General features: G+C 69.1%; 50 protein-coding genes and 1 pseudogene (1 of these 51 cut by a window edge). 34 read left to right on the forward strand and 17 right to left on the reverse strand.

Annotation, left to right across the window (positions count from 1 at the left end; all coding sequences use genetic code 11):
- Both AC5P1C_RS34130 and AC5P1C_RS34135 read right to left on the reverse strand, forming a co-directional pair.
- Positions 1–1,887, reverse strand: a 1,887-nt coding sequence (locus AC5P1C_RS34130; RefSeq protein WP_493869851.1) for a condensation domain-containing protein, incomplete at its 3' end; no start/stop codon positions are given.
- Positions 1,884–8,600 carry an amino acid adenylation domain-containing protein gene (locus AC5P1C_RS34135; RefSeq protein ID WP_493869852.1) on the reverse strand — a complete coding sequence of 2,239 codons (6,717 nt, stop codon included), beginning with the start codon at positions 8,598–8,600 and terminating at the stop codon, positions 1,884–1,886. The genes AC5P1C_RS34135 and AC5P1C_RS34130, both read right to left, overlap by 4 nt.
- A 432-nt stretch (positions 8,601–9,032) precedes the next feature.
- Between AC5P1C_RS34135 and AC5P1C_RS34140 the strand changes: the two genes are divergently transcribed.
- Positions 9,033–9,977: a polysaccharide deacetylase family protein gene (locus AC5P1C_RS34140; protein WP_493869853.1), complete on the forward strand. Its 945-nt coding sequence runs from the start codon at positions 9,033–9,035 to the stop codon at positions 9,975–9,977.
- On the opposite strand, the gene AC5P1C_RS34145 is transcribed toward AC5P1C_RS34140, so the two are convergent.
- A complete protein-coding gene (locus tag AC5P1C_RS34145) occupies positions 9,953–10,558 on the reverse strand; it encodes a TetR/AcrR family transcriptional regulator (RefSeq protein WP_493869854.1) in 606 nt (201 codons plus the stop codon). The two genes, AC5P1C_RS34140 and AC5P1C_RS34145, sit on opposite strands and share 25 nt — an antisense overlap.
- Before the next feature lie 185 nt (positions 10,559–10,743).
- Here AC5P1C_RS34145 and AC5P1C_RS34150 point away from each other — a divergent pair, with 185 nt between their 5' ends.
- Positions 10,744–11,337 (forward strand): dihydrofolate reductase family protein, encoded by a 594-nt coding sequence (locus tag AC5P1C_RS34150; protein WP_493869855.1) that lies wholly within the window; start codon positions 10,744–10,746, stop codon positions 11,335–11,337.
- A gap of 104 nt (positions 11,338–11,441) precedes the next feature.
- Here the strand turns inward: AC5P1C_RS34150 and AC5P1C_RS34155 are convergent, their stop codons facing one another.
- On the reverse strand, positions 11,442–12,377 hold the full coding sequence (locus AC5P1C_RS34155) for an alpha/beta fold hydrolase (RefSeq protein ID WP_493869856.1): 936 nt from the start codon (positions 12,375–12,377) through the stop codon (positions 11,442–11,444).
- 238 nt (positions 12,378–12,615) lie between these two features.
- Here AC5P1C_RS34155 and AC5P1C_RS34160 point away from each other — a divergent pair, with 238 nt between their 5' ends.
- Entirely contained in the window at positions 12,616–13,239 is a 624-nt protein-coding gene (locus tag AC5P1C_RS34160; RefSeq protein ID WP_493869857.1) for a TetR/AcrR family transcriptional regulator, read from the forward strand.
- 160 nt (positions 13,240–13,399) lie between these two features.
- Here the strand turns inward: AC5P1C_RS34160 and AC5P1C_RS34165 are convergent, their stop codons facing one another.
- The 4 genes from AC5P1C_RS34165 to AC5P1C_RS34180 all read right to left on the reverse strand — a co-directional run bounded on the left by AC5P1C_RS34165 (position 13,400) and on the right by AC5P1C_RS34180 (position 15,892).
- Positions 13,400–13,813 (reverse strand): VOC family protein, encoded by a 414-nt coding sequence (locus AC5P1C_RS34165; protein ID WP_493869858.1) that lies wholly within the window; start codon positions 13,811–13,813, stop codon positions 13,400–13,402.
- A complete protein-coding gene (locus tag AC5P1C_RS34170) occupies positions 13,810–14,394 on the reverse strand; it encodes a dihydrofolate reductase family protein (RefSeq protein WP_493869919.1) in 585 nt (194 codons plus the stop codon). The genes AC5P1C_RS34165 and AC5P1C_RS34170 overlap by 4 nt, the downstream gene beginning before the upstream one ends.
- 324 nt (positions 14,395–14,718) lie before the next feature.
- Positions 14,719–14,937 (reverse strand): helix-turn-helix domain-containing protein, encoded by a 219-nt coding sequence (locus tag AC5P1C_RS34175; RefSeq protein WP_493869859.1) that lies wholly within the window; start codon positions 14,935–14,937, stop codon positions 14,719–14,721.
- Between the two features lie 196 nt (positions 14,938–15,133).
- Positions 15,134–15,892, reverse strand: coding sequence for an IclR family transcriptional regulator (locus tag AC5P1C_RS34180; protein WP_493869860.1), 759 nt, complete (start codon positions 15,890–15,892; stop codon positions 15,134–15,136).
- A gap of 398 nt (positions 15,893–16,290) precedes the next feature.
- Here AC5P1C_RS34180 and AC5P1C_RS34185 point away from each other — a divergent pair, with 398 nt between their 5' ends.
- The 8 genes from AC5P1C_RS34185 (at position 16,291) to AC5P1C_RS34220 (ending at position 25,203) form a co-directional block, all read left to right on the forward strand.
- Positions 16,291–16,869, forward strand: coding sequence for a VOC family protein (locus AC5P1C_RS34185; protein ID WP_493869861.1), 579 nt, complete (start codon positions 16,291–16,293; stop codon positions 16,867–16,869).
- Complete coding sequence (locus tag AC5P1C_RS34190) at positions 16,866–17,849, forward strand: fumarylacetoacetate hydrolase family protein (RefSeq protein WP_493869862.1); 984 nt, start codon at positions 16,866–16,868, stop codon at positions 17,847–17,849. Before AC5P1C_RS34185 ends, AC5P1C_RS34190 begins: the two co-directional genes overlap by 4 nt.
- On the forward strand, positions 17,849–18,931 hold the full coding sequence (locus AC5P1C_RS34195) for an alpha/beta hydrolase (protein WP_493869863.1): 1,083 nt from the start codon (positions 17,849–17,851) through the stop codon (positions 18,929–18,931). The genes AC5P1C_RS34190 and AC5P1C_RS34195 overlap by 1 nt, the downstream gene beginning before the upstream one ends.
- Positions 18,932–18,985: 54 nt before the next feature.
- Positions 18,986–19,918, forward strand: coding sequence for an NADP-dependent oxidoreductase (locus tag AC5P1C_RS34200; RefSeq protein WP_493869864.1), 933 nt, complete (start codon positions 18,986–18,988; stop codon positions 19,916–19,918).
- Between the two features lie 99 nt (positions 19,919–20,017).
- Positions 20,018–21,520: a bifunctional 3-(3-hydroxy-phenyl)propionate/3-hydroxycinnamic acid hydroxylase gene (locus tag AC5P1C_RS34205; protein ID WP_493869865.1), complete on the forward strand. Its 1,503-nt coding sequence runs from the start codon at positions 20,018–20,020 to the stop codon at positions 21,518–21,520.
- A gap of 67 nt (positions 21,521–21,587) precedes the next feature.
- Positions 21,588–22,388 carry an alpha/beta fold hydrolase gene (locus AC5P1C_RS34210; RefSeq protein WP_493869866.1) on the forward strand — a complete coding sequence of 267 codons (801 nt, stop codon included), beginning with the start codon at positions 21,588–21,590 and terminating at the stop codon, positions 22,386–22,388.
- A 216-nt stretch (positions 22,389–22,604) separates the two neighbouring features.
- On the forward strand, positions 22,605–24,179 hold the full coding sequence (locus tag AC5P1C_RS34215; protein WP_493869867.1) for an MFS transporter: 1,575 nt from the start codon (positions 22,605–22,607) through the stop codon (positions 24,177–24,179).
- A gap of 190 nt (positions 24,180–24,369) precedes the next feature.
- Positions 24,370–25,203, forward strand: a complete 834-nt coding sequence (locus AC5P1C_RS34220) for a hypothetical protein (RefSeq protein ID WP_493869920.1) — start codon at positions 24,370–24,372, stop codon at positions 25,201–25,203.
- Positions 25,204–25,441: 238 nt separating this feature from the next.
- On the opposite strand, the gene AC5P1C_RS34225 is transcribed toward AC5P1C_RS34220, so the two are convergent.
- From AC5P1C_RS34225 to AC5P1C_RS34235, 3 genes are all read right to left on the reverse strand, one after another.
- Positions 25,442–27,007, reverse strand: coding sequence for an alkaline phosphatase D family protein (locus tag AC5P1C_RS34225; RefSeq protein ID WP_493869868.1), 1,566 nt, complete (start codon positions 27,005–27,007; stop codon positions 25,442–25,444).
- Positions 27,004–27,582: a phosphoesterase gene (locus tag AC5P1C_RS34230; protein ID WP_493869869.1), complete on the reverse strand. Its 579-nt coding sequence runs from the start codon at positions 27,580–27,582 to the stop codon at positions 27,004–27,006. Before AC5P1C_RS34230 ends, AC5P1C_RS34225 begins: the two co-directional genes overlap by 4 nt.
- Positions 27,583–28,047: 465 nt before the next feature.
- A complete protein-coding gene (locus AC5P1C_RS34235) occupies positions 28,048–28,650 on the reverse strand; it encodes a TetR/AcrR family transcriptional regulator (protein ID WP_493869870.1) in 603 nt (200 codons plus the stop codon).
- A gap of 114 nt (positions 28,651–28,764) precedes the next feature.
- Between AC5P1C_RS34235 and AC5P1C_RS34240 the strand changes: the two genes are divergently transcribed.
- The 12 genes from AC5P1C_RS34240 to AC5P1C_RS34295 all read left to right on the forward strand — a co-directional run bounded on the left by AC5P1C_RS34240 (position 28,765) and on the right by AC5P1C_RS34295 (position 43,690).
- On the forward strand, positions 28,765–30,228 hold the full coding sequence (locus AC5P1C_RS34240) for a purine-cytosine permease family protein (protein WP_493869871.1): 1,464 nt from the start codon (positions 28,765–28,767) through the stop codon (positions 30,226–30,228).
- Complete coding sequence (locus tag AC5P1C_RS34245; protein ID WP_493869872.1) at positions 30,225–31,706, forward strand: aldehyde dehydrogenase; 1,482 nt, start codon at positions 30,225–30,227, stop codon at positions 31,704–31,706. The genes AC5P1C_RS34240 and AC5P1C_RS34245 overlap by 4 nt, the downstream gene beginning before the upstream one ends.
- A complete protein-coding gene (locus tag AC5P1C_RS34250; protein WP_493869873.1) occupies positions 31,703–33,034 on the forward strand; it encodes an ArgE/DapE family deacylase in 1,332 nt (443 codons plus the stop codon). The genes AC5P1C_RS34245 and AC5P1C_RS34250 overlap by 4 nt, the downstream gene beginning before the upstream one ends.
- A gap of 14 nt (positions 33,035–33,048) precedes the next feature.
- Positions 33,049–34,410: an aminotransferase family protein gene (locus AC5P1C_RS34255; RefSeq protein WP_493869874.1), complete on the forward strand. Its 1,362-nt coding sequence runs from the start codon at positions 33,049–33,051 to the stop codon at positions 34,408–34,410.
- A gap of 191 nt (positions 34,411–34,601) precedes the next feature.
- Positions 34,602–36,113, forward strand: a complete 1,512-nt coding sequence (locus AC5P1C_RS34260; protein WP_493869875.1) for an APC family permease — start codon at positions 34,602–34,604, stop codon at positions 36,111–36,113.
- Between the two features lie 100 nt (positions 36,114–36,213).
- Entirely contained in the window at positions 36,214–37,500 is a 1,287-nt protein-coding gene (locus AC5P1C_RS34265; protein ID WP_493869876.1) for a flavin-containing monooxygenase, read from the forward strand.
- Positions 37,501–37,510: 10 nt separating this feature from the next.
- A complete protein-coding gene (locus tag AC5P1C_RS34270; protein WP_493869877.1) occupies positions 37,511–37,981 on the forward strand; it encodes a RidA family protein in 471 nt (156 codons plus the stop codon).
- The gene (locus tag AC5P1C_RS34275; RefSeq protein WP_493869878.1) at positions 37,978–38,652 is read left to right on the forward strand and encodes a DUF1028 domain-containing protein; all 675 of its coding nucleotides are present in this window, start codon (positions 37,978–37,980) and stop codon (positions 38,650–38,652) included. Before AC5P1C_RS34270 ends, AC5P1C_RS34275 begins: the two co-directional genes overlap by 4 nt.
- Positions 38,652–39,797, forward strand: coding sequence for a M20 family metallopeptidase (locus tag AC5P1C_RS34280; protein ID WP_493869879.1), 1,146 nt, complete (start codon positions 38,652–38,654; stop codon positions 39,795–39,797). The genes AC5P1C_RS34275 and AC5P1C_RS34280 overlap by 1 nt, the downstream gene beginning before the upstream one ends.
- The gene (locus AC5P1C_RS34285) at positions 39,794–41,206 is read left to right on the forward strand and encodes an aspartate ammonia-lyase (RefSeq protein WP_493869880.1); all 1,413 of its coding nucleotides are present in this window, start codon (positions 39,794–39,796) and stop codon (positions 41,204–41,206) included. The genes AC5P1C_RS34280 and AC5P1C_RS34285 overlap by 4 nt, the downstream gene beginning before the upstream one ends.
- Positions 41,207–41,303: 97 nt before the next feature.
- Positions 41,304–42,719 carry an MFS transporter gene (locus AC5P1C_RS34290; RefSeq protein ID WP_493869881.1) on the forward strand — a complete coding sequence of 472 codons (1,416 nt, stop codon included), beginning with the start codon at positions 41,304–41,306 and terminating at the stop codon, positions 42,717–42,719.
- 41 nt (positions 42,720–42,760) lie between these two features.
- A complete protein-coding gene (locus tag AC5P1C_RS34295) occupies positions 42,761–43,690 on the forward strand; it encodes a LysR family transcriptional regulator (RefSeq protein WP_493869882.1) in 930 nt (309 codons plus the stop codon).
- Positions 43,691–43,726: 36 nt separating this feature from the next.
- On the opposite strand, the gene AC5P1C_RS34300 is transcribed toward AC5P1C_RS34295, so the two are convergent.
- Complete coding sequence (locus AC5P1C_RS34300; RefSeq protein ID WP_493869883.1) at positions 43,727–44,185, reverse strand: MarR family winged helix-turn-helix transcriptional regulator; 459 nt, start codon at positions 44,183–44,185, stop codon at positions 43,727–43,729.
- Between the two features lie 63 nt (positions 44,186–44,248).
- Between AC5P1C_RS34300 and AC5P1C_RS34305 the strand changes: the two genes are divergently transcribed.
- A complete protein-coding gene (locus AC5P1C_RS34305) occupies positions 44,249–44,617 on the forward strand; it encodes a VOC family protein (RefSeq protein ID WP_493869884.1) in 369 nt (122 codons plus the stop codon).
- Positions 44,618–44,739: 122 nt separating this feature from the next.
- Here AC5P1C_RS34305 and AC5P1C_RS34310 read toward each other — a convergent pair whose 3' ends face one another.
- Complete coding sequence (locus tag AC5P1C_RS34310; RefSeq protein WP_493869885.1) at positions 44,740–45,912, reverse strand: epoxide hydrolase family protein; 1,173 nt, start codon at positions 45,910–45,912, stop codon at positions 44,740–44,742.
- 104 nt (positions 45,913–46,016) lie between these two features.
- On the opposite strand from AC5P1C_RS34310, the gene AC5P1C_RS34315 reads away from it, so the two are divergent.
- The 3 genes from AC5P1C_RS34315 (at position 46,017) to AC5P1C_RS34325 (ending at position 48,264) form a co-directional block, all read left to right on the forward strand.
- Positions 46,017–46,592: a CGNR zinc finger domain-containing protein gene (locus AC5P1C_RS34315; RefSeq protein WP_493869886.1), complete on the forward strand. Its 576-nt coding sequence runs from the start codon at positions 46,017–46,019 to the stop codon at positions 46,590–46,592.
- A gap of 159 nt (positions 46,593–46,751) precedes the next feature.
- Positions 46,752–47,858 carry an LLM class flavin-dependent oxidoreductase gene (locus tag AC5P1C_RS34320; protein WP_493869887.1) on the forward strand — a complete coding sequence of 369 codons (1,107 nt, stop codon included), beginning with the start codon at positions 46,752–46,754 and terminating at the stop codon, positions 47,856–47,858.
- 193 nt (positions 47,859–48,051) lie between these two features.
- Positions 48,052–48,264, forward strand: coding sequence for a DUF6243 family protein (locus tag AC5P1C_RS34325; protein WP_493869888.1), 213 nt, complete (start codon positions 48,052–48,054; stop codon positions 48,262–48,264).
- Positions 48,265–48,518: 254 nt separating this feature from the next.
- On the opposite strand, the gene AC5P1C_RS34330 is transcribed toward AC5P1C_RS34325, so the two are convergent.
- Positions 48,519–49,613 carry a peptidoglycan-binding domain-containing protein gene (locus AC5P1C_RS34330; protein ID WP_493869889.1) on the reverse strand — a complete coding sequence of 365 codons (1,095 nt, stop codon included), beginning with the start codon at positions 49,611–49,613 and terminating at the stop codon, positions 48,519–48,521.
- 283 nt (positions 49,614–49,896) lie between these two features.
- Here AC5P1C_RS34330 and AC5P1C_RS34335 point away from each other — a divergent pair, with 283 nt between their 5' ends.
- The 4 genes from AC5P1C_RS34335 to AC5P1C_RS34350 all read left to right on the forward strand — a co-directional run bounded on the left by AC5P1C_RS34335 (position 49,897) and on the right by AC5P1C_RS34350 (position 53,201).
- Positions 49,897–50,229, forward strand: a complete 333-nt coding sequence (locus tag AC5P1C_RS34335) for an alpha/beta fold hydrolase (protein ID WP_493869890.1) — start codon at positions 49,897–49,899, stop codon at positions 50,227–50,229.
- 188 nt (positions 50,230–50,417) lie between these two features.
- Positions 50,418–50,747 (forward strand): L-rhamnose mutarotase, encoded by a 330-nt coding sequence (locus AC5P1C_RS34340; protein ID WP_493869891.1) that lies wholly within the window; start codon positions 50,418–50,420, stop codon positions 50,745–50,747.
- Between the two features lie 61 nt (positions 50,748–50,808).
- A complete protein-coding gene (locus AC5P1C_RS34345; protein WP_493869892.1) occupies positions 50,809–52,125 on the forward strand; it encodes an MFS transporter in 1,317 nt (438 codons plus the stop codon).
- Between the two features lie 50 nt (positions 52,126–52,175).
- Entirely contained in the window at positions 52,176–53,201 is a 1,026-nt protein-coding gene (locus tag AC5P1C_RS34350) for a LacI family DNA-binding transcriptional regulator (RefSeq protein WP_493869893.1), read from the forward strand.
- A 110-nt stretch (positions 53,202–53,311) separates the two neighbouring features.
- Here the strand turns inward: AC5P1C_RS34350 and AC5P1C_RS34355 are convergent.
- Positions 53,312–53,541, reverse strand: a pseudogene (locus tag AC5P1C_RS34355) (glutamine amidotransferase-related protein); the annotation flags it as partial.
- Between the two features lie 229 nt (positions 53,542–53,770).
- On the opposite strand from AC5P1C_RS34355, the gene AC5P1C_RS34360 reads away from it, so the two are divergent.
- Positions 53,771–55,267: a hypothetical protein gene (locus AC5P1C_RS34360; protein WP_493869894.1), complete on the forward strand. Its 1,497-nt coding sequence runs from the start codon at positions 53,771–53,773 to the stop codon at positions 55,265–55,267.
- 15 nt (positions 55,268–55,282) lie between these two features.
- Positions 55,283–55,558 carry a BBE domain-containing protein gene (locus AC5P1C_RS34365; protein ID WP_493869895.1) on the forward strand — a complete coding sequence of 92 codons (276 nt, stop codon included), beginning with the start codon at positions 55,283–55,285 and terminating at the stop codon, positions 55,556–55,558.
- A gap of 43 nt (positions 55,559–55,601) precedes the next feature.
- On the opposite strand, the gene AC5P1C_RS34370 is transcribed toward AC5P1C_RS34365, so the two are convergent.
- Both AC5P1C_RS34370 and AC5P1C_RS34375 read right to left on the reverse strand, forming a co-directional pair.
- Complete coding sequence (locus tag AC5P1C_RS34370) at positions 55,602–55,931, reverse strand: dihydrofolate reductase family protein (protein WP_493869896.1); 330 nt, start codon at positions 55,929–55,931, stop codon at positions 55,602–55,604.
- Positions 55,861–56,277 carry a hypothetical protein gene (locus AC5P1C_RS34375; RefSeq protein WP_493869897.1) on the reverse strand — a complete coding sequence of 139 codons (417 nt, stop codon included), beginning with the start codon at positions 56,275–56,277 and terminating at the stop codon, positions 55,861–55,863. Before AC5P1C_RS34375 ends, AC5P1C_RS34370 begins: the two co-directional genes overlap by 71 nt.
- A 222-nt stretch (positions 56,278–56,499) precedes the next feature.
- Here AC5P1C_RS34375 and AC5P1C_RS34380 point away from each other — a divergent pair, with 222 nt between their 5' ends.
- Positions 56,500–56,944, forward strand: the 5' portion of a protein-coding gene (locus AC5P1C_RS34380) for an SAM-dependent methyltransferase (RefSeq protein WP_493869898.1). The gene runs 302 nt beyond the window's last position; the window shows 445 of its 747 coding nt (coding positions 1–445); the start codon lies at positions 56,500–56,502; its stop codon lies off the right edge, out of view.

Genomic DNA, 56,944 nt, shown 5'->3' on the forward strand with positions numbered 1-56,944 from the left:
GTGGTGCGTGACGGTCACGCCCTTGGGGGTGCCGGTCGAACCCGAGGTGTACATCACGTACGCCGCGTTGTGCGGCTCCGGCGGTGTCTGCCCGGCGTCCGCCGGAACGGGTTCGCTCGCGATGTCGGCGACGTACAGCTGCGGGACGTCGGTGCCGGACAGCACGTCGGCCGACTCCGCGGCCGTCAGGACGAGACCGGGCCGGGCGTCCGCCAGGATGTGGTCCAGGCGCGCGCTCGGGTACTTCGGGTCGATCGGCAGATACGCGGCCCCGGCCTTCAGTACGCCCAGCAGCCCCACGACGAGGTCCGCGGTGCGCGGCAGTGCCACCACGACCACCGACTCGGGACGCACTCCACGCCCCGCCAGAGTGCGGGCCACCTGTTCCGCCCGCGCGTTCAACTCCCCGTACGTCAGGGTCACACCGTCCGACTCCACCGCCACCGCGTCGGGGGTGGTGGCCGCCTGCCGCTCGAAGAGTGCGGGGATCGTCACCTCGGGTGTCGGCGTCGCCGTGGCGTTGAACTCGCGCAGCACCAGCGCCCGTTCGGCCGCGTCGAGCACGTCCACCGAACCGACCCGCGCACCCGGGTCGGCGACGAACGCCCGTACCACCCGCACGAAGCGGGCGGCGACGGCCTCCATGGTGCTCCGGTCGAAGAGGTCGGTGGCGTACTCGAGCGTGCACTGCATGGACCGCTCGTCGGGGTCGATGCCGAAGTTGAACTCCAGGTCGAACTTGGCGGTCGCGGTGGGCACCGCCTCCAGACGTGCCTGTACCCCGGGCAGGGCGAGATCGACGCGGGAGTCTCCCTGCCAGGTGAACATCACCTGGAACAGCGGGTGGTAGGCCGTGGAACGCTCCGGGTTCAGTGCCTCCACCAGGCGTTCGAAGGGGGCGTCCTGGTTCTCGTACGCGCCGAGCGCCTTGTTCCGCACCCGCTGGAGCACCTGCTCAAGGGTCGGGTTCGCGGCCAGGTCGGTGCGCAGCACCCAGGTGTTGACGAAGAACCCGACCAGGTCCGCCAGTTCGGAGTCCGGGCGGCCCGCGATGGTGGAGCCCATCGTGATGTCATCGCCGGCGCCCAGATGGTGCAGTAGCACCGCGACGGCCGACTGCATCACCATCGTCGGGGTCAGCCCGGGTATGGCCTGGTCGTCGGCCAGGTTCTGCACCGCGGAGAGGAGGGCGGGCTCGATCGTGAACTGGACGCTGTCGCCGCGGTGGCTGGCGGCGGCCGGCCGGGGCCGGTCCGTCGGTAGAGGCAACTGAGCGGGGGCGCCCGCGAGTTCCTCCTGCCAGTAGCGCAGCTGGGTGGCGAGGACACTGTCCGGGTCGGACTCGGCACCCAGGACTTCGCGCTGCCACAGGGTGTAGTCGACGTACTGCACCGCCAGCTCGGGCCACTGGGGGGCGTCGCCCGTCAGACGGGCCCTGTATGCGGCGGCCAGGTCGCGTGCCAGCGGCCCCATCGACTCGCCGTCGCTGGCGATGTGGTGCATGACCAGGACCAGTACGTGCTCGTCGGCGGCCCGGCGCAGCAGATGGGCCCGCACGGGGATCTCGGTCGAGAGGTCGAAGCGGTGGGCCACCGCTTCGGCGACCGCACCGGCCAGGTCGGCCGGTGCCACATCGGTCACGGGCACCGGGAGCTGGATCTGGTCCTCGGGCAGCACCCGCTGCCCGGGTACGCCCGCCTCGTCCTGGCCGAACACCGTGCGCAGACTCTCGTGGCGTACGACGATGTCGCGCACCGCGGCGGACAGCGCGGCCTCGTCCAGGGAACCGCTCAGCTGGAGGACGAAGGGAAGGTTGTAGGCCGCGGACGGGCCCTCGAAACGGTCGATGAACCACAGACGGCGCTGCGCGAAGGACAACGGGATCATGAGTACTTGCTCCTATCCATCTTGCGCAGACGAGGTCGGGTCGACGCGGCGGAATCCTTCTCGGGGGCCGCGGAGGCGTCCTTCACCTTGCTCGAGAAGTCGGTGATGCGGGGGGTGTCGAAGAGCGCGCGCAGAGGTACGTCGGTCCCGAGCTCGGCGCGGATGCGGCTGAGGAGCCGGGCGGCCAGGAGCGAATGGCCGCCCAGGGCGAAGAAGTCGTCGTCCATCCCCACCCGGTCGACGCCGAGGACCTCGGCGTACAGGCGGCAGAGGGTCTCTTCCTGCGGTGTCCGGGGTGCGCGGTACAGCCCGGCGGTGAACTCGGGTTCGGGCAGCGCGGCCCGGTCCAGCTTGCCGTTGGGCATCAACGGCATCGCGTCCAGCAGGACGACGGCCGCGGGCACCATGAACTCGGGCAGCCGCTCGGAGGCGAACCGGCGCAGTGCGTCGGGCCTCGCACCCCCCGTAGCGGACGGCACGACGTAGGCCACCAACTGCCCGGCCCGGCCCGTGCCGTGGCCGTCCCGGGCGATGACGACCGCCCGGCCGACCCCGGGATGCGCGGTCAGCGCCGCCTCGACCTCGGCGGGCTCGACCCGCATGCCCCGGATCTTCACCTGCGCGTCGCCGCGCCCGGCGTACTCCAGCTCGCCCGCCGCATTGAACCGGGCCAGGTCCCCGGTGCGGTACATCCGCGCGCCCGGCGGCCCGTAGGGGTCGGCGACGAAGCGCTCCGCGGTCAGCGCGCTGCGGCCCCAGTAACCGCGCCCCGCCGACGCCCCGGCGACATACAGTTCGCCGGCCGCGCCCGGTGGCACCGGCAGCAGACCGTCGCCCAGGACGTACACCCGGTTGCCCGGAAGCGGTGTGCCGATCGGCGCGTTCGCGGTGGCCCGCCACTCGTCCGCACCGTCGACGGCGAGCGCGGTCGCGTAGAAGGTCTCGCTCTGGCCATAGGCGTTGACCACACGCACGCCGGGCAGCGCCTCGCGCACCCGACGCACCAGCGAGGCGGGCAGCGCCTCGCCCGTGAACACCACCGCGTCCGCGCCGATCTTGCCGCCCAGTTGGTCGAGGAGTTCGGTGAACGCCGAGGGGACCGTGCTGATCACACCGCCGGACCAGCCGTCGCGCTCGCCAAGGACCAGCACGTCGCGGACCACCTCGACGCTGCCGCCGGTGGACAGCGTGCTGAACAGCTCGAAGACCGACACGTCGAAGTTGACCGAGGTGCCCGCCAGCATGCGGTACCCCGGTGGAATACCGAGCGTGGCCGCGAGGCCCGGCAGGCAGTTGGTCACGTTGCGGTGGGTGATGGCCACGCCCTTCGGGGTCCCGGTGGACCCGGAGGTGTACATCACGTACGCCACGTGGTCGGCCCGCAGGGGCCGCACCCGGTCCCCGTCACCCAGGCCGTGGCCCGCTGTGCTCTCGCCGGCCGTGATCTCGTCGAGCGCGGCGCGGGGTGTGCCGTCGTCGGGGAGCACCGCGCTGCCGGTGGCGGGGTCGGTGAGGACAAGGACCGGGCGCGCGTCGCGCAGGATGTGCGCGAGGCGCCGGCTGGGGTACTGCGGGTCGATCGGCAGATAGCCGGCACCGGACTTCAGCACGCCCAGGAGCGCGACGACCAGGTCGGCCGAGCGGGGCAGCGCCACCGCCACGACGTCTTCCGGCCCGACCCCGCGCCCGGCCAGGCCGCGCGCGAGGCGGTTGGCCCGCTCGTCCAGTTCGCGGTACGTCAACGACACCTCGCCGCACACCACCGCGACCGCGTCCGGGGTGGCGGCCGCCTGCTGCTCGAACACCTGAGGGACGGTCAGCCCGGGTTCCGGTGCCGTCGTGTCGTTGAACTGGCCAAGGAGCCGCTCCCTTTCGGCGGGCTCCAGCACGTCGACGGCGCCCACCCGGTGACCGGGATCCGCCGCCAGCTGACGAAGGATCCGGCCGAAACGGGCACCTACGCGGTCGACCTCGTCCTCGTCGAACATGCTCCGCTGGTACTGCAGCGAAAGGCGCAGCCGGTCGGAGTCGGCGAGGGCCATCACGGTCAGCGGATAGTGCGTGGTGGCGAACGGGCGGATGCCGGTGACGGTGATGTCGGCGGCACGGCTCGCCTCGCCGATGCCCGACCGGTCCAGGGGAAAGGACTCGAAGGCGACGTAGGTGTCGAACAGCGTGGCAAGCCCCGTGGCCCGCTGGATGTCGGTGAGGGGGTGGTGATGGTGATCGAGGAGGGCGGCCTGCCGGCCCTGCAGCGCGGTCAGGAGCTCGGCGAGGGTGTCGCCGGGGGAGCAGCGCACCCGTACCGGCACCGTGTTGAGGAAGAGGCCGACCATCGAGTCCGCGCCGGTCACGGCGGGCGGGCGGCCGGAGACGGTGGCGCCGAACACCACGTCCTGGCGGCCGGTGAGCCGGGCCAGCAGGATCGCCCAAGTGCCCTGGACGACGGCGTTGACCGTGATGCCCAGTTCGGCCGCGCGGCGGGACAGGGCGCGCGCGACGTCGGCGGGCAGCGGCACCTCCACCTGACCGATGCCGGTGAGGTCCCTCCTGGGCCCGTCGGCGGGCACGAGCAGAGTGGGCTCCTCCAGGCCGTCGAGCTCCACCGCCCAGGCGGTGGCCGATGCCGTGTGGTCCTGTCGCGCCAGCCAGTGCAGGAAGTCCCGGTAGTCGCGCACGCGCGGCAGTCCTGTCGCGTCGCCCCCTGTGGGGTAGAGCCGCAGCAGATCCTGTGTCAGGAGCGGCAGCGACCAGCCGTCGAACAGCACGTGATGCGCGGTCAGGATCAGCTCCGAGCGGTCCGGGCCGAGCGTGATCAGGGACAGCCGCAGCATCGGCGGGGTCGCGGCGTCGAAGTGGGTCGCCAGGTCCTGGGCGAGGAACCCTTCGAAGGCGTCGTCCTGGTCGGGCCCGTCGAGACCGGACAGGTCGTGGTGGGTCCACGGCAACGTGACCCCGTGGACCACCAGTTGCAGCTGGTCTCCGTCGTCGCCGGACACGAACGCGGTCCGCAGGGCGGCATGGCGTTCGAGGAGGGCCTGACCGGCCGCGCGCATCCGGTCCGGGTCGACGGATCCGGACAGGTGCAGCGTGTACTGCACCTGATACGCGTCGAACGTGGAGTCGTTCAGCTGCGACTGGAAGAGCAGCCCCGACTGGAGCGCGGTCAGCGGCCAGATGTCGGTGAGCCCCGGATAGCGGCGTTCCCAGGCCTCGATGGAGCTCTGGGTGACGGTCACCAGGGGGACGTCCGATGGCGTCAGACCTCCCGCGTCGGCGCGGGCGGCATGCCGGGCCAGGCCGGTGAGGGCGTCGCACCACAGGTCGGCGAGCTCGCGTACCTCGTCGGGGGAGAGCACGCCCGCCGGGGCGCCGAAGACGGCGCCGAGCCGGGGGCCGTCCGCGGTGTCGGTGACGGTCGCGTTGATGTCCACCTCGCACAGCGCGGGCATCCGCGCGTCATGCCCGGCGTCCAGCTCGGCCAGCTCCGCGAAGTCGGCCAGTTCGGCGGTCTGCGTGAAGCCGAGTCCGCGCAGTTCGTCGGGCATGTCGGCGGCGGAGAACCGGCCGAGGTAGTTGAAGCCGACCTGGCCGATCGGATGGTCGCGGAGGGCCTCGGCGGTCTCCGGGTTGAGATACCGCAGCAGGCCGTAGCCCATGCCCTTGTCGGGCAGGGTGAGGAGTTGCTCCTTGACCGCCTTGAGTACGTCGCCGGCGGCCCGGCCGCCCGCGAACGCGTCGTCGATGTCGGCGCCCGCGAGGTCGAGGCGCACAGGGAACACGCTGGTGAACCAGCCCACCGTGCGCGACAGGTCCGCGCCCGGCGCCACGTCCTCCTCACGGCCGTGCCCTTCGAGCCGGATCAGGGTCGACGGCTCGTCGACGCCGCGCAGGCGGCGCCACTGTGCGACGGCCAGGGCGAGTGCGGCCAGCAGACCGTCGTTGACCCCGCCGCGCACGGCCGCGGGAAGCGCCGTCAGGGCTGCTTCCGTGACGGGCACCGGCAGCAGGACCCGCACCTTCTCCACGGTGGCCATCACATCCACCGCGGGGTCCAGGCGCCGGGTGCCGAGGACGGGGTCGGGACCCGCCACCACCGAACGCCACAGCGGTAGTTCCGCCACCCGTTCCGGGGCGGTGGCCGCGTCGACCAGGGCGTGGGCCCATCGCCGCACCGATGTCGTCACCGGTGCCGGGTCCGGTTCGCGCCCGGTCCGCACCCGCGCCCACGCCGCGGCGAAGTCGGGCATCAGGATCCGCCACGACACTCCGTCGATCACCATGTGGTGGAACGCGACGAGGAGTCGGCCAGGACCGGCGGAGGCAGCTGTGGCAGCGGAGGATGAAGCGATTACTGAGTCGGAGGCGGGCCCGCCTCCTTCAGCCTCCCGTGGGTCGAACCACACCAACTGCGCCACGAGACCGGCTGCCGGGTCCATTCTCCCGGCAGCCGCGTCGAGTTCGCGCACCAGCAGGTGGCGCCAGGCTTCCGCGTCCCAGTCGCCGGAGCACTCGACGCGCTGGATCAGCGGGGCCACGTCCGCCGTACCGGGCGGGGAGACGTGCAGGCCCATGCCTTCGCCCGGCTGCCCGGGTGCGCTGTCGTCGCCGGTCACGAGGCGGGCGCGCAGCAGATCGTGCCGGTCGAGGACCGCGCCGAGCGTCGCGGTCAGTCCGTCCCGGTCGATGCCGTCCGGCAGTTCGAGTACGACGGCCTGGATGAGCCGGTCGAAACCGGGGCCGCGTTCGAGGATCCACCGCGCCACCGGCATCAGCGGCATCCATCCGCTGCCGCCACCGGCCATCTCGGCGAGGACCGGCTCCGTACCGGACCCGCGGCGCGCGGCGACCTCCGCCAGGGCGGCCACGGTCCGGTGCTCGAAGATCTCGCGGGAGCTCACCTGCGTACCCTGTGCGCGCGCCCGTGACACGATCTGGATGGACTGGATGCTGTCGCCGCCCAGCGCGAAGAAGTCGTCGTCGATGCCGACCCGGTCGAGGCCGAGGACCTGGGCGAACAGCTCCGCGAGGATCTCCTCGACGGGCGTGCGCGGCGCCCGGTAGTCACCGCCGCGGAACTCCGGCTCGGGAAGCGCGGCCCGGTCCAGCTTCTCGTTCGGGGTCAGTGGCAGCCGGTCGAGGACCATGAAGACCGAAGGCACCATGTAATCGGGCAGGCGGCCCGCGACGAACTCGCGCAGGTCCCTGACCCGGAAACCGGAGTCGATGGCGATGCTGCCGCCCGCCGGCCCCCAGCCGCCCGCGTCGGAGCCGACCGGGACGACGTACGCCACCAGTTGCTTGCCCCCGGCCCGGCCGGCGGGCTCACGGGCGAGCACCGCCGCGTGCGCCACGCCGGGGTGGGAGAGGAGCACCGTCTCGATCTCGCCGGGCTCGATCCGAAAGCCCCGCACCTTCACCTGGGTGTCGACGCGCCCCTGGTACACCAGTTCGCCGCCGGAGGTTCGCAGCACTACGTCGCCGGTCCGGTACATCCGCTCACCGGGATCCCCGTACGGGCAGGCCACAAAGCGCTCCGCGGACAGCGCGGGCCGATTCAGATAGCCACGCGCCACACCGACACCGGCCAGATACAGCTCACCGGCCGTCCCCGTAGGTACCGGCCGTAAGTGGTCGTCGAGTACATGGGCGCGCATGTTGTCCATGGAGCGGCCGATCGGGATGTCGTCACCGACCGGCTCCTCTGGGTCCACCGCGTGGCAAACGGCGAAGACCGTTGTCTCCGTGGGCCCGTAGCCATTGACGAACTGCGTGTGCGGGCAGGCCTCGACGGCGCGTCGGACGGCACGCGCGGTGAGGCGCTCGCCGCCGATCCACACGGCCTTCAGTCCGGCCAGGCAGTGCGGGTCCTCCTCGGCCAGGAGGTTGAACAGGGAGGTGGTCAGAAAGAGGGAGGTGACGCCGTGGTCGCTCACCAGGCCGGCAAGGACCTCCGGGGTCAGGTCCCCGGAGGGGTCCACGACGACCGCGCCTCCGCTCAACAGCGGCACCCACAGTTCGTAGATAGAGGCGTCGAACGCCAACGGGGAGTGCAGCAGCACCCGTTCGTGGGCGCCACCGCGCCAGCAGCGGTCGAGCGCGAGACCCACCACGTCCCGGTGGGAGATGCCGATGCCCTTGGGCACCCCGGTCGAACCGGAGGTGTAAATGACGTACGCGAGGTGATCGGGACGCACCGCCACTGCGGCTTCTGGCGCGCTTCCATCCGCTTGCTGCGCCGGTGCGGCCGCCATGCTGTCCAGCTCGTCCAGGTCCTCGAGCACGATGACGGGACAGGTGACGGTCGGCAGGCTCACGGCGGCGGCCGAGGTGGTGAGCAACAGCACCGGCCGCACGTCGTGCAGCATGAACTCCACGCGCTCGGCCGGATAATCCGGGTCCAGGGGCAGATAGGTTCCCCCGGCCCTGAGCACCGCGAGGAGGACCGTCGCCAGGGCGGCGGAGCGGGACAGGACCACCCCCACGACAGCTCCGGGCGCCACGCCGCGCAGGATCAGTTCCCGCGCCAGCCGATCCGCTCCGTCGTCGAGTTCTCGGTAGGTCAATGTCGTTTCGCCGTCCACGACTGCGACGGCGTTCGGAGTACGTTCAGCCTGGCGCGCAAACAATTCTGGAATCGTCACATCAGGTAGGGCAACGGCAGGCTCATTGAATTCATGCAGTAATCGGCGTCGCTCCACTGAATTCAGCACGCTACCGCCCCCAATTTCGATGAGTGAAACTTGCGCACACCCATCGACCGTTCCATCAGCGGCACAGCAGGGTCAAGGAGACCAAAATATTGTCAAGGCAACCTATAGAACTCTTCGAGCGGCCGGACAGCGATGTCCCAGCGGTAGTGCGGAGTGATTAATTCCGCCGAGAAAAGCATGCCCATCGCCGATTCGGGTCACTCCTGGAATCGCGGGCAACTCCCGCGTACGCGACGTCATGACGGGGTGTTGAGTTGCTCGGAGAGACCGTCCTCCTCCCAGCGCCCGACGGAGTGTTCCACCGTGTTCCGGTGCTGGCAGGAGCGCTCGCCCGGCAACTCGGCGCCGCCTGGGTGATCGGCTCGGCGGGCGGCCGGTTCCGGCCCGGCTGGTGTCGACGGTCTCGACCGGGCGCCGACCGCGGTCATCGGCGTGCTGCGCGGCGTCAACACCGGCAAGATGCTCCTACGGCTCGCCGACGAGGCGGGCTCTTTCCCGAACGGAAGCCTGACCATGGAGAACGAGCTCTACGACTACAGCCCGATCACCGAGCGGGAGCCCATCCGCTGGCCGAACGGCGCCAGAGTGGCGTTCTATGTCGGCCTGAACGTCGAGCACTTCAGGCTCGGCGCCCCGTCCACCAGCATCAATGATTCGACCACGGGCCTGACCCCGGACGCGCTCAACCACGGCTGGCGGGACTACGGCCCCCGGGTCGGCATCTGGCGGACCATGGACGTCCTCGACCGGCACGGCATCCGCGCCAGCGTCTTGCTCAACTCCGAAGTCACCGTCCACTACCCGCAGATCATCGAGGCGGGCAAGACCCGCGACTGGGCCTGGCTGGCGCACGGCAAGACCAACAACATTCTCCAGGCCGACATGACCGAAGACGAGGAGCGGTCCTACCTCACCGACATGGTCACCACCATCGAGAAGGCCACCGGGCAGCGGCCGCGCGGCTGGATGGGCCCGGCGCTGACCGAGACGTTCCACACTCCGAAACTGCTCGCCGAGCTCGGCCTTGACTATGTGCTCGACTGGACCGCCGACGACCAGCCGTTCCCGCTGAACGTGCCAGGGGTGCTGAGCGTGCCGTACACCTTGGAACTCAACGACATCAGCCTGTTCACCATCCACCGGATGACCGGCCCGGAATTCCTACAGATGGTCAAGGACCAGTTCGACCAGCTCTACGCCGACTCGGCGGACAGCGGCCGCGTCATGGCACTGGCGCTGCACCCGTTCGTCATCGGCCAGGCTTTTCGCACCAAGTACCTTGACCAGGCGCTGGAGTACATCGCCGGGCACGACGGCGTATGGCTGACCACGAGCGACGAGATCGCCGAGCACTACCGCCGCGCCACCGGCGGCTGAATCGCTAGGGCTGGTGGCAGGGTGCGTGCCACCAGCGCCGTGAGCAGGTCGTCGAAGGGGTGCGGGGCGAGCACCTCGGGCACGGTGAGGTCGTCCACGATCAGGCCGAGCATCGCGAGGTAGAGCAGCACCACGGTGGTGCGGTCGCCGGGCAGGCCGGCGTCGAGGTGCCAGCCGATGTTGTCCTCCAGTATTGCGCTGAAGGTACGGGTCAGGTCGGCCTGCAGCTCGGGGCGCCGGGTGGCTTCGAGGCGCAGTTCCAGCATGGCCAGATGGCTGCTGCGGTCGGCGCGCATCCGTCCGACGAGCTGGTGCAGCAGGGTGACCACCAGTTGACGGGAGGGCGGCGCCTGCATGGTGGAGGCCAGTTCCGCCGGGTCGGGGGTGAGGCGCTCGTGGGTGCGGGCCAGGATCTGGCGCAGCAACTCGGCACGGTTGGAGAAGTAGTTGGACGCGGTGCCGCCGGGAACGGCGGCCTCCGTGTCGACCGCACGCAGCGTCAGGCCGCGTGATCCCTCGCGGGCGAGGACTTCGATGGCGGCGTCGAGCAGGGCGGTCCGGCGCGCTGGGTTCTGTCGCAAGGGATCTCTCCGTAGAAAGTCATTGACACCACTGTGGGCACAGTACTACCTTCAAACCACTTCAACCAAAGTACATCGACTGTAAGGGTTTGCATGGAGCCTTCGGCACCCAAGCTCGACTCGGCTCACTGACTCCGCCCGATGCACCCTCAGTCCCGCCGCACCCCACCGAAAGAGGCACCTGTATGCGCAAGTTGACCTACTGCATCGCCACCTCGCTCGACGGTTTCATCTCCGCTTCCGACGGCAGCGACCCCACGGGCCCGGACGGCTTCTGGCCGGTCGGGGAGGACTACGTGGCCCATCTCGCTGCCGTCTACCCGGAGATCCTGCCCGCGCCGGCCAGGGCCGCGCTCGGCGTCACGGCGGAGGGAACCCACTTCGACACCGCGCTCGAGGGCCGCCGGACGTACCAGAACGGGCTGGACGCCGGGATCACCGACGCCTACCCGCACCTGCGGCACCTGGTCTTCTCCCGCACGCTGACCGAGAGCCCCGACCCGCGCGTGGAACTGGTCGGCACCGACCCGGTGGCGAAGGTGCGTGAGCTCAAGCAGGAGGAGGGCAAGGGTATTTGGCTGATGGGCGGCGGCCAGCTGGCCGCCGCGCTGTACGGCGAGATCGACGAACTGATCATCAAGCTCGCCCCGCTCACCCTCGGCTCCGGCACTCCGCTGTTCGCCCCGTCGGCCGGCTTCGCCCCGGTCCAGTACGAACTGACCGACAGCACGGTCCTGAAGAGTGGAACGGCCTTCCTCACCTACGCCAGGAACCGCTAGGAGCGCGTCTGATCGCTCATTGGCGGCAATGACGTTATGGACGACATTGACGAAGTCTCGGGCGGGGGCGATGACGGGGCCTGCATCGGGGTGTCGGCGTTGCGTCAGTCGTTTTCAGTGATGAAAGCGGCAAGAGCGGCAGCGACGGCATCGGGCTGTTCGTCCGGGATGAAGTGTCCTGCGTCCGGCACGATGACGCCGGTGGCGTTGTCGGCCCACGGCCCGATGGAAGCCGCCATGTCAGGAATGGAGCCGTGGCTGCTGGAGATCCCGAGAACCGGCAGCGTCAAGTGCTTTCGTTCCAGGCGTGCATGGTTCTTCCGTGCCGATTCGGCGGCGTCCCGGTAGTAGGCCAGGGAGGCGCGGAGCCCGCCGTCGGCGGCGAGGGACGCGGCGTACTGGTCGGTCTCGGTGTCGTCGAAGGTGTCGGGGGAGAGGGCCTTGGTCTTCAGGAACCAGCCGACGTAGTCACGTTCGCGGCCTGCGAGCAGTGTCTCGGGCAGGTCGGGCACGAGGTGGAATGCGAAGTGCCAGGTCTTCCAGGCCTTCTTGGGGTCGGTCGGAATGGTGTCGGGGAGTGTGATGCCCGGAATTCCCGCGTCGAGCAGTGCGACGCCACGCAGCTGACTCTCGTACTTCAGGGCGAGGGAGAAGGCGACCCACGCCCCGATGTCGTGGGCGGCCAGCCAGTAGGCGGAGACTCCGAGCGCTTCCACCGCGGCGTGGACGTATGCGGCGACGGTGTGGGTGTCGTAACTGCCGTCGGGGCGTTCGGAGTGGCCCTGACCCGGCAGGTCGATCGCTATGACGCGGTATCGCTCGGCCAGGGTGGGCATCACCTTCCGCCATGCCCACCAGGTCTGCGGGAATCCAGCCAGCAGAACGATGGCTGGGCCGTTCGGCCGGCCGCCCTCAACCGTATGAAGTCGGATGCCGCCGCCCGCGTCGACCCAGCGGCGGGAGAAACCGGCCAGATCGTGCAGTGTCAGGTCGGGGACGGGGTTGTCGGGGACGCGTGTGGTGATTGCAGGGTCAGTCATGGTCTTCCTTCATCGGTGTCGGTCGGGCGTGCGGGTTCGGTGTGTCGGCCGAGGGTGAGGCCTGTGAGCGGGGTGCCTGTTGCCTGTGAGCGCGGTATGAGCGCGGGGCCTGGGCGGCGAGGCCGCAAGTACGGGGATGTGCCGAGCCTAACCATCTTGAACTAGTTAGTTCAAGATAGGATGGCCGGCAACACCGGGCACAGCAGTAAGACCGGGTACAGCAGTAAGGAGGTGCGGTATGGCAGGCAAGAAGCAGTTCGACACCGGCGCGGTGCTCGATGCCGCGATGATCCAGTTCTGGCGAGCCGGCTACGCCGACACATCGCTGGATGACTTGTCCCGGGCAACCGGGCTCAACCGCAGCTCCATCTACGCCTCTCTCGGAGACAAGGACGCCCTCTTCATGCGCTGCCTGGAGCGTTACGCCACGCGCTACGGAGGGAAGTACGACGCCGCGCTGTCCTGCGCTGCCGATCGGCCACTCGCAGCCGTGCGGGCATTCTTCGAGGTCACCCTGGAACGCATCGCGGACCCCGACCTGCCCGACGGATGTCTGGTGGCTCAATCCGCCATGGCGATACCGGTACTGAGCTCGAGCGTCGCCGCGCACACCAAAGAGGCGGTCGGCTTCCAGCGCACTCGACTGCGTGCCGCGCTGAAGGCGGGCAGCCTGCACGACGAGACGGCCGAGACGTACGCCGTCCACATCGCGGCCGTGAACCAGTCGCTTGCCGTCATGAGCAGAGCGGGGGCGGGTGCGGAGCAACTGCGCGCCATCGTCGACGTGACCCTCGACGCGCTCGCGCAGGCTCTCGCTGCGGGCAGCCGGGGCGCGAGCAGGGGCGCGAGCCGGGGCGTGTAGCCGGGAACACAGCAGCCGGAACGCCGCGGGTTCTCTCGCGCACATTGCGGAGGAGCCGCTGCCGGAGGAGCAGGACGGCGTAACGCGTGCCGGCGTCTGGCGGTGGGTGCGTCACCGGCGGTGGGTGAGTCAATCGTCCTGACTCCACTCAGGGGACCATTCAGGAGAAGTCCGCGGCGGTGATGCCGTCGGGGTGTCCGGGCGGCCACTCCACCAACTCGATCCGGTAGCCGTCCGGGTCGGTGAGCCACGACGTCTTCGGGCCGCTGGGGCCGCCCGGGTGCTGGACAGGCCCCGGCTCCAGTCCGGCGTCGGTCAGCCGTTCCAGGGTGGCGGCCAGGGTGTCCACCTGGATAGCGAGGTGGTCGAAGCCGCTGCCCACGTCGACGCGTCCGCCGACGGGGCGGTGGACGAGTTCGAGCGAGGCCGCCGGCTCGTCGGGGAACTTGAGGATCACGAGGTGACTCTCGTCGCCCGCGTCGACCCTGCCCAGCTCGCCGTAGCCCAAGGCGGTGTAGAAGGCGAGCGAGCGGTCCAGGTCGGTGACGCGGTAGCTGACGAAGAGCGTCTTCACGCGGTTTCCTCGGGTCGACGAACCCGGTAGCGGAGGTGGGTGACGTCGCGGTCCTCGAGCCGTCGGACGAGGTCGAGTTCGATGTGATCACCACCAAGGTGGTCGAAGAGGCGTCGGCCGCCCCCGAGGAGCACCTGAACCAGGTGGATCTCCATCTCGTCGATCTGCCCGGCGCGGAGGAGCGCTTGGGCCGCGCCCGCCCCATGGACCATGATCGGCCGGTCCCCGGCTGCCGCGCGTGCCTGACGGGCGCAGTCCTCGACGTCGGTGACGAATCGCGCGTGGCCGGGCGGCACGTCCCCGTCATCCACCTGGTGGGTGAGGACGAAGATCGGCACACCGGCGTGATGGTCGCCCTGCCAACGCCCGGCGAGTTCGAAGGTCCGGCGACCGGAGATTACCGCGCCGGTCGCCAGCGCCTCGCGATAGACCTGTCCGCTGGGCCCGTCGGATTCCCGGTCGTCGAGCCAGTTGAAAAGCCGTCCACCCGCACGTCCGAGCTCCTGGCCCGGCCGATCGTCCGGACCGGCGATGAAGCCGTCGAGCGACATCGACATGTACAGCCGAATCGGATTGCTCATTCTGGCCTCCATCTCTCCTCCATGGCATGGGATGCTCCGCCTCTCGCCCCATCAGGGCGGGAACGTCACAGTGGAAGACTCTAGGCAGCAGGCGAATTCATCGGCCTGCTGAGGCGTGAGTCAATCCGGGCCGGACCGACGAAACCGCCCGACACGATGCGCAGTTCGCACGCAGAGCTGCCCGACACGCCGGCCGATGCCGCGTACGGTCGATCGGCGGCAGTGTCCCGTCCAGGATCACGTACTCCAGCCACTTCGCCCGCCCCATCGCGGAGGCAGGATCTCGGCGGGCGCGGCGAGCGCGCGGCGAGGGCGTCGACGGTTTCACGGACCTAGCGGCACTACCAAGCCGATGTCGAACCTGGCGGCGAGCGGGGTGCAGGTGTCGCCGCAGCGTAGATGGGAGACGGCAAGGAGGGCCTGCCGCCCCGGCGTCAGGCGCCGCCAGCGGCTGCCGATCGGCTGTCGCTGGACGGCGAGTTGGCGGGCGAGGAAGCGTAAGGCCGAGCTGGGCAGGTCGATCGCTGACGGGTACACAATCACCGACGCTCCTGGTGTTGCGGTTGTTCTTGGCCGCTGACCCGCTGACCCGCTGACCCGCTGACCCGCCGAGCCGCCGAGCCGTCGACCCGCACCCGTCAGCCAGGAGCCTCGCCGACCCGTCTGCCAGGAGCCTCGCCACGTCCACCAGTCAGCCATCGAGCCTCACCCACCGCCAGGACGAGGGCTCAGTCCGCGCCTAACCGAGCCGTGCGCCGAGGTCGTTGGCGGCGGCGACGACAGCGCCGCTGAGGAGGGCGAGTTTGGCGTCCGCCCGCCTCGCCGGGCCGGATACGGACAGCGCACCGCAGGCCACGCCCTGCCGGTTCCGTACCGGGGCGGCCACCGCGCAGAGGTCCCATTCGCTTTCCTCCATGTTGGTGGCGTAGCCGGTCTCCCTCACCTTCTCGAGCTCGGCCTCGAGCGCCCGGCGTGTACTTACCGCGCGCTCGGTTCCGCCCCGCAGCCGCGCGCCCGGATAGCGGCGCCGCAACTCTTCGCTTGGCAGCTCGGCGAGCAGAGCTTTCCCTGCGGCAGACGCGTGCGCCGGGCCTCGCTGCCCGGTACGCAGCCCGGCACGGATCACCTGCTGGCTCTCCACACCTTCGATGAAGACGGTCTCGGTGCCTTCCAGTACGAGCAGATGTGCGGTCTCGGAGGTGTCTTCGACGAGCTTTTCCAGCAGGAGACGCGCTTCGTCGCGGAGGGAGACCGCCCCCATCACGGCGATCCCGAGCCTGGCCAGTGCGGGTCCGGGTCCGTAGCCCTTGGTCTGGGTGTCCTGGCGGAGCAGGTCGCGGGCCTGCAGGGTGGTCAGCATCCGATGAGCGGTCGACCTGGCCACCCCCAACTCGGCGGACACATCGGCGACTCGCAACGTCGGCCTGTCCACCAGCATCAGCAGGATCCGCGCCGCGTTGTCGATCGATTCCACCGGGTAGGCGGCCGAGACTGCCACAACCCCTCCATCTCGCCGTCGCTACGGCGGCTGTTCTGGTGATTGAACTGCATTTCGCCAGCCAGAATAGCCGCAGCTCCTCACGGCGTCTCGGCGTCTCGGTGTCCCGGCGCCTCGACGGATCTCGCGAATCAGTCCGCAGCCATGGTGGCGGTGCGTCACGCCGCCGGGGGGCGCCGGAGCCGCCTCCGAGCACTTCCGCGAGCGAACCGGGCCCCTCCAGTCGATCGGAGTCACCACCGGGGCCACCATTCACTGCCTGATGCGCCGCGCTCTCGTGTTCTGCTGAGCAGAGCATACGCCGTCGAGCAGAACACCACGCCATTGACGCTCCACCGGCGTCGAGCTACCGTGCAGAACATGATCTGCACCGCAGAACACTATCCAGGAGGAGTGGCGTGACGACCTCAACGCCGTCCGTCGCGGAACTCGGCCATGTGGGCCTGCGCTGTCATGACGTGAGTCGGCAGCTGGCGTTCTACACCGAAGTCCTCGGCCTGACGGTCACCGACCACGACGAACGGCTCGGCATCTGGTTCCTGTCCGCCCGGCCGGACACCGAACACCACGAACTGCTCCTGGCTGAGGGCCGGGACGCACCGATCGGAATCAAACTCATCCAGCAGGTGTCGTTCCGGTGTGCGCGCTTCGAGGACGTCCTCGGCTTCCATCGGCGTTTCCGGGAGCACGACGTCCGGCTCGACATGATCGTCTCGCATGGCAACGCCGTCGGCGTCTACTTCTACGATCCGGAGGGCAACCGGTGTGAGGTCTACTGGCGGACCGGGCTCGTGGCACGACAGCCCTTCGTCGAGCACATCGACATCGAGACCGACCCCGAGGAGCTTCTGGACGCCATCCGGGCTTCGGTCGAGCGCCACGGCGCGACGGGTTTCACCGAGGAGAGTTATCGCGCCTGGACGCGCGAACAAGTGGTGGCAGCCGATGGTGCCGCAGCCAAGGAGGTGAGGCAGTGAAGTTCGTTCGCTACGCGGACGGCACGTCCTCACGCGTCGGCGTGGTGGACGGTGACCTGGTCCGGGTCGTCGACGGTCCGGCGGATCTGCTGCCTCTCATCGAGGCCGGCGAGGCCGAGTTGCTCGCTGCCGGACGGACCGCGCTGCGGCGCGGCGCGACCGTGCCGCTTCCGGACGTCGTTCCCCTGTCGCCGATCGCGACGCCTCCGACCGTCCGCGATTTCTACGCCTTCGAACAGCATGTCCGGGCAGGCCGCGCCTGGCGGGGCCTTGAGATGGAACCGGACTGGTATGAGCTGCCGGTCTTCTACTTCTCCAACCCCTACGCCGTGCGAGGCTGCGGGCCGGTGCCGATGACGCCGGGTGCGGAGCGTTTCGACTTCGAGCTGGAGGTCGCCGCCGTGGTGGGGCAAGGCGGCCGCGGCCTGACCGCCAAGGACGCCGAACACGCGATCGCCGGTTACTGCGTGCTCAACGACTGGAGCGGCCGGGACGTTCAGCAGCGCGAGATGAAGCTGTCGATGGGGCCGGTGAAAGGCAAGGACACCGCGACGAGCCTCGGCCCGTACTTCGTGACCCCGGACGAGATCGCCGACTTCCGCGAGGGCAACGGACACCGTCTCGAAATGACCTGCACAGTCAATGGCGTGCCCTACTCCCGCGCCCTGTGGTCGGACATCCACTGGTCCTTCGGCGAGATGATCGCCTACGCCTCCCGCGGCGCCGAAGTGAGGCCCGGCGATGTGATCGGCTCCGGCACCTGCGGCACCGGCTGCATCCTGGAGCTGTCCCGCACTCACGACTCGACGAACTACCCCTGGTTGCAGCCGGGCGACGAGGTCGTCGCGGCGATCGAAGGTCTCGGCGAGTTGCGCAATACCGTCACCGAGGCGGCGCCGGTCATACCGTTGCGAACCCGGGGTGCGACGGGGCAGGAGGACGGAACACGACCGCGGTTCACCGACGGAGCCGTGCCCTGATGGACGCTCCCGTACCGGCGGAGGACCCTGCCAAGCTTCGGGCCGCGTTGCTGCGTGCCATGCCGATGTCCCGAATGCTCGACTACGGCATGGACCACGGGGACGCCGTCCACCTGGCCGATGCGCCCGTCTCGGAGTCGTGGCACGAGGTCGCGACTCGCCTGGCCGAGGCGCAGTTGACCCGCGCGGAGGCGGCCGCCGACCGCGGTGATGTCGAGACCGCGGTGGCGTGCCAACGCCGGGCAACGGCCTCGCTGATCTTCGCGCAGATGGCCTTCAACACCGACCACCCGACCAAACGCACGCTCTACGTCCGGCTCACCCGGGCCTACCAGGCCGCGGCCGAGCTCGACACCGAGTTGCGCGTGGAACGGCTGTCGATCCCGTTCCTGCACAGCCACTGCACCGCCTGGTTCGTGAGTCGCTCCGGCGCTCGCCCTGGCCCCACGGTGGTCATTGTCGGTGGGCAGAGCGGTTGGGGCCCGGCCTTTCACCAGCAGGCCGAAGCCCTGGCCCGGCGCGGGCTGTCCGCTGTCCTGCTCGAGGCACCGGGCCAGGGCGATACGCGCATGACCGGCGGACTCCACCTCGACGGTCACGTCGACGGAGCCTTCAGCGCTGCCCTCGACGTCGTGCGTGCCCGTACCGGCTACGACGGCCGGTACGGGGTGTGGGGGAACAGCTTCGGTGGCCTGCTCGCCGCCCGTGCCGCGGTGCACGACAGCCGTTTCGGCGCGTGTTGCGTCAACGGGGCCAACGCGAGGCCGGAGCCACTGCCGTTCCGGACCGCACGCGAACAATCGCGGGCGCTCCTGGGTGTCGACACCGACGACGAAGCCGCAGCCGTCTTCCGCACCCTGTGGTTCGACCCGGCGGTCGCGCGCACGAACGCCGCGATGCTCGTGCTGCACGGCGGCAACGACCCGCTGGTCAGTCTCGACCAGCAGAAGGTGTTCCTCGACCTGTCGGCGCATCCCACCCTGCGGGTTTGGGACGACGGCGACCACACCATGTACAACCACTCGGCCGAACGCACGGAGTTTGTCTGTGACTGGTTCCGTGCCCAGCTCGGCCGCGCGTGACCCAGGCGGCCACGCATCCGACTCCCGACAGCTGACAAGACCATTGAGGTGACCATGAAAGCCATTGCACTCCCACGTCACGGCGGCGCGGACGACCTGGAGCTGACGGAACAGCCGACACCGGCGGTCGCGCCCGGCGAGTTCCTTGTCCGGGTCAAGGCGGCCGGAGTGAACCCGGGCGACGAGAAGATCGCCATCGGCACCCTCGACGGCATCATGGTGACCCACTTCCCCCTCATCCCGGGCTTCGAGATGTCCGGCGTCGTCGAGGGTCGCGGTTTCGGCGCCACCGAGTTCGAGATCGGCGACGAGGTGATCGGATTCGTCGTCAAGGACTGGGCGCAGAACGGTACTTACGCCGAGCTGGTTTCAGCGCCGGCCCGCACGCTGGCCCGCAAGCCGGAGTCCTGGGACTGGCTGCATTCGGCCTGTCTGCCGCTGAACGGGCTGACGGCTTACCAGGCCATCAAACGCATCAGCATCGGCGAGAGCGACACCGTCGTGATCCACGGGGCCGCCGGTGGCGTCGGCACGCTCGCCGTGCAGATCGCCGTCACCCGGGGCGCACACGTCATCGGCACCGCCGGCGAGCGCAATCACGACTACCTGCGTGAACTCGGCGCCACACCGATCACCTACGGAGAAGGACTGGCCGACCGGGTGCGCGAGCTCGCGCCAGAGGGCGTCGACGCGGCGCTCGACTTCTACGGCGGGGACGCGGTGGCCGTCTCGCGGAAGGTCTTGAAGGATCCCGCGCGGATCGCCTCCGTGGCCGACATCACCGCTCCCGAACAGGGTGGCCAATTGGTGTGGGCACGCCCGAACGCCGAAGAGCTGACGGCGGTGGCCGCGCTCGCCGAGTCCGGGAAGTTGTCCGTCCCCCTGAACCGCTCCTTCCCGCTGGAGCAGGCCGCCGACGCCTGGCGGATGCTCCATGCGGACAGCCGCACACGCGGCCGGATCGTGCTGGACATCGACGCCACTTGAGGGGGTCTTACGGCACGTAAACGCTCCGGTGCAAACGAAGGGTTGGGACATATGAAGCTTGCCGATGAACCCCGCACATCCGCGACCACGCCGGATGCCGTGGACGCGGACGTCCTCATCATCGGGTACGGGCCGGTCGGTCAGACCCTGGCTGCTCTACTGGGTGCGTCGGGGCACCGCGTGCTGGTGTGCGAACGACGGGTCGGGCGCTACGAGACGCCACGGGCCGGACACTTCGATCACGAAATCATGCGCGTCTTTCAGTCGTTGGGCATCGCCGACGATGTACGGCGCATTGCCGAACCAGCTCGTGTGTATGAGTTCCTCGCTCCCGATGGAAGCGTGATTTCTCGTCTGCCAAGGGAATGGGCCGCTCCCTCCGGCTGGGACGCGTCGTACCACTTCTACCAACCGGAACTCGAGGATGTCCTGGACGCGGCAGTCCGCGGAGCATCCACTGTGGACGTGCGTTTCGGTGCGGAGCTGGTCGGCCTGCTCCAGGGGGCCGACCACGTGGAGGCGACGTTGGCGGACGGCGGCGTCGTCACCGCTCGCTATGTGGTCGGGGCAGACGGCGCCAACAGCGCGGTGCGCACACTCTGCGGCATTCCGACGAAGGACCTCGGTTTCCGGGGTGACTGGCTGGTCGTCGACGTCCGGCCCCGGCCTGGCGCCCCGACCCTGGACATCCCCGACACCGGCCAGGTGCTCGACCCCGCGAGGCCCAACCACATGGGCCGGGTCGCTCAGCGGTATTTCCGCTGGGAGTTCATGCTCGTCGAGGGCGACGATCCCACGGAGATGGTGAAGCCGGAACGCGTCTGGGAATTGCTCAAGCCCTGGATCGGACCACAGGAGGGAGAGGTGATCCGGCAGACGGTCTACCAGTTCCGATCCATCGTGGCCGATACGTTCCGCCACCGGTCGGTTCTGCTGGCCGGCGACGCCGCTCACGTCATGCCGCCATTCCTCGGACAGGGCATGAGCTCCGGTATCCGGGACGCCGCGACCCTCGGCTGGATGCTCGACCTCGTGCTGACGGGCGCCGCAGAACCGAAGCTGCTGGACCTGTACACGCCCTCGAGAAGGCCACAGGTCATCGACTACATCGAAGAGTCGGTGCGGGTCGGGACCGTCGTCTGTGAGACCGACCCCGTTCGTGCGGCGCAACGTCGTGAGGAGATGCGCTCGGCGACCGAGCTTCCGCCACCGTTCGAGCCGCCTGTCGGCGCAGGCTTCCGGGACGGGCAACCATTGGCCGGGCACTTGGCTGTGCAGCCCTTTCTGTGTACGAGCGGCGGGAAGACCGAGCGGTCCGACGACGTGCTTGGCCGCGGGTTCACCCTGTTCAGCTTGGTCGAACCGGACGCGGCGACGGCCGCGGCCGTCTCGGAACTCGAGCACGCGATGGGGCTGCGGTCCGTCGTGGTGGGCGCCGAGGGGGTCCAGGAAGAGGGCGAGGCGCTGCGTGACTGGCTCAAGGAGTCCGGCGTCGTGGCCGTACTGGTTCGCCCGGACTTCTACGTCTACGGCACTGCTGCTGGGCTCTCCGAGGTGGTGGATCTGCTCGCCTCACTTCGCGCAAGCCTGTCACTGGTGTAGCGGCGTGACACCCGCGAGCGCGGCGACCAACGGCAGCCCCTGATCACGTGACACACGGAGGAATCCCATGCCGAAGACGAACAACGGTATCCACTACGAGGAGCGGGGAAACGGGCCGGACTCGATCGTTCTGCTGCCCGGACTCGGGTGCTCACTCGAGTGCTGGTCCGAGGTGGCCCCCCTCCTCGACGACTATCGCCTCGTTCTCATGGACCTGCCGGGCCACGCGGGCTCCCTCCACGCGCCTGCCGACGGATCGAGCCTCGCCCCGATCGCCGAAACAGTGATCGACGCTTGTGATGAGCTCGGCCTCGAACGCTTCGCCCTCGTCGGTCTCTCCTTCGGTGGCGCGCTCAGCGTGCGGATCGCCCTCGACCGGCCCGGCCAGGTGTTCGCGGTGATGGCGCTCATGCCGTGGAACGCGGGAGGTACCGAGGCGGGCGATCCAGTCATCGAACGGTTCTCCAGGTCCTTCCGTGACGTCGAAGCCATCACGCAGGCCATCGGGGCCATCTCGCTGGAGCCGATCAAGACGACCGATGTCGTGCGCACGATGACGAGTGCTGTCACAGAGCAGTTCTGGCGCAGCTGGCTCGGAACCGGTGGCGGTGCTTACACGAGCATGTTCGAGGAGCTGTCCGGGATCGCCGTGCCGACGTGCTACGTCATCGGCGGCAGAGACACCATCGCCCCGCAGGGCAAGTTGATCGCCGACGTCCGTGCGATGCCCGGAGGCCGGCTGGTCTTCCTGTCGGACGCGGGACATCTCGCCCCTTACGAATCTCCCGAGCTCGTCGCCCGGGAGATTCGCGAGTTCGTCGGCCGCTACGCGAACACGCCGTCGCCGGTCGCTCGCTTGAGGGCATGAAATTCGCTCAGTCGCAACTCTCCGGAAGTCATAAAGTTCTTCAAAGCGCAAATCTGCTAGAGGGCACAGAATTGTTCAGTCCGCAAATATGGCAGAGGGCATATAGCCCGTTGAATCGCAACAGTATTGATCAGGGAATCTAAGCTTGACGGCGTCGTGGAGTTTGCTTATGGTCCAGTCGTTCAAGTTCCCGCTGGTCGATATCTGAAGGTGTTCATGACCGCTTCTCCAACGTTGCCCAAGTCCAGGCAGCGGTTGATTCTTGCCATTCTTATGCTCTGCTCGCTGCTGATTTGGCTGGACAATACCGTCCTGAGTACGACGCTCGAGACCCTTGCGGACCCGGCCCATGGACTGGGGGCCAATCCCGGGCAGCTGCAATGGGCGACCGGTGCGTACACCTTGGCCTTCGCCACTTTGATGTTCACTGCGGGCGCATTGGGTGATCGGTTCGGTCACCGGACTGTGTTCTCCGGTGGGTTGGTGATCTTCGCCGGGTCCTCGCTGTGGGCGGCGTACGCAAGCGATGCGAGCCAGCTGATCGCGGCTCGAGCCGTGATGGGGGTGGGCAGCGCACTGATCACGCCCGCCATGATGGCCATCCTCATGTGGACTTTTACCGGCCCCGCGCGGGCTGCCGCGATCGGTATCTTCTCGACGTCGGCCGGCGTCGGAATGGCTGCCGGTCCTGTGCTGGCGGGGTTCCTGCTCGATCATTTCTGGTGGGGCTCGGTCTTTCTGATCAATGTCCCGGTCGCGCTATTGGCGTTGGTCGGGCTCGCCGTGCTGGTTCCGAATTTCCGCAGCCCCACTCTGCGACCACTGGACCCCGCTGGGATGGTGCTGTCCATCAGTGGGCTCATGGCGTTGGCCTACGGGCTGATCCGGGCGGGGCAGGTGGCGGTGTGGAGTCGTGTCGACGTCTGGGCGCCGATCGTTGTCGGTCTGGTTCTGCTGGCCGTCTTCGTCCTCGTTGAACTGCGCGTAAAAGTGCCCAGCTTTGATCCGCGACTGTTCGCGCACCGCACATTCGGCGGCGGCAATGTGGCGCTCGGATTGCTGCTCTTCGGTGTGGCCGCCATCACCTTCTATAACGCGTTTTACCTGCAAGGCGCGCTCGGGTATTCACCGATGAAGGCGGGTTTGGCCAATGTCCCGACCGCATTCGGCGCGCTCGTGGGGGCGCCCCTTGCCTCGCGCCTGGTTCGCCGCCTGCCGCTGCGTCGTGTCACCGTGCCGGCGTTGACCGTGGCTGCGCTGACCATGGGCGGGTACGGGTTCCTCGGACTCCACACTCCACTCGTCTGGATCGAGATCCTGTTGCTGATCCAGGGTCTCTCGATCGGCATGGTGATCGGCCCCGTTACGGCCGCATTGATCAGCGACCTGCCGTTGGAACAGGCCGGTGCGGGATCGGCCGTCACCAACACCGTGCGACAAACCGGCAGCGTGATCGGAATCGCGGTAGGCGGCACGATCATGTCGATCACGTACCGACGTGCGATCGAACCGTCGCTGCAGGCTGCACCCGGTCCGGTGCAGGATCAGGCGCGAGTCTCCGCCGAACAGGCCCGCCACGTCGCCGCCACGATCCACCGGCCCGCTCTAGCTCAGGCTGCTGACAATGCGTTTGTCCACGCCATGCACGTCGGCGCGGCCTGGATCGCGGCCATCGCGCTCCTCGGAGCAGTGGTGCTGCTGATTACCTTGCCTGCTGCCGGAAAGAAGACCGGGAGGCAGAAGGGTCCGACACCGGAGCCGGACTACGAAGAGGCACGCAGCTCCGTCTGAGAGTGGGATGGCCGCGATCCAGGCTCACTCACCCCGCCCGCTCTTCGCTCCGCACCCGGCCGACCAGACGGTCGACTCCAGCGCTCAGGTACGGCGATTGTGCCTGAGCGCTGTATCTGGCTCGGCCGGCCAGACGCCTGCTCAGTAACCGGTGGTGCCGGTCCGCCGCGTCCCGTACGGTCTGTCCGTGATGATCACGTTCGGCGAGCCGCGCAGGCTGGGCGTCCCGGACCCCGACGCGCGGTTGCGCTTCGAGGCGGAGCAGCGGGATACCGGGGGCGGGCCGGGGCGCAGGCTGCTCGTGGTCGACGGAGAGCCTGCCTTTGAACTCAGCTTCTGGTGCGGCACATGCCCGTTCCTGTTCCGCCGGTTGGAGACCGCCCGGCAGACGTTGTCGCTGGAGAGTGTGCAGGAGCGGCTCAGGGGCCCGTTGACCGACCCGGACGACGACGGTGTGATCGATGCGTTCGGTGCGTTGCTGCCGCAGGGCGAGTACCTTCCGGTGCTGCTCGGCGTGGAGCCCCGGCTGATCGTCCCCGGCCAGGAAGGCGACTACTTCAGCAGCGAGCAGGTGGCCACGTGGGGGCTCGACCAGTTCTGGGGCCTCCCGGAGTCCCCGCACACGCCGTACTACCGGACCTTCGAGACCGCGGTCGACGCTTCCGGGCACCTCTATGAGTTCGTCGTGCCCATGGTTCCCCCGACGTGGAACGCCAGGGAACGAGTGCGGGAATACGTCGAACTCATGGGCCAGGGAACGGTTCCGACGGCGGTGGCGGTGTCAACGCTGGACGTGTGCGAACGCGCGTCCGGCTTCCCGGTCGACCACTACCGGCACTGGGGCCTGACGCATTTCCTCCTCGACGGCCACCACAAACTGGAGGCCGCAGCCATGGCCGACCGGCCGGTGCGGCTCCTGTCGCTCCTGGCGCTGGGGGAGGGCCTGGTTGAGTCTGAAGACTGTGCCCGGCTGCCTGCCCTGCGCACTCAACTCCGCTCGACTCGTCGAGCGGCCGGTTCCTGAACCCTTGCCGGAGAGCACCGTTTGACGTACTCGATTTTCGCCGGGCTCTCGTCTGTCTGCTGGTCGCCGTGCTGCCAACCGCTCAACCGCTTGCCTCGTAGGAGGAGTTGGCCACAGCATAGGCGGGCAACGATCCGCGCGGTCCACTCCCAGCTGTGGCCCGCAGTCGCCCGCTCGACTGGTCGGCACCTGGATGTGCCCCGGCCTCCCGGGCCGGGACACATCCAGGTGCCAGGTGTCAGTCCCTGCGGTACTGCGCGGGCGACCCCTTGGTGTCTTCGTCCTCGTAGGACCCGGCCTTGCCCCGGTCCACATGGAACGTCGTCAGCGTGCTGATGGGGGATTGCGGGTCGCGGCGGTCGCCGATGACCCGCATGTGCGCGCTGAAGCGCTCCGGCGTCACCTCGTACACGTCGTAGCCGTACCGGTTGCCCTCGAAGTACTTCAGGTGCGGATTGGCCTTGCCCATCAGGGGGCCGTTGGCCGCGTTCCAGTCCGCGGAGTACGCACCGGATGTCACCGAGTGTGCGGTGAACTCCGTTCCCACCAACGGGGATTCCGGTTCGTCGAAGTCCGTGCGGATGTCGTCGACGAACGCCGAGTGCCAGTCACCGGTGATGACGACCAGGTCCTCCAGACCGCTGTCGTGCACGTGCCCGAGGACCTCCTTGCGCTCGGCGAGGAAGCCGTCCCACTGGTCGGTGAACATGTACGAGCCGCCAGGGCGGCCCCTCAGCTGGCTCAGCATGATCGAGTTGGCCCATATGTGCCAGGCGTCGGGGGCACGGTCGACGGTCTTCTTCAGCCACGCCTTCTGCTCGGTGCCCAGGATCGTGCCGTCAGGCAGGTTCTGCGCCGAGCGGTACGAGCGCAGGTCGAGGACGGCGAGCTCCAGCAGGTCGCCCCAGCGCCGCACCCGGTGGATCTCCGGGTCGGGCAGCGCGGACCCGCCGAAGGAGTCGCGGTGCGGCATGTGCTCGAACCACGCCTGGTAGGCGGCAGCGCGGCGCCGCATGAACGGGGCGCCGCCGCCGGTGCCGCTGTAGTCATTGACGACCTCGTGGTCGTCCCAGGTCAGGAACCACGGGTGGGCGGCGTGCGCCTCACGCAGCGACTTGTCGCCCTTGTAGAGGGCGTGCCGCTTGCGGTAGTCGGCGAGCGTGAGGATCTCCGGGCCGTCGTGGTCCCGCACATGCGTCTCGGGTACGCCGCCGACCTGGCCGTGCTCGTAGATGTAGTCGCCGAGGTGGACGACGAAGTCGACCTTCTCACGGGCGATGCCGCGGTGCGCTGCGTAGAAACCGTCGTGGAACGCCTGGCAGTTGGCGGCCGCGAAGGTGACCTTGGAGACGCGGCCGCTGGGCGCAGTCTTCGTACGCCCGACGCGGCTGGTCCTTCCGAGTGCCTTGAAGGCATACCAGTAGTGCCGGCCCGGAGCGAGGCCGCTCACCGGGACGTGCACGCTGTGGCCGAGCGTCGCCGACGCGGGTGCCGTGCCGCGGGCGACGACGCGGCGTAGCCGGGCGTCCTCGGCGACAATCCACTCGACCTCGACGACCTCGGGAAGCCTCTGCTCGGCGGCGAGCGGTTCGGGCGCGAGTCTGGTCCACAACACCACGGAGTGCGGCTGCGGATCACCGGAGGCGACGCCGAGCGTGAAGGGTGCGGGGTCGTAGTCGGCACCCAGGTTCTCGGCGGCCTCACGGGCCTGCGCCGGGGTGAGGCCCGGGGCGAGCGGCCAGGCGAGGCTGAGCCCGCCGACGGCCGCGGCGGACTTGAGCAGGTCACGGCGGTTGACGGTCATCGGCGGCCTCCGGTGGCGCTGAGGGTGAGGGAAAGGGCGTCCGCGTAGCCGTCGTTGGAGGTGCCGCTGCCGCTGCGCGTGAAGACGAGCAGGAGCCGCGCCGAGCGGGCGGTGGGCGGCACGGCGGCCTCGGCCGTGCGCTCCAGTAGTCCGGTCTTGCTCTGCCGGTCTGCTGCGCCGACGGGGCCGAGGACGCTGAGGGCGACCGGGGTGCCCTTGGCGTCGCGGAACTCCACGGAGAGGCGCGCGCCGTCCTCCTGTCCGGCGAAGCCGCCGAGCCAGCCGGCCAGCGTGTAGCGGACCTTGCCCGCGTCGATGGCGCGGCGTCCGGTCGGACCGCTCCTGGGCAGGGCGATGTCCTGCATCAGCGTGGTGCGGGGGCTGTCGCCGCCCGAGAAGAAGCGACTGCCACGGCGGGCGGGGCCGGGGTCCGACGTGGTCGGGTAGCCGCCGCCGAGGCTGTAGGCGATGAGTGCCGGGGCTCCCTGGGTGACGTTCCAGCCGCGGACTTTCGAGACGGGGTCGGCGGTGCCGCCGGACCCGCTCTCCGCATCGCCGTTGACGACGAGATTCACGCGCGCCTCCTGTGATCGGTGAGTTGAGCGCGGTCAGCCCACCAGCCCCGCATGAATCAGGAGAAGCATTCTGGCGAATTCTGTTACCGCCGCACATCGCTGTCCATGTCCGCATGTCGACGCTCAGCAGCTCGCGCGTGCTCCCAATCTCGTTCCTGGCGCTCAGCTCAGCCCATTCGCTGAGCCCTACGATGCCCCGGCCCCGACGTGCGGCTTCGGACAAGACGTGGTCCCACCTGCGTACGTCGTCGCCCATGGCTGCCCAAGCCCGGAGCCGCTGGCCCTACGCGGCCTTGTTGTGGTGCGCGCGCCCGCCCCGCCACTTCACCAGCGCGGCTGAAAGGTGAAGTAGACGGGCCGAGTCACTGCCACGCTCGGTCACCCTGGGCCCTGCCCTGGGTGAAAGCTCGTGGACGACTGCCCGGTTCGGCTCGTCCGCAAGGTGCGCCGAGGCGATCAGACCGCTCACAGTTCCGCACAACCCGTCACCACCCGCGCGTACCCCAGGATCAGTCTGCGTGCCTCGTCCGGCGTCAGTCGCGTGTTGCGGCTGACGATGTGCAGGCCGTACCCGTCCTCCAGCGCCACCAGATTGCGGGCGACGTCGGTGGGTGACTCCGTGAGCGCGAACGCCCCTGCTGTCGCGCCGACTTCGAGCACCGTCGTGTAGAGCGCGGCCTCGCGCGCGAACAGCGATGCCATCAGTGCGGCGTGCCCGACGCTGCGGTCCGCGCGTCGGTGCAGTTCGTACAGCAGGCTGTGCTGCGGGTCGGACGGCCCGGTCGGCAGGCCGCCGCCGATCAGTGCGCGCAGCCGCTCGACGGGGTCGGCGACGCCGTCCGTGTGGTCCTGGCGGGCGGCGAGGTAGCGCTCGACGGCGCCCCGGTGCACCTCCAGGACCAGCTCGCCCATCTCCGGGTAGTAGTACAGGACCGAGCCCGCCGACATCCCCGCCTCGGCCGCGATGTCTTTGAGGCGCAGCCCTTCGAGCCCTCGTTCCGCGATCGCGCGTCCCGCGGCGTCGACGAGGGCTTCGCGGCGTGCCGTCTGGTTCTTCGGTCTCCCCATGGCATCGATTCTCTGCTACTCGATTCAAATAATGCAAGTTTCTGAACTCAAGCCATTGACGGCCACTGAACCCATTGTTTGAATCCACCGTCAAAGAACGACGGAGGTGGCCAGATGCCCCGCAAGAGCACGGAGCCACACCTGGAACCGCGCCTGGAACCGCACCTTGAGCCAGTCCTTGAACGCCGCACCATCGACGCAGTCCCCGCATCGGAACGACACGGCCGCACCCGCGACCTCTTCACCATCTGGTTCTCCGCGAACCTGGGACCGCTCACGGTGGTCACCGGCGCGCTTGCTCCAACGGCCTTCGGGCTCTCCTTCTGGTGGAGTCTGGCTGCCCTGCTCGTGGGACATCTCGGGGGCGGCTTCCTCATGGCGCTGCACTCGGCGCAGGGCCCGCAGCTCGGGGTGCCGCAGATGATCCAGAGCCGCGGGCAGTTCGGGTCGGTGGGCGCGCTCGCCGTCGTTCTGGTCGTCATCGTCATGTACCAGGGCTTCTTCGCCTCCAATCTGGTGGTCGGCGCCCAGTCGCTGAATGAAGTGGCTCCCGCTGTCGGGCGCGACGAAGGAGTCGTCCTCGGTGCGCTCGTCAGCCTGGTCGTGGCCGTCGTCGGCTACCGGCTCATGCACCGCATCGGCGCGCTCACCAGCTGGGTCTTCGGCGCCGTGCAACTCGCCGGTGCCGCCTGGCTGCTCTTCGGCGGTCTGCCCGATGGTTTCCTCGACCGCGGCGGTTTCAGCCTCGCCGGGTTCCTGGGCATGGTGTCGGTCGGTGCGCTCTGGCAGATCGCGTACGCCCCTTACGTCTCGGACTACTCGCGCTACATGCCCGCCGACAAGGCCGGGATCCGCTCCACCCTCTGGTGTACGTACGCGGGCTGCGTACTCGGCAGCCTGATCCCGATGGTCGTCGGCGCAGCCATCGGTCTGGCCGGCGGGGAGGACCCGATCGCGGCGCAGAGCGACCTGCTCGGCTCTCCGCTCGGCCAGATCACCCTGTGGAGCTTCGCGCTGGTCACGATGCTCACCAACTCCATGAACCTGTACGGCGCGGTGCTGTGCGCGGTCACCGCCGTGCAGACCTTCGCGCACCGGTGGCTGCCGCGCGCCACGGGCCGGGCCGTCATAGGCGGCGCACTCACCGCGCTGTCGGTGGTGCTCGCCCTCGCGCTCGCCGACTCCTTCATGGCCAGCTATCTGAACCTGATCTACGTACTCCAGTACGTCCTGATCCCGTGGACCGCGATCAACCTCGTCGACTTCTACCTGGTCCGCCACGGCCAGTACGACGTGGCGTCGTTCTTCGCCAAGGACGGAGGTATCTACGGCCGTTGGAACGTGACCGCGCTGGCCGTCTACGCCCTCGGCATCCTCGCCGAGATCCCGTTCATGGCCCAGTCCCTCTACACCGGGCCGCTCGCCCACGCCCTCGGCGACACCGACCTCGGCTGGATCGCCGGACTGGTCGTCACCGTCCCGGCGTACCTGCTCGCGGTCCGCCTGACCGCCCGTCAATCCACAGCAGAGGCACCTGAGACCTCTCCCGCCCCGACCTCCGGAGTACCCGCCCCATGACCGAGACGGACACCTGCGCCACCTGGCGGCAGCACGCCGCCGCCCTCGACTTCCGCACCCGCGCCTTCATCGACGGCCGCTGGACCGACGCGTCGGACGGCGCCACCTTCGCCACCGTCAACCCCGCCACCGGTAAGGCGACCGCACAGGTCATCGATGGCGGCGCGCCGGAGATCGACGCCGCGGTACGCGCCGCCCGCCGCGCCTTCGACGACGGCCGCTGGTCACGCGCGGACCCCTCCGCGCGCAAACGCGTCCTGCTGCGCCTGGCCGAGCTCATCGAGGCGAACGCCCGTGAACTCGCGCTGCTCGACACGCTCGACATGGGCAAGCCGATCACCGAGTCGTACGGCAGCGACGTGCCCGGCGCCGCCGGCTGCTTCGCCTGGTACGCGGAGGCCGCGGACAAGCTGTACGACGAGGTAGCACCGACCCCGCCCGGCAACCTCGCGGTCGTCCGCCGCGCCCCGCTGGGCGTCGTGGGCGCCGTCGTCCCGTGGAACTTCCCCCTCGACCTGGCCACCTGGAAGCTCGCGCCCGCCCTGGCCGCCGGCAACAGCGTCGTACTCAAGCCCGCCGAGCAGTCCCCGCTGTCCGCGCTGCGCCTGGCGGAGCTGGCGGCCGAGGCGGGCCTGCCCGACGGCGTACTGAACGTCGTTCCGGGGCCGGGCGAGACGGCGGGGCGGGCGCTCGGGCTGCACGGCGACGTCGACACGCTCGTCTTCACCGGCTCGACGGCCGTCGGGAAGCGATTCCTGTCCTACGCGGCCGAGTCGAACATGAAGCAGGTGTGGCTCGAAGCGGGCGGCAAGAGCCCCAACCTGGTCTTCGCGGACGCCGACCTCGACACCGCCGCCGAACGCGCCGCCTGGGGCTTCCTCTACAACGCGGGCCAGGTCTGCTCCGCCAACACCCGTCTGCTCGTGGATGCTTCGATCGCCGACGAGTTCACCGCCAGGGTGGTCGAGCACGCGGCCGCCTACGTCCCCGGTGACCCGCTCGACCCGGCCACACGTCTGGGCCCGCTCGTCGACGAGCAGCAAGTCACCCGTATCGTCGCCGCCCTCGCCGACTCCGGCGGGCGCCTGGCGTGCGGCGGTACGCGGCCTGCCCGGGAGGGCGCGTACCTGGATCCGACCGTCGTCACCGGTCTCGGGCCCGACGCACCGGTGGCCCGTGAGGAGCTCTTCGGACCCGTACTGGCCGTGCTCCCCTTCACCGACGAGACGCACGCGGTCCGTATCGCCAACGACTCGCCGTACGGCCTTGCCGCCTCGGTCTGGACGGGCGACCTCTCCCGCGCGCACCGCGTCGCCGACGCATTGCGGGCCGGAACGGTCTCGGTCAACACAGTGGACGCGCTCAGCACCGCGACGCCGTTCGGAGGCTTCAAGCAGTCGGGCTACGGGCGCGACCTGTCCCTGCACTCCTTCGACAAGTACACCGGCCTGAAGACGACTTGGATCGCCTACGCATGACCACCACCGCGAACGTCCTGGCCGAGATCGACCGGCGGACCGACGACCTCATCCGGCTCACCACCGACCTCGTGGCCTTCGACACGACCGTGCGCGGCGACGCCGCCGAACCCGCGCGCGACGAGGCCGACCTCCAAGAACACCTGGCCGACCGCCTGCGCGCCGCCGGTGCCACCGTCGACGTCTTCACGCCCAAGCCCGGCGACCTGCCCCGATCCCCGCAGACGCCGCCCGGCCTGGGCTTCGACGGCCGCCCACAGCTCGTCGCCCGCTTCCCGGGCACGGGCGGCGGCCGCTCACTCCTCGTCAACGGCCACATCGACGTCGTATCCGCCGAACCCGAGCGGGAATGGGCGAGCGACCCCTTCCGTGCCGAGGTGCGCGACGGACGGTTGTACGGGCGCGGCACCTGCGACATGAAGGGCGGCATCGCGGCGGCCGTCGTCGCCGCGGAGGCGCTCGCCGCGCTCGGCATCGAGCTGCCCGGCGACCTCCTGATCAACACGGCGACCGACGAGGAGTGGAACGGAGCGGGCACCCTCGCGTGCGTCGGCCACGGCGTACGCGCCGACGCGGCGATCGTCCCCGAGCCGACCGACCTCGACGTGGTCATCGCCCAGCGCGGCATCCTCGGCGGCACGGTCACGGTCGCGGGCCGCCCTGGGCATGCGGAGTATCCGCCGGGTGACTGGCGTACCGGCGGCGCGGTCAATGCCATCGAGAAGACGATGCCGGTGCTCGCCGCCCTCCAGCGGCTGCGCGAACGCTGGGCAGCGGACCCCTCACACGTCCATCCGCTGCTGCCTCCGCCGTCGATCGTGCCGACCACCATCAAGGGAGGGGAGTGGTGGGTGACGTATCCGGCGGCATGCGAAGTGGCCCTCGACGTCACCTACTTGCCGGTGCAGGCGGACGGCGGCGGCTGGGCGAGCCGGGTACGCCGCGACATCGAGCGTGCCGTACGCGACGCGTGCGCCAATGACGGCTGGCTGACGGCCAACCCGCCCCACTTCGCGTGGGAGACCGAACTCCCGCCCGCGGAAGTGCCGCCCACGCACCGGCTGGTGCGGGCCTTGACCGCGTCCGCCACCGCACTGGGCCGTACACCCCGGCTGCTGGGCGAGCCGTCCTGGACGGACGCGGCGACGCTGACGCGCCTAGGCGGCACGCCGGCCGCCTGCATCGGCCCGACGGCCACCCGCCCCGACGGCTCCCCAACCCTCCACACCATCGACGAATACATCGAGATCAGCGACCTGGTGGCCACGGCCAAGGCGCTGGCGCTTGCCGCCATCGACATGACGGCACCTCCAACCGACGCCCCCTGAAAGGACGTACGACCATGAACACCCCGCTCACGCACGCACAACTCGCCGCTACCGACCGGGCGCACATCATCCACCCCTACCTTCCCGGCACCGCGGAGGAGCGCGTCATCATGACCGGCGGCTCCGGCTGCCGGCTCACCGACGCCGAGGGCCGCTCGTACCTCGACGCGACGGGCGGGCTGTGGCTGGCGCAGATCGGACACGGCCGCGAGGAGATCGCCCAGGTCGCCTACGACCAGATGAAGCAGCTGGAGTACTTCACCAGCTTCTGGGAGTTCTCCAACGACCGCGCCATCGCGCTGGCGGCCCGCCTGGCCTCCCTCGCCCCTCAGGAGCTGAACCACGTCTACTTCACATCGGGCGGCTCCGAGGGCAACGAAGCGGCCATCAAGATGGCCCGCTACTACCACCACCGGCGCGGCGAGTCCTCGCGCACCTGGATCCTGGCGCGCGACAAGGCGTACCACGGCATCGGCTACGGAGGCGGATCGGCCACCGGATTCTCCGTCTACCACGAGGGGTTCGCCCCGATGATGCCGCACGTCTCGCACCTGACGCCGCCGTGGCCCTACCGGACGGACCTGTACGAGGGCCAGGACCCCACCGACTTCCTCATCCAGGAACTGGAGGAGCGCATCGCGCGGATCGGCCCCGGCAACATCGCGGCGATGATCGGCGAGCCCATCATGGGCGTCGGCGGCATGCTGGTCCCGCCCGCCGACTACTGGCCGCGGGTCCGCGAAGTCCTCGACAGGCACGGCATCCTGCTGATCTTCGACGAGGTCGTGACGGCGTACGGCCGGGTGGGCCAGTGGTTCGCCGCCCAGCACTTCGGCGTGACACCCGACATCATCACCACGGCGAAGGGCATCACGTCCGGCTACATCCCGTTGGGCGCGCTCCTGGTCGCCGACCACGTCGCCGAGGCGCTGCTCCTGGACCACGGCTTCCCGATGGGCTACACGTACAACGGCCATCCGGTCGCCGCCGCGGTGGCCCTGGCCAACCTGGACATCATCGAGCGGGAGGGGCTGCTGGGGCGGGCGGTGACGATGGGTGACTTCCTGCACCGTGAACTCGACGCCGCACTGGGCGACTTGCCGATCGTCGGCGAGATCCGCTCGGTCGGGATGATGCTCGCGGTGGAGCTGGTCACGGACCGTACGTCGCGTACTGCGCTGCCGTTGGACCCCGCACGGATGCCACACGACGTGATACGCCGCGAGACGGGTGTGATCGTCCGGGACTCGGCGCACAGCCTGGTCCTGTCGCCGCCGCTGATCATGACGGAGGGCGAGGCGAAGGAAGCGGCGACGGCGCTGCGCTCGGTCCTGGAACGCACGCTCCCGACCGGTGAGATCCGCTCCGCGGGCTGACATGGCGCGGGGGGTGAGGCAGCTGCGCGGGGGCTTCCCCTGCCCCCGTGCAGCGGGCCCGTGGGCATATCAGCGGGACGTCCCCATCCCGTGCGATGGCCCGCACGCCCCCACCTCCCACCTCCCACCTGACGCACCATCACCCCCACGCGTACGTACGTCCCTGCCCACCCCAGCCCCAAGGACCGACCGTGCCCGACAAGCCGTCCCCCGCAGAGCCCGAGCTCCGAACCCCTCACCTCCGCCGCAGTCTCCGCCGTTTCGACATCACGGCCATGGGCGTCGCCGCCGTCATCTCCTTCGACACCATCGGACAGATCGCAACCGGAGGTGGTGAGGCAGTCACCTGGACCGGCACGATCGCCCTCTTCTTCCTCATCCCGTACGCGCTGTTGTTCGCCGAGACCGGCGCCGCCTTTCCGCAGGAGGGCGGCCCGTACGTCTGGGTGAAGCGGGCCTTCGGCCGCCTGCCGGCCGCACTCACCACGCTCTTCTACTGGGTCACCAACCCCATCTGGCTCGGCGGCTCCCTCGTCTTCATCGCCGCCGAGACCTGGGACGGCTTCGTCCTGCCACTCGGGCGGGGCACACCCGCCGACTACACCTTCAAGCTCGTCTTCATCTGGATCGCGATCCTGACGGCCGTCGTCTCCCTGCGCCGCGGCAAGTGGATCACCACAGCCGGTGCGGCAGTGAAGGTCCTCGCGCTCACGGTCTTCACCGGCACAGCCCTCGCGTACGGCATGGCGCACGGCTTCCGTGGCCTCGACTCCGCCTCCTTCCCGCCGACCACCGCTGGCTTCCTCACCCTGGTCCCGGTCCTGCTCTTCGCGTACGTCGGCTTCGAGGCGCCCAACGCGGCGGGCGAGGAGATGCACGACCCGCAACGCGACGTGCCGAGCGCGCTCGGCCGCTCGGCCGCGATCGCCACCGCCTGTTACCTCCTGCCGGTCTTCGCGATCCTGGCCGTCGTACCGGCAGGCGAGGTCACCGGCATCGGCGGCTTCATGGAGGGCGCCCGGATGGTCTTCGACATCTACGGTCCTGCGAGCGGCGCAGCCCTCACCACCGTCGCCGTGATGTTCGTCTTCGCGCTGCTCACGCAGGGCAGCGCGTGGATGATCGTCAGCGACCGGATGCAGGCGATGGCCGCGGCGGACGGCGGGTTCTTCAGCCGCTCCCTGGGCGCCTTCCACCCGCGCCTCGGCACCCCGGTCCGGACGAACATGCTCTCCGGGGTCATCGCGACGCTCTTCATGCTGGCCGCGATGCGGCTGGCCGCGGGGGACGCGGCGGCGGTCTTCGGTGTGGTCCTCACCGTCGCCGTGACCACTCTGCTGCTGTCCTATCTGGCGATCGTGCCGGCGCTGGTGGTGCTGCGGGTGCGCCATGCGCAGGTGCCACGTCCCTACCGAGTGCCGTTCGGGACACCGGGGTTCATGGTCTGTGCGGGGCTCGTGTACGCCTGGATCCTGGTCGGCTCGTGGGCGGCGCTCTTCCCGGGGACGCTGGAGGCGGCCCTCGCCATCCCCTACGACTTCCAGGAGGTCTGGGGGGTCTCTCAACTGTCGTTCGAGGTCTTCACCTTGGGCACGGTCGGCGCCCTCCTGCTGATCGGCACGGTGGGTCACGCGCTGGCGTCCCGCACCCGACACGCCACTGAGGCGGCTGCTGAATCTGAAAAACAGATCGCCTGCAACTAAAACATCTGTTGGACAGTACTTCAGACGCGCTCCAGGATTCTCATGCGGCGGCCCGGTCGACACGACACCGGGATGGACCGCCGCATGAGTGGAGGCTGAAGTGCCGAGTGAAGAGACTGAAGTTGTCGTCGTGGGGGCGGGTCAGGCAGGCGTGGCCATGAGTGAGCACTTGGGCGCCCATGGTGTACCGCACGTCGTTCTGGAGCGCCACCGGATAGCCGAGCGATGGCGCTCGGAGCGGTGGGACTCCCTGGTCGCCAACGGGCCCGCGTGGCACGACCGGTTCCCGGGACTGGAGTTCCCCGGGGTCGAGGCCGATGCCTTCGTCTCGAAGGAGCAGGTCGCGGACTACTTCGTGGCGTATGCCGAGAAGATCGGTGCTCCGGTCCGGTGCGGTGTCGAGGTGACCTCCGTACGCAAGCACGTCGGTCGGCCGGGCTTCCGCGTCGAGACGTCGGAAGGTTCCATCGACGCGCGCTTCGTCGTCGCGGCGACCGGACCGTTCCAACGGCCCGTGATACCGCCCATCGTCCCGGACGGCGCCGTCCCCGTGCAGATCCACTCCAGTGGGTATCGCAACCCGGGGCAGCTGCCCGAGGGCGCGGTCCTCGTGGTCGGGGCCGGTTCCTCCGGGGTCCAGATCGCCGACGAGCTGCGCCGGTCCGGTCGCCGGGTCCTTCTCTCCGTCGGCCCGCACGACCGCCCGCCCCGCCAGTACCGCGAACGTGACTTCTGCTGGTGGCTCGGTGTGCTCGGGCGCTGGGACGCGGAAACGCCTCCCCAGGGCGCCGAACATGTCACCATCGCGGTCAGCGGCGCCCGCGGCGGCCACACCGTGGACTTCCGTGCCCTGGCCGCCGACGGAATCGAGCTCGTCGGCATGACCGGGTCCTACGACGACGGTGTACTGCGCTTCGCACCGGATCTCGCCACGAACATCGAGCTGGGCGACGCCAAGTACCTCGAACTCCTCCACGCGGCCGACGAGTTCGTCGAACGCGAAGGGCTCGATCTCCCCGAGGAGCCGCGGGCCCACGTCCTGGGCCCGGACCCGCAGTGCGTGACCGACCCCCGTCTCGAGCTCGACCTGGCCGCAGCCGGCGTCACCTCGATCGTCTGGGCGACGGGCTTCGCCGCCGACTACAGCTGGCTCGAGGCCGACACGTTCGACGAGAAGGGCAGGCCGAAGCAGCGGCGAGGCGTGTCCTGCGAACCCGGCGTGTACTTCCTGGGCCTTCCCTGGCTCTCCCGTCGCGGGTCGAGCTTCATCTGGGGTGTCTGGCACGACGCCCGGTACATCGCCGACCACATCACCACCCGGCGGGGCTACCTCGCCCATGGCACCGCCGAGCGGCCCGGCGCAGCGCAGTCGGCACAGGGAAACTGAGGAGCAGTTGATGACATCCACGCACGAGGGCCGAGGGCATACGGCCCCGATCGTCGCCGGCGGGCACACCCGGATCCGGCCGTTCAACACCCGCGACACCTATCCCGAGCAGAATCTCTCCAACGACCTCTGTCAGGCCGTCGTGGCCGGTGACACCGTCTACGTCCGCGGCCAGATCGGCCAGGACCTCGACACCAGCGAGTCGGTCGGGGTCGGGGACCCCGAGGCCCAGGCTGAGCAGGCGATGGCCAACATCAAGCTGCTGCTCGAAGAAGCGGGCAGCCGCATGGAGCATCTGGTCAAACTGACGATCTATCTGATCGACCCGCGCTACCGGGAGGCCGTGTACCGCACGGTGGGCCGCTGGACCAAGGGCGTGCACCCCATCTCCACCGGCCTGGTGGTGTCGGCGCTGGCCCGCCCGGAGTGGCTGTGCGAGATCGACGCGGTCGCGGTGATCCCCAAGGAGGAGCAGGCATGACGTTCTCCCTGGTAGTACGCGATGGTGAGCGGTTCGGTATCGCGGTCAGCTCGTCGAGCCCCGCGGTCGCGGCCCGCGTCGTCCATCTCAAGCCCGGCGTCGGCGCGGCGGCCTCACAGAACGTCACCGACCCCTCCCTTGGTGCGAGTTTGCTGGCCGGACTGGCGGAACACGGTGATGCGCAGCGCGCATTGACCGACGTCACGAGTGCGGCGCGGAACGCGAAGACCATCGGCCACCGGCAGCTGACAGTGCTGGGCCGCTCCGGCCCCGGCTTCGCCTACAGCGGTGCGGGGACGCTGGGCACGTACGCGTCGGCCACCGCGGACGGCGCCGTCGCGGCGGGCAACATGCTGTCCGGCGAGCACATACCGCAGGTACTTCTCGACACTTACGCGCAGACCACCGGCGACATGGAAGAGCGTCTGATCGCCGCCCTGCTGGCCGCCGTGGCGGCGGGCGGCGAGGCGGGGCCGGTGCGCTCCGCGGGCCTGGCTGTCGTCGCGGACGTGGACTGGCGGGTGACCGACCTGCGGGTGGACTGGGCCGATGACCCTGTCGACCGGCTCGCGGAGCTGCTCGGCGTCTGGCTGCCGCAGCGCGACGACTATGTGCGCCGCGGACTCGACCCCGCGGCCGCACCCTCGTACGGCGTCCCCGGGGACCTGTGATGGGCAGCCTGCACGAGGCCGCACGCAGTGAGATCGACCGGCATGCCGACGCGCTGATCGCTCTCTCCGAGCGCCTGCACGCCGATCCGGAGACGGCCTGGGAGGAGCACCGCGCCGCCGCCTCTGTGCCGGAACTCCTGGACGGCGCCGGCTTCGAGGTCACCTCGTCCTACCTGGAGCTGGAAACGGCGTTCTCGGCACGGTTCGGCAGCGGCCCCACCCGGATCGCGCTGTGCGCCGAGTACGACGCGCTGCCCGGTCTCGGTCACGCCTGCGGGCACAACCTCATCGCGGCGAGTTCCGTCGGCGCCGCGCTGGGCCTGACCGCCGTCGCCGACGACGCCGGCCTCACCGTGGAGGTCTACGGCACACCCGCCGAGGAGGGCGGCGGAGGCAAGATCGAGATGCTCGACCGCGGGGCGTTCAGGGGAGTGGACCTCGCCATGATGGTGCATCCGGCGCCGGTCGACGTCGCCGAGGCCCGCCCGTTCGCGGTCAGCCACTCCAAGATCTCCTACACGGGGAAGTCGGCGCACGCCGCGGCCTACCCGGAAGCCGGGATCAACGCGGCCGACGCCTTCACCGTGGCCCAGGTCGCCATCGGCCTGCTCCGCCAGCAGCTGCCGGCCTCGGCCCGGGTGCACGGCGTGGTGACCCATGCCGGCAGCGCCCCGAACGCCATCCCCGAGCTGGCGACCGGACGTTGGTACGTACGGGCCGAGACGCTCGCCGAGCTGGCCGAGCTCGAGCCACGTGTCATGAGGGCCTTCGAGGCCGGGGCTCTGGCGACCGGATCCACGCTTGAGGTCGAGGCGGAGAGCAAGCCCTACGCGGAGTTCCGCACCGACGAGACGGCACTGGGCAACTACCGCCGCAACGCCGTCGCGTTGGGCCGTACATTCGCGCCTCCCGGTCAGGCCGCCCGGATGAACCGCGCCTCCACCGACATGGGCAACGTCTCCCAGGTGGTTCCGGCCATCCATCCCTACATCGGGATCGGCTCGCTGCCCGCCACCAACCACCAGCACGAGTTCGCCGCGTTCTGCGTGGGCGGACAGGCGCAGCGGGCCCTGCTCGACGGGGCGGTCGCGCTGGCCTGGACCGGTATCGACCGGGCTGTGTCCGGCGGGGGAGCACCAACATGACGGGGCGATCGCCGCTTCGGACCGAGCACGACATGCTGGGTGACGTCGATGTCCCGGTGGGTGCCTACTACGGGGCGCACACCGCCCGCGCAGTGGTCAACTTCCCCCTCACCGGGGAGACGCTCGCCTCCCGCCCCCATCTGATCCGTGCGCTGGTGGCCGTGAAGCACGCAGCAGCCTGTGCGAACACGGAAGTGGGCGCGTTGGACGGCACTCTGGCCACGGCGATCGGCGAGGCCTGCGCCGAGATCCGCGACGGCGCGCTGCACCATCACTTCGTCGTCGACCTCATCCAGGGCGGCGCCGGCACGTCGACCAACATGAACGCCAACGAGGTGATCGCCAACCGCGCCCTGGAACTGCTCGGACGCACCCGCGGGGACTACCTCTCACTGCACCCCCTTGACCACGTCAATCTCGGACAGAGCACCAACGACGTATACCCGACTGCGGTGAAGCTGGCCCTTGACGCGCACATCGGCGAACTGTTGGCCGCGCTCGCCGCTCTGCGTGAGGCATTCGCCGCGAAGGGCGCCGAGTTCGCCGACGTACTGAAGATGGGCCGCACTCAGTTGCAGGACGCTGTGCCCATGACGCTGGGCCAGGAGTTCGGGGCGTTCGCCGCAACCCTTGCCGAGGACGAACTGCGTTTGGCGGAGGCCAGGTTGTTGCTGCACGAACTCAACCTCGGTGGCACGGCGATCGGTACCGGCCTCAACGCCCGTCCGGGCTACCGGGAGCGCGCGGTGGAGCACCTGCGCCGGCTGACGGGACTGGGGACGCTGGTGTCCGCGCCTGACCTGATCGAAGCCACCCAGGACGTAGGGGTGTTCGTGCAGCTGTCCGGCGTGCTCAAACGCGTCGCCGTGAAACTCTCCAAGATCTGCAACGATCTGCGTCTGCTGTCATCGGGGCCGCGGGCCGGATTCGGTGAGATCAGCCTGCCCGCCCGTCAGGCCGGATCGTCCATCATGCCCGGCAAGGTGAATCCGGTGATCCCCGAGGCGGTCAACCAGATCGCTTTCGAGGTCATCGGCAACGACGTGACCGTCACCCTCGCCGCCGAGGGCGGGCAGCTCCAACTCAACGCCTTCGAGCCGATCATCTACCGGTGCCTGAGCGCCGGCCTGGACCACCTCACCGCCGGCATCGGAGTCCTCACCGAGCACTGCGTGCGGGGCATCACCGCCAACCGCCCCCGGCTCGCGGAGATCGTCGCCGGTTCCACCGGTCTCGTCACCGCGCTCAGTCCCAGTATCGGATACGAGATGGCCTGCGCCCTTGCCCTGGAGGCCCACCACACCGGCAGGCCGGCGCTGGACCTCATACGTGAGCGCGACTTGCTCACGGAGGCGGAACTGAACGTGCTCACCAGCCCAGCGTCCCTGACCGGCCTGCCCACGCTCTGACGGCAGACTCCGGCCGCACCCGCACCCGTTCGCACCCGCACCCGCATTCGTACAGCTCCGGCCCCTTTCTTCTCCCTCATCCCCAAGGAGGCGCGCCATGCCCACCCCTAACACCGGCGCCACGACGACCGAGGTCGAGGTGGCCACCGACGTGGTCGCCTTGCGCACCAGTGTCGCCGCGGGCGCCATCGGCGTGTTCGTGCACTGGTTCGACTGGGCGGCCTACGCCTATCTCGCCGGCACCGTGGCGACCGTGTTCTTCCCGGCTGAGGACAGCACCACCGGACTGCTCGCCGTGTTCGGGGTGTTCGCCGTGTCGTTCGGTATCCGGCCCATCGGTGCCATGGTCCTCGGACCGCTCGGCGACAGAATCGGCCGCAAGCGGACGTTGTCACTGGTCATCTTCATGATGTCCGGTGCGACCCTGGGAATCGGCCTGCTCCCCGGCTACGAGACGATCGGCATCGCTGCCCCGGTACTCCTGCTGGTGCTGCGCCTGATACAAGGTTTCGCCGCGGGCGGCGAGTTCGGCAGCGCGGCCAGTTTCCTGGCCGAGAGTGCCCCCAGGCGCCGTCGCGGATTCGGGGTCAGCTGGCTGGAGGTCGGCTCGCTGCTGGGCTTCCTCGCCGGCTCGTTCGTGTTCCTGCTGCTGTCGGCGGGGCTCGACGACGATCAGCTGACCTCCTGGGGCTGGCGCATCCCCTTCCTCATCGCCGCGCCGCTGGGCATCATCGGCTTCATCATCCGCAACAAGATCGAAGACACCCCCGAGTACCGGTCACTGGAAGCCAACGACGCCGTCCCGCGCAGCCCCGTCCGGGAATTGCTCCGCTCGGAGAAGCGTCAGCTCCTCCAGGCGGCGGGTCTGATGACCGCCATGCACGTGCCCTTCTACACCGTGCTGACGTACCTGGTCACCTACCAGACCGACCATTTGGGGCAGTCGGCCGACAGCGCCGCCCTGCTGACCACCGTGATCTCGCTGCTGGGGCTCGTGCTCGTCCCGGTGTTCGGCCACCTGTCCGACCGCGTCGGTCGCAAGCCGGTCTTCGTCGGGGCGACAGCGGCCCTCCTGGCCGCCTCCACCCCCGCCTTCCTCCTCATGCGCACCGGGCTCGCCGGGACCTGGATCGCGGGTCTGCTGCTCGGCGTGGTGCTGGCGGCGATCCTCGGTACCTACGCGGTGTGGTCGGCGGAGATCTTCCCCACCCGCACTCGCCAGAGCGGCCTGTCCATCGCGTACAACATCACCGCCGCCCTCTTCGCAGGCACGGTGCCCTACGTGATGACCGTGCTCATCTCGGCGACCGGCAGCACGCTGCTGCCCGGCTTCTACCTGATGGTGTTCGCCGCCGTCGGGCTCGTCGCAGCCCTGTCCCTCCGGGAAACCGTGGGCTCCACCTTGCTGCGCCCCGAGGACGTGCCCGAGGACGTGCCCGAGCAGGTGTCCGGGGAGGTGCCCGGCGAGGTGTCCGCCCCGTCCCACGAGCCCACGCTGGACACGGCGACATAAGGTCGAGGCCGGATACGGATGGCAAGGCGCAGGGATCACACATGACGTCACCGGTGGGCTTCACCCTCGTTCAGCTCCGCTACTTCCTCGTCGCGGCGGAGCGCGGTTCCATGACGGCGGCGTCGGCCGAGCTGAACATCGCGCAGTCCGCGGTGTCCACCGCCATCCACAACCTTGAACACGACCTGCGGGTGCAACTGTTCATCCGCCGAAGGGGCCGTGGGCTGATCCTGACACCGGCGGGGGAGAGGCTCCAGCACCAGGCCCGCGAGCTCCTTGCCCGTGCGCGTGAGGTCGAAGGGGAAGCGCGCGGCAGCGGGGAGATCCTGTCGGGACCGGTGACCGTAGGATGCTTCGTCACCCTGGCGCCGTTCTACCTCCCCGCCCTGTTCAGCGAATCCACCAGCCGTTACCCGGCCATCGAGATCGACGTGGTGGAGGCGGAGGCCGAGCAACTGCTGCAGGCGCTGCACGCGGGACGCATCGACTTCGCCCTCACCTACGACCTCGGGCTGTCCGCGGATCCGGGCATGCACGGGGAGACGATCGCCCGCTTCCCGGCCTACGCCATCGTCCATGCCGGACACCCGTTGGCAGGCCGCGGCACGGTAGAGCTGGCCGAACTGACTGCCGAGCCCCTGGTCCTGCTCGACCTGCCCTACACGCGCGACTACTTCCGCGCGCTCGTGGCGGACAGCGGTACGGCACCCGACGTGCGGTACCGCACGCAGAGCTATGAGACCGTCCGCTCCATGGTGGCCAACGGCCTTGGCTACTCGGTGCTCAATCAGCGTCCGGCCACCGGGCAGACCTACGGCGGCGGCGAGGTCGTGGAGCTGGAACTCAGTGACGGACGGACGCCATTGGAACTGAAACTGGCAACGGTGCAGGGAGTGACACAGACCCCCCGTGCCCGAGCCGTCATGGAACTGCTGCGAGAGATCGCCACCAGCCGCAGTGCGACGACCTGAAGCAGGGGCGCGGCGAGACGTGCACCGAGGAACGAACTAGGCACCGTCGTCGGCATCGCGCAGGGAATGAATCATGCTCCGCAGAATCCGGAACGCGCCTGCCTGTTCGGTCTCGGACATGCCTGCCAGCATTCTGACCTCGACGGACCTGACCGCGACACTCGCCTTCTCCAGGCTCCGTCGGCCGCGAGGCGTGAGCTGCGCGGGAAGAACCTTGCCGACCGGCGCCTCCGCGGGCCTGGTCACGTAGCCGTCTCGTTCCAGGGCCTGGAGCAGTACGTTCATCGACTGCCGCGTCACGAACGCGCCACGCGCGAGCTCGGAATTCGACAAGCCCGGCCGTTGGGCCAGCAACTCGAGGCAGGAGTAGTGCGTCACGGTCATCCCGAGTGGCCGCAGCACCTCCTCCATGGCCGCGCGCAGGGCGCTCGAAGCCTCCTTCAGCAGGTAGCCCAGTGATTTGTCCAGGTCGACGCCGTCACCCTTTTGACTCATGTCAGAAGTCTGACATACATTGATCTGTGTCAGGAATCTGACATGAAGAGAAGGAGCATCATCATGCCCGTCACCGGCCCCGACTTCATCTCGCTCCAGGCGCGCGACCTCGACGCTTCGCAGGCGTTCTACGAGCAGTACCTCGGCCTCGTCCGCTCGCAGGCCGGACCTCCGCACGCCGTCGTCTTCGAGACGAAGCCGATCGCGTTCGCACTCCGCGACGTCCTTCCCGGCACCGATCTGGCATCCGTTGCTCAGCCCGGCATCGGTGCCGCGATCTGGCTCCACGCCACAGACGTCCAGGCCATCCACGATGCTCTCGTCGCCGACGGGCACACCATCGTCTCCGCACCGATCGACGGCCCCTTCGGCCGGACATTCACCTTCGCCGACCCCGACGGCTACCAAGTCACGCTCCACGACCGCGCCTGATACGCCCCTCGGACACCAACCTCCGGAGTTCTCGGCAGCCTGGGCACGACGCACGACGCACGACGCACGGCGCTTGTCGCCGGGCGTTTCAGGCGAGTCGAGGCGACGGCCTACCGTCGCGCTCAGCGATGAGCGGCCAGCACTGCCGCGAGTCCCGCTTGCAGATCCTTGACGAAGTACTCGGGAACCTCCAACGACGGGAAATGTCCCCCCTTCTCGGGCGAGTTCCATCGGACGATCTGGCGGTACCGCTCCTGTGCCCAGGGGCGCGGACACTTCTCGACGTCGCGGGGATACATGGTGAGTGCTGAGGGGACGTCGACCCGAAGTTCGGGGTCGAGCGAGTTGTGGCTTTCGTAGTAGATGCGGGCCGCCGATGCGCCCGTCCGCGTCAGCCAGTACAGGGTGACGTCGTCGAGAATGCGGTCTCGGGAGATCGTCTCGAACGGGCTGTCCTCGGTGTCTGACCACTCGGCGAACTTGTCGAGGATCCAGGCGAGAAGCCCGATCGGTGAGTCGACGAGCGAGTAGCCGATGGTCTGCGGGCGGGTCGCCTGCTGCTTCGCGTAGGCCGCGCGGTGGCTCCAGAAATCGCGGGTTTCCTCGGTCCACTTGCGCTCGACCGCCGTCAGCCCGTCCGTTGTCATCCCGGGTGGCGCCTCCGCGAACGTGGTGTGGATGCCGAGGACATGCTCAGGGAACCTGCCGCCGAGGACCGTGGTGATGTTGCCTCCCCAGTCGCCGCCGTGCGCTGCGAACGTGCCGTAGCCGAGCCTTCCCATCAGTTCCACCCATGCGGCCGCGATCTTCTCGGTTCCCCACCCGGTGGTGGCCGGCCTGTCGCTGTAGCCGAAGCCGGGTAGCGACGGGACCACGACGTGGAACGCCGGCGCGCCCGCATCTTTCGGGTCTGCCAGTTCGCCCACGACATCGATGAACCGCGCGATGCTGTCCGGCCAGCCGTGGGTCAAGAGCAGAGGCGTGGCATCTGCGCGCGCGGAGCGGCGGTGCAGGAAGTGGATTCCCAGGTCATCAATGGTCGTGCGGAACTGGCCGAGCTGGTTGAGGCGCTCTTCGAACGACCGCCAGTTGTACCCGGTGCGCCAGTAGTTCACGACCTCGACGAGGTCGGCGAGCGGCACGCCCTGCTCCCATCGGCGGGGGCCGGGCGCGGCGCGATGGACCGTCTCGGCCTCCGGCAGTCGCGCCGCGGCCAGTCGCGCGCGCAGATCGTCGAGGTCAGCGTCGGACGCGTGGGTTTCAAATGCTTGCACGTCGCTGGTGGGACGGGGCATGAGGACCTCCTGGCCGTCGCGGAACCGGCTACGATCTGTCGCGAACCGGCTAAGACGGTTCTAGCAGTCCTTCAAGTCGCGCTGCAACCGGCTAAGGTGGTTCCATGCGTGCCGGCTTCCCTGACTTCCGCCTCGGTACCGTGCTGGCGACCAGCTTCACGGGGACGCTGTCGGAGCGTCATGGCGACACCGTGGAGCGCATTCCCGTTCCGCACCGCCTCGTCGACTGGCTGGCGGTGAACGGCCTCGCCGTGGACTCCTGCACCACCGCCCAGCTCGACCACGCCCGGGAACTGAGGGAGTCGATTCACGCCGCGGCGACAGCGGCCGCGACCCAGGAGGCTCTCCCCGCGTCTGCTGTCCAAGTCATCAATGACTGCAGCGCTCAGGGCCGGGCCGCAGCGATCCTGACGCCCGAGGGCGAGCGGCGATGGCGGCTCAGTTCGGCTTCCCGCGTGGAAGATGCCCTCAGTGTGATCGCCGCCGACGCGATCAGCATCATCGCGGGCGAACGAGACGGGAAGCTGGCCCTGTGCGCATCACCGACGTGCCAAGCCGCCTTCTTCGACTTCAGTCAAAGCCGCACCCGCAAATGGTGTGACATGAACACCTGCGGGAATCGCCAGAAGAAGGCGCGCTTCAACGCCAATCAGCGCAAGAATTCCAGATCGGCGGAGTGATCGTCACCTCGCTACGGCCGGGTGGGCCGCACGCCTGGGCAGGCACGGCCACCCGCCTGGTGGCGCTGTGTAATCTCGCGACTCCGCAACGCAACGACCCCACGCCGGAACCTGCCATGCTGAGCAGGTTCGATTCGATCCTCACACCTTGGAGGTTTGATGCGTGCAGGCGTCGTTGTCGCCGCGCAGCCCGGTGTGGAGGAACTCGCCCTAAGGGCCGAGGAGTTGGGCTTGCACAGCTTCTGGGTCAACGACACCCCCATGGCCCACGGTGACCCTTTCGTCGCCCTGAGCCTGTGTGCGAAGGCCACAAGCCGCATCAGACTCGGCATCGGCGTGACCTCACCGGCGCTGCGCTCGGCCCCGGCCGCCGCGAGCGGGCTCGCCAGCCTCAACGCCCTGGCACCGGGCCGGATCATCTGCGGAGTCGGCACCGGAAACACCGCCCGGCGCACCTTGGGCATGCGGCCGACCACGGCGGCCAGCCTGGAGGACTTCACCGGCGCACTGCAGGACCTGTGCGCCGGACGTTCGACGGAGTACCGCGAAGGGAGTCGGGTCCGCGACATCCGTTTCCTGCACGCCGGGGCGCATGTGAACACCGCCGACCCGATCGAGTTCGTCGTGGCCGCGCTGCTCGGGCCGAAGGCCGCCGCTGTTGCCGGCCGCCGCGGTACCGGCCTCATCTCCTTCGGCCTGCTGGACCCCACCGCCTGGCACGCGCTGCGCGACAACCGCCGCCATGCCGCTCGGGATGCACCCCGGGATCCCGACTCCCACACGGAGCCCGGGGCGGACTCCTACGACTCCTGCAACTCCTACAACTCCTACGTGGTCACCTCACTCCACCTGCTCGACGAGGACGAGGACCCCCACGGCGACGCGGCCCGCGACGCGACGGGCCACCTCGTCCTGTCGCTGCTGGCCTTCGCCGCCGACACAGCCGCCGACACACCTGCCTTCGCCGAGCAACTAGGTCCCGAGGAACGCGAAGCGGTGCGGCTCCTGCTCGACCGGCGCGGCACTACCGCCACCGCGCCGGACCGGCACACCAAGCTCTATCCCAACTACCTCGGACGCATCACACCGCAGGACCGGGACCTGGTCCTGCCCTCGTTGATGAACGCCTTAGCCCTGGTCGGCATCCGCGACGACCTCCTCGCCCGCATCGCCACCCTGGAACAGGCGGGCGTCGACGAACTCCTCATCCAGCCGGTGATCGACCCACCCACCGAGATGGCCCTGCTCGCGAAACTCCTCATGTGAGCCGACCATCGGCGCGTGCCGGAAATCTTGGTGTGCGGGGCCGGTGGGACCGGGTACCGTATGGGTCATGTTCTTCCAGACGCTGATTTACGAGTGAGAGCGTGATGGGCCCCTGCTGACGTCTTTCGACGTCGCCGCGCCCGTCCCCCACCGATGAATCCGTAGATCACTTCACTTCATTCCGGGAGAACCCGTGAGCAAGAACATCAACAACCCCGTGGGTATGGGCGGCGGCCAGCGCAAGAAGCTGTCCCGCGCCGAACGGCAGAACAACGGCCCGCACCGCAACCTCGACCGCCAGAGTGCCGCCGACAAGAAGGCGGAGCTGGTGCGGAAGATGCGCGAGAAGACTGGGGCAGCCGAGAACGCCGGGCAGACGGGCGACGACACCGCCGCACAGAGCTGACACACCGCCGCCGCAGGGCGGCACCACACAGGGCAGGGCCCGGACCGCGAAGCGCGGTGCGGGCCCTGCTGCCGTAGCGGGGGCCGCTGTCGTATTCCGCCTGTGTCAGCGGTGAGAAGAGAAACGAGGGCATCTACGAGCCACAGCCCCGCGGCGGGCCGTGCGGTTCTGCCTGCGCGGACAGACAGCCACGGCTCCTTCCCGCCGCGGGCGCAGCGGGAAGGAGCCGTGGCCGGTTGCCGGGACCGTTCGTGTCAGCGGGCGCCGAGCAGGGTGCGCCAGGTGTTGGGGCCGATGATGCCGTCGACCTGCAACCGATGGTTCTTCTGGAAGGCGACGGTCGCCGACTTCGTCTTCGAGCCGAACCTGCCGTCGACCGTGAGACCGTAGCCGTAGACCTTCAGCTGGGTCTGGGCCGCCTTGACCGCCTGGCCGGACGAGCCGGACTTGACCGTCGTGACCAGCGTGGACCAGGTGTTGGGGCCGATGACACCGTCAGCTGCCAGGGACCGGGACTTCTGGAAGCGGATCACCGCGGAGCGGGTCTTCGCGCCGAAGATGCCGTCGGCGTCGACCGTGTAGCCCCGTGCGGTCAGCAGCTGCTGGGCGGAGCGCACGTCCGCACCCTTGGAACCGCTCTGCAGGACCGGCCAGGAGACGCTGGGGGAGGGGAGCTCGCCGCCGCCACCGCCCCCACTGAGCTTGACAGGGCGGAAGGGGTCGTAGTTGTCGCTGCCGATCCCGTACTTGAGCTGCCGGTGGGTCGTGCCGTAGGTGCCGCGCTGCTCGTAGGCCCAGTAGGCGCTGTGCGACGTGTTGGCCCACTTCTCGAAGATCACGACGTGGCGGAAATCGCCGTCCGCGGTGCTGTAGTCGATCAGCAGGTCTCCCTTCGTGAGCTGACTCGTGCTGCTGAGTCGCTTGGTGACGCCGTTTCGGGCATCCGCCAGACCGACGGTGTTCAGGCCGGGCTTGCCCAGCCCGAGCGCCATGGAGACGTAGCCGGAGCAGTCCTGGCGGTAACCGTCCTTCCAGTTGCGCTCCATGCTGTAGGGGACGGGGCGTCCGTTGTCGGCCGTGAGCCAGGTACGGGCCCGGTTGATCATCGTGTCGCGCGAGAGCGCGGCCGTGGCCATGGTCGAGGTATCGCCGGGCTGTGTGACGCGCTTGCTGTCGGCCTCGGGCTCGGGCCCGTAGCCCCTGTCCTTCTGAGCGGCGGCCGTCGACGGCGCTGAAGGGGCGCTGTCCGCGAGCGATGGTACGACGGCGATGGCTGCCGCGACACCTCCGGCGGTGACGCCTATGAGAGTGACTTGCGCGCGGCGCGTGAGCCGACTGCGAATCGACATGATTCCCCCGAGTTTCTGTGTGGTGGCACGCCGGCCCGGGTGGGCCGAGCGGGCCGGGCAGAGCGTGGCGTGCTGGTCGCGCATCGGGGGCCGGTTGCGGCTCCCTGACGGGTCATCACGATGGCAAGGATTGCCGGCCGGGCCCAGCGTCGTAGGGAAGCCGCATCAGTTCATGACGTGACCTCGACAATGTCCCGGATGTGCGACCATTCCCGTCACGGCCGATCGGCGTCGAAGTGCCCGGAGAAGGCGGAGGGCGCCAACTCCTGGGTATACAAGGGGAATGGCAACCTTCGTACTCATCCACGGCGGCGGCGACAGCGGCTGGTCCTGGCATCTGCTCGAGGCCGAGCTGCGCGCGCTGGGGCATGAGACCGTCGCCCCGGACCTCCCGTCGGACCGGCCTTCCGCGGGGCTCGGAGACTATGCCGATGCCGTGGTCGAGGCCGTCGGCGAGCGGCGGAACCTCGTGGTCCGCGTCGACCACGGTGCCGTGGCGGGCGTCGCGACAGCTTCCCTCAACCGCAGTGTGCCGGGGCCGACTTCGCCGGACATCACCCGGCCGCTGGAGGCACCCGGGTCGACGGCCACGAATACCTCGGCGCCGGGCACATGATTGAAACGTATCAAAACTGAGAGTAACGGTAGTCACCCTGTCTGCGAGCGTCAATGAAACGAGATGGTTGCGGCCCGGAGCGATCTGCGGTTGAGCCCTTGTATTTCGCCATGCGTCATGGCAGCGTCTCCGCATCGCAGAGTTGAAACGCTTCATTGACACGGAAGTCATCGCCCGGAGAGGTGGCCGTGAACGACGACGAGCGCGTGTGCTTCCTGATGCACCTGCGTCCCGAGCTGGTCGACGAGTACCTGGAGGCCCACCGCACGGTGTGGCCCGAGATGCTCGAGGCCCTGCGCCGGCATGGATGGCGCGACTACTCACTCTTTGTCCGCGAGCAGGACGGTCTGGTCGTCGGCGTCGTGACGTGTGCCGACTTCGAGGCCTCAATCGCCGGCATGGACGCCGAACCGGTCAACGCCCGCTGGCAGGCATCCATGTCCCGCTACTTCACCGCCGACGACCGCCCGCCCGACCAGGGCATGGAGCGTCTGTCCGCGTACTTTCACCTGGCCTGAGCGAAACCGCCGGTCACGTCTGCCCGCATTTCCGCCCGACCACTGCTGAGAGGCAGCGACGATGCGCATCGGGAGCAAGAACACCAGCGGTTGGAAGGCGACCATCTCGGTCGCCATGTCCAACTACATCGAGGCAGGGTCGATCATCGCGATCGCCACCAGCCTCACCCTGTGGCAAGAACGCTTCGGCGTCGACGACTTCGCGGTCGGCCTGCTCGCCGCGATCAGCGCCAACGCGTTCGGCGCCGCAGTCGGCGCCGCGATCGGCGGCCCGCTGTGCGACCGCTACGGCCGCAAGTTCATCTACACGTACGACCTGCTCCTGTATATGCTCGGCGTACTGCTCGCGGCGTTCGCGGTGAGCTACGGGATGCTGCTCGTCGCCTTCGTGATCACCGGCATAGCCGTCGGAGCGGGAGTCCCCGCCTCCTGGACCTACATCGCCGAGGAAGCACCGCCCGAGCGGCGCGCCAAACACGTCGGAACGGCCCAACTGGCCTGGTCGATGGGCCCGGTGATCGGGTTCCTGCTCGCGGTCGTGCTCACCGGGCCGCTCGGCCTGCTCGGCAGCCGTCTGATCTTCCTGCACCTGTTCGTCGTCGCCTTCGCCGTCTGGTACATCCGCCAGGGCCTGAGCGAGTCGGCCAAGTGGACCTCCAGCCGGGACAGCGCGGACGCAGGCCGCACCCGCGGCCTGCGGGAACTGTTCTCCAACCGGCTCAACGTCAAGGCCCTGCTGTTCCTCTTCGGCATCTACGGCTTCTGGGGCGTGGTCGCGGGACAGATGGGGATCTTCATGCCCCGGGTGTACGAGACCGCGGGCGTGGAGAGCACCGCCGGGCAGAACCTGCTCCAGGTACTGATGTGGTCCTTCACCGTGCTGGCCACCTACTTCGGCTTCATGCAGCTCGGCGACCGGATCAGCCGCCGCCTGCTCTACACGGTGGGCGCCGTGCTCGGCATCGTCGCCTGGGTGCTGCTGGTGTTCGTCAGTGCCTCGCTGCCGGTCCTGATGCTGTTCGCGGTCTGCTGGGGCGTCTCGGCGGGCATCGGCTCCCAGGCCTTCTACGCGGTGTGGACCAGCGAACTGTTCGCCACCCCGTACCGGGCCAGCGCCCAGGGTCTGCTGTTCTTCGCCGCCCGCGTGTCGATCGGCCTGCTCAGCTACTACTTCCCGACCATGCTGGCCGACCAGGGCGTCCCCGCCGTCGGCCTTGTCATGATCGGCCTGCTGGTCCTCTCCCTGGTCATCGGTGCACTCTGGGCACCCAACACCCAGGGCCGCAGCCTGGAGGACATCGAGGTGGAGCGCTACGGAGAGGTGCTCTCCGAGCGCGCGACGGACGACACCCGCGAGACCGCTCCGGCCCACGCCTGACGTTGTTGCCTTCCCGGTAAGGTGGCCGGTCGGAGCGACCGGAGGGGACGATGAGCAACATCAAGGATGTCGCGCGGCTCGCGGGTGTGTCCCTGGGCACGGTCAGCAACGTCCTCAACCATCCCGACCGGGTCAGCCAGGAACTGCGCGAACGAGTCGAGCACGCGATCGACGAACTCGGGTTCGTCCGCAACGAGCCTGCCCGTCAGCTGCGTGCGGGGCAGAGCCGCACCATCGCGGTGGTGGTCCTGGACATCGCCAACCCCTTCTTCGCCGACCTGATCGCCGGCGCCGAGGACGTGGCCGCCGAGCAGGGCGCGCAGGTGATCGTCTGCAACAGCGACGGTGACCCGGCGCGGGAGGCCGCCCATCTGCAGTACCTCGGCCAGCAGCGGGTCCTGGGAATCCTGCTCTCACCCATCCAGGAGGCGGTCGCCGCGCAGCTGCTGGCCGCCCGGCGCAACAGCCCGCCCGTGGTGTTCGTAGACCGGGTCCCGGCAGGACCGGGGTTCGCCTCCGTGTCCGTCGACGACGTCCACGGAGGCGCGCTGGTCGGCGAGCTGTTCACGGCCGCCGGGCACGAGCGCGTCACGTACATCGGCGGACCGCACACCCTGCGCCAGGTGTCCGACCGCCTGCACGGCCTGCGGTCGACCTTCCGCGGCGGGGAGATCGACGTCGTCGCCGCCCCGGAGCTGACCATCCGTGCGGGGGCGGCGGCGCTGGGCGAGCTCCTGGCCCGCCCGGCAGACCGCCGCCCGCAGGCCCTGTTCTGCGCCAACGACTTGCTGGCGATCGGCGCGGTGAACGCCGCGACCCGGCTGGGGGTGGCCGTCCCCGACGACCTGACGATCGTCGGCTATGACGACATCGACTTCGCCGAGACCGCAGGCGTCGCCCTGACCACGGTGCGTCAACCCGCCCGCGCGATCGGCAGGCGGGCCGCCGAACTCCTCCTGCGCGAGGTCACCGACGGCGCTGCGCCGACCAGCCTGGTGTTCAAGCCCGAGCTGGTGATCCGCTCATCGAGCCTGCCGGTGACGGCCGTCGTCGCCGGGACCACAGCCGCACCGTAGCGCCGGAGCACGGCAGGGCCCCCAGGCGCCCCCCACCGCCCCTTGGCGCCTTACGGCCCCTCTGGCACCACAGTCCCCCGAGGCGATGACCGGCGGCCTCCGGCAGGCGATGATGCCTGTGTCTCTGGGTGAAACTGCACGCTCCAGGCCCGTGGCCCGACCCGGAACGCCTGGTGGGGCAGGAGGTGCTGGACGCCGGCCAGGAGGCACCCGGCGGGAGTTCGGCGATCGCGGCCACGTGCCGTTGGATCGCGGGAACCGTCGCGCCGAGCCCGTACAGCAGTGGATCGTCAGCGGCCTCGGGACGCAGCCGGATCTGTGTGCTGCCGAACTCGGGCTGCCGTTGACGCGCCGGTACGTCTGCCGGGAAGCCGTCTGCTCCTGATGAGCGTCAGCAGCGTAGAAACTGCGTAATCCGCGCCGCACGGCGAGTGCACTTCACACGGGCGGGGAACCGGGAGTTCCTCGCCCGGCGGGGTCGCATTCCTCAACGGCGGTGACTCATACCGCAGGGCCTGATCCCGCCAACGAACAGCCGCATGAGCGGCGTCTCAGTGAAGTGAGCCCCCATGTCGCAACAGAATGCGTTACACGACCTCGGTGCGCTGCATTTCGGCCGACGGGCCGAGTTCGATCAAGCCGAGGTGCAGAGGGTGCACGAGGCTGTACAAGACAGCGGAATACGGGACTTGTACGTGCTGGTGCACGGCGCCAATAACGATGAGGCGGTGGCCGCAGCCGTCGATGACGCGTTTCGCACCATGCTCGCCGACGCGTGGGGAGAAGACTCAGCCGCGGTGGGTTGTCTCCAAGTGCGGTGGCCGTCGCTGTGTTTCAGGGACGAAGGAACCCCGGGATTCGCGGAACAAGAGACGCAGCGTGAACGTGACGGATGCCCCGGTATCAGCCGGGCCATGAGAGACGATCTGGTGCGGCATCTACCCGACAGCGCTGCCCCGTTGGCCGAGATCGCCGGGTTGCTCAACGATCAGCCCGTTCACGAGGGGGCGTTCGACGACCTGGGGTCGGCGCTGCGCCGACTTGCGGAGACGCCGCTGCAGGACCCACTGACCGAATTCGCCGCGGACACGGAAGGCGAGGTGCTGCCGCAGTCCGACCCGCTCATGCTGTTCGAGGACACGAAGACGATGTGCAGCGAATTCGCCGCCGCGATAGATGACTTGACCGGCCCGGTGGACGAGAAATCGGGCGAACCCGCCCGTCACGAGGCCGGGACCGGTGTTTCCGGCCCCCCGGCCTCCAGAGCAGGCACCCTCCCCGAGATCCGGGTGGCGGGACACAGGCCCGCCACGCCGCTCAGCGACCGGGTGACCAGAACAGGCACGGTCGCCGCTGGTGGCCCTGTCGGGCAGGAACTTCACCGTCAGGATTCCGTGAACTTGTGGCGCGGGGCTCATGAACTGTTCCGCCAAGTGGTGCGTCACGTGCTGCGCCGCCGCGCGGGAGTGGTGGGGCAAGCAGGTCTAGGTCCCTGCCTGGCGGCCTTGGTGGACGCATGCGATGCGCGTATCCATTTGGTCGGCCACGGGCTGGGCGGCCGCCTGGCCGGATTCTCGCTGCGCGGCCTGGAAGTACAGGGTTCGGACTCGGTGAGGCTTGCGTCCTTGACGCTACTGCAGGCAGAGATGTCCCACTTCGTCTTCGCCGACAGCCTGCCCCAACAGGTATCGGGGCACGGCGCGTTGTGGAATCAGCGGCGACTGGTCGAGGGCCCTTTGATCTGCACTTTCTCCCATCTCGATGCTCATCTGGGCGTGATGTATCCGTTGTCGTCCCAGATGGTCGGCGACTCCGCGGAGCCGGCCACCATGAGCCGTAAGTGGGGCGCTCTGGGCTTCGACGGGATCCAGGGCATCGACGGCCCTCCCAACACCACGTTGAACGAAGCGGAGGTGGGAAATCTGAATGAAATGCCCTACACGAACGTGGATGCCTCTTCCCTCTTCCGGTCCGACGACGCCCCGGTGGGAGGGCATCATCACGTCGTCCACGCGGAGGTGGGCCGACTCCTGCGGTACGTGGCTGAGAGCCGCGCCCAGAAGTGAGTCACGCTGTGTTGGATGACGGATCAGCTGTCGTTCACCTTCGTGATCGACTTCGGTACGCAGTGGAAGCCCGGCCCTGCACCGGCCGAGGTGGCCGCATTGCTGGAGCAGACCCGCGCCATGCACCGAACGCTCCGCCACCGCCTCCAGACCGACGCGGCCTTCGTCAACTTCCCCGACCCGGATCTCCGCGACTGGCAGCACGCCTACTACGGCAGCAACTATGAGCGCTTGACCGAGGTCAAGCGCCGGTACGACCCCACCGGCCTGTTCCGCTACGCAATTGCATGATGAGCCTCTCGGCAGGGCGTGAGATGCGATGGGTGCGATCCCCTCATGGGAGCCCCGGATGGTCCGCGGTGGGCCGTCCGGCGAGGCGGTAGCGCAACCAGACCAGGCCGTCGTCGAAGGCTTGACTGTCGACGAGCTCCAGCACGTCAGCAGGGTGGGACGCCGATCCGTACCAGAAGTGCCGGACTCGTGAACCGGCGAGGCAAGGATGAACGAGCAGGCTCACCTCGTCCAGCAGCCCTGCCTCCAGCAGCGCGCCGGTAAGGGCACCACCGCTGTCCACTCGCACGACCTCGGCACCCTCACGCCGCCCGAGTTCGCTGATCGCCTCGGCCAGGTCTACCCGCTCGGACCCGGTGACAAGCTCGGGCACGGTCGAGGACGCGGGCCGGGGTGTCCTGCGCATACAGGGCGATGACGTTCGACCAGTGCCCGACGTCGCGCAGCGCCTGCCACTGCCGGATGCGTCCCTTGCCGTCCACGACGGCCAGGAGCGGCCCATCCGTGGCAGGCCCGGGACGCGCAGCTGCGGCCAGCGTCTGCTCCTGGGCCAGAATCGTGTCGGCCCCGGCCAAGGTGATGTCCTCCTGCCAGGTGGAAGCGAGCTCGTAGAAGCGGCCCACACTCGGCGGGAAGCCCGTGGTCGCGCCCTCCAGGGAGACGGCCGTATGCGCCACCACATAGGGACGACGTGGGCTGCGCGACGCATCTGCTGGCATGCCCTGAGAATAGAACTCAGCCTATGGCCGTGTGCATTGCTCGAAACGAGCCGCACCCAAATGCGATGGACGCGACGATCTCAGCGGCCGTACCTTTGACCGGTCCCAGCCTTCACACGTCCGAAGAGGTGCATTTGATGACGGCTCAGGTAATCGCGGCGAACTTCCGTCGGCCGCCTTCCCCAGCCGTCATGACCCTCTTGGACCGAAGGAATCCCCACAGTGGATCTGCCACGTAGCTTCACCATCCGCGAGAGCAGCCATCGCGTCTGCAATCCATTTACCAGCGAGAAACTGGCCATCCTGGGCCAGGCCATCAGTCCGTCGCCGGGCACCCGCGTACTCGACCTCGCCTGCGGCAAGGGTGAGTTGTTGTGCACCTGGGCCCGCGACCATGGTGTGACCGGCACCGGGGTGGACATCAGCACCGTGTTCCTCGGCGCCGCCCGCGCGCGAGCCGTGGAGTTGGGCGTAGCCGACCGGGTCGGCTTCGTACACGCGGATGCGTCCGGCCACGTCTCCGACGATCCGGTCGGCATCGCTGCCTGCATCGGCGCCACCTGGATCGGTTCCGGCGTGGCGGGCACCGTCGAACTCCTGCGGCGCAGTCTCGCTCCCGGCGGCATGATGCTGATCGGCGAACCGTACTGGCGTCGCGAGCCCGAGG

The sequence above is a fragment of the Streptomyces sp. A18 genome (assembly GCF_059026065.1).

Excerpts from the sequence above, each read along its gene's own strand:
- AC5P1C_RS34150 (WP_493869855.1), top strand. The coding sequence starts at position 10,744 with ATGCGCAAGTTGACCTACTGCATCGCCACCTCGCTCGACGGTTTCATC.
- AC5P1C_RS34155 (WP_493869856.1), bottom strand. The coding sequence starts at position 12,377 with ATGACTGACCCTGCAATCACCACACGCGTCCCCGACAACCCCGTCCCC.
- AC5P1C_RS34160 (WP_493869857.1), top strand. The coding sequence starts at position 12,616 with ATGGCAGGCAAGAAGCAGTTCGACACCGGCGCGGTGCTCGATGCCGCG.
- AC5P1C_RS34170 (WP_493869919.1), bottom strand. The coding sequence starts at position 14,394 with ATGAGCAATCCGATTCGGCTGTACATGTCGATGTCGCTCGACGGCTTC.
- AC5P1C_RS34195 (WP_493869863.1), top strand. The coding sequence starts at position 17,849 with ATGGACGCTCCCGTACCGGCGGAGGACCCTGCCAAGCTTCGGGCCGCG.
- AC5P1C_RS34200 (WP_493869864.1), top strand. The coding sequence starts at position 18,986 with ATGAAAGCCATTGCACTCCCACGTCACGGCGGCGCGGACGACCTGGAG.
- AC5P1C_RS34210 (WP_493869866.1), top strand. The coding sequence starts at position 21,588 with ATGCCGAAGACGAACAACGGTATCCACTACGAGGAGCGGGGAAACGGG.
- AC5P1C_RS34215 (WP_493869867.1), top strand. The coding sequence starts at position 22,605 with ATGACCGCTTCTCCAACGTTGCCCAAGTCCAGGCAGCGGTTGATTCTT.
- AC5P1C_RS34220 (WP_493869920.1), top strand. The coding sequence starts at position 24,370 with ATGATCACGTTCGGCGAGCCGCGCAGGCTGGGCGTCCCGGACCCCGAC.
- AC5P1C_RS34225 (WP_493869868.1), bottom strand. The coding sequence starts at position 27,007 with ATGACCGTCAACCGCCGTGACCTGCTCAAGTCCGCCGCGGCCGTCGGC.
- AC5P1C_RS34235 (WP_493869870.1), bottom strand. The coding sequence starts at position 28,650 with ATGGGGAGACCGAAGAACCAGACGGCACGCCGCGAAGCCCTCGTCGAC.
- AC5P1C_RS34240 (WP_493869871.1), top strand. The coding sequence starts at position 28,765 with ATGCCCCGCAAGAGCACGGAGCCACACCTGGAACCGCGCCTGGAACCG.
- AC5P1C_RS34245 (WP_493869872.1), top strand. The coding sequence starts at position 30,225 with ATGACCGAGACGGACACCTGCGCCACCTGGCGGCAGCACGCCGCCGCC.
- AC5P1C_RS34250 (WP_493869873.1), top strand. The coding sequence starts at position 31,703 with ATGACCACCACCGCGAACGTCCTGGCCGAGATCGACCGGCGGACCGAC.
- AC5P1C_RS34255 (WP_493869874.1), top strand. The coding sequence starts at position 33,049 with ATGAACACCCCGCTCACGCACGCACAACTCGCCGCTACCGACCGGGCG.
- AC5P1C_RS34270 (WP_493869877.1), top strand. The coding sequence starts at position 37,511 with ATGACATCCACGCACGAGGGCCGAGGGCATACGGCCCCGATCGTCGCC.
- AC5P1C_RS34275 (WP_493869878.1), top strand. The coding sequence starts at position 37,978 with ATGACGTTCTCCCTGGTAGTACGCGATGGTGAGCGGTTCGGTATCGCG.
- AC5P1C_RS34280 (WP_493869879.1), top strand. The coding sequence starts at position 38,652 with ATGGGCAGCCTGCACGAGGCCGCACGCAGTGAGATCGACCGGCATGCC.
- AC5P1C_RS34285 (WP_493869880.1), top strand. The coding sequence starts at position 39,794 with ATGACGGGGCGATCGCCGCTTCGGACCGAGCACGACATGCTGGGTGAC.
- AC5P1C_RS34290 (WP_493869881.1), top strand. The coding sequence starts at position 41,304 with ATGCCCACCCCTAACACCGGCGCCACGACGACCGAGGTCGAGGTGGCC.
- AC5P1C_RS34295 (WP_493869882.1), top strand. The coding sequence starts at position 42,761 with ATGACGTCACCGGTGGGCTTCACCCTCGTTCAGCTCCGCTACTTCCTC.
- AC5P1C_RS34300 (WP_493869883.1), bottom strand. The coding sequence starts at position 44,185 with ATGAGTCAAAAGGGTGACGGCGTCGACCTGGACAAATCACTGGGCTAC.
- AC5P1C_RS34305 (WP_493869884.1), top strand. The coding sequence starts at position 44,249 with ATGCCCGTCACCGGCCCCGACTTCATCTCGCTCCAGGCGCGCGACCTC.
- AC5P1C_RS34310 (WP_493869885.1), bottom strand. The coding sequence starts at position 45,912 with ATGCCCCGTCCCACCAGCGACGTGCAAGCATTTGAAACCCACGCGTCC.
- AC5P1C_RS34315 (WP_493869886.1), top strand. The coding sequence starts at position 46,017 with ATGCGTGCCGGCTTCCCTGACTTCCGCCTCGGTACCGTGCTGGCGACC.
- AC5P1C_RS34320 (WP_493869887.1), top strand. The coding sequence starts at position 46,752 with ATGCGTGCAGGCGTCGTTGTCGCCGCGCAGCCCGGTGTGGAGGAACTC.
- AC5P1C_RS34330 (WP_493869889.1), bottom strand. The coding sequence starts at position 49,613 with ATGTCGATTCGCAGTCGGCTCACGCGCCGCGCGCAAGTCACTCTCATA.
- AC5P1C_RS34335 (WP_493869890.1), top strand. The coding sequence starts at position 49,897 with ATGGCAACCTTCGTACTCATCCACGGCGGCGGCGACAGCGGCTGGTCC.
- AC5P1C_RS34345 (WP_493869892.1), top strand. The coding sequence starts at position 50,809 with ATGCGCATCGGGAGCAAGAACACCAGCGGTTGGAAGGCGACCATCTCG.
- AC5P1C_RS34350 (WP_493869893.1), top strand. The coding sequence starts at position 52,176 with ATGAGCAACATCAAGGATGTCGCGCGGCTCGCGGGTGTGTCCCTGGGC.
- AC5P1C_RS34360 (WP_493869894.1), top strand. The coding sequence starts at position 53,771 with ATGTCGCAACAGAATGCGTTACACGACCTCGGTGCGCTGCATTTCGGC.
- AC5P1C_RS34365 (WP_493869895.1), top strand. The coding sequence starts at position 55,283 with ATGACGGATCAGCTGTCGTTCACCTTCGTGATCGACTTCGGTACGCAG.
- AC5P1C_RS34375 (WP_493869897.1), bottom strand. The coding sequence starts at position 56,277 with ATGCCAGCAGATGCGTCGCGCAGCCCACGTCGTCCCTATGTGGTGGCG.